Source organism: Cryobacterium sp. TMT1-2-1, from assembly GCF_004403955.1.
Lineage (GTDB): Bacteria > Actinomycetota > Actinomycetes > Actinomycetales > Microbacteriaceae > Cryobacterium > Cryobacterium psychrotolerans.
Window position 1 is genome coordinate 1 of the sequence record NZ_SOHC01000083.1, and the last position, 44,471, is coordinate 44,471.

The 44,471-nt window shown below is 69.7% G+C and carries 45 protein-coding genes; 35 read left to right on the forward strand and 10 right to left on the reverse strand.

Translation table 11 applies throughout. From position 1 onward, the window contains the following. Positions 1 to 189 precede the first annotated feature (189 nt). From E3T33_RS14745 to E3T33_RS14770, 6 genes are read left to right on the forward strand one after another with little or no spacing between them, the layout of a single operon-like run. On the forward strand, positions 190 to 1,797 hold the full coding sequence (locus tag E3T33_RS14745) for a carboxyl transferase domain-containing protein (protein WP_092323901.1): 1,608 nt from the start codon (positions 190 to 192) through the stop codon (positions 1,795 to 1,797). A gap of 8 nt (positions 1,798 to 1,805) precedes the next feature. After that, a complete protein-coding gene (locus E3T33_RS14750) occupies positions 1,806 to 3,845 on the forward strand; it encodes a biotin carboxylase N-terminal domain-containing protein (RefSeq protein ID WP_092323902.1) in 2,040 nt (679 codons plus the stop codon). A gap of 52 nt (positions 3,846 to 3,897) precedes the next feature. Then, positions 3,898 to 4,683 (forward strand): CoA transferase subunit A, encoded by a 786-nt coding sequence (locus E3T33_RS14755; protein WP_092323903.1) that lies wholly within the window; start codon positions 3,898 to 3,900, stop codon positions 4,681 to 4,683. Beyond that, positions 4,680 to 5,330 (forward strand): CoA transferase subunit B, encoded by a 651-nt coding sequence (locus E3T33_RS14760; protein ID WP_092323905.1) that lies wholly within the window; start codon positions 4,680 to 4,682, stop codon positions 5,328 to 5,330. The genes E3T33_RS14755 and E3T33_RS14760 overlap by 4 nt, the downstream gene beginning before the upstream one ends. After that, positions 5,327 to 5,812, forward strand: coding sequence for a MaoC family dehydratase (locus E3T33_RS14765; protein ID WP_092323906.1), 486 nt, complete (start codon positions 5,327 to 5,329; stop codon positions 5,810 to 5,812). Before E3T33_RS14760 ends, E3T33_RS14765 begins: the two co-directional genes overlap by 4 nt. Next, positions 5,809 to 6,618 (forward strand): CoA ester lyase, encoded by an 810-nt coding sequence (locus E3T33_RS14770; RefSeq protein ID WP_092323908.1) that lies wholly within the window; start codon positions 5,809 to 5,811, stop codon positions 6,616 to 6,618. Before E3T33_RS14765 ends, E3T33_RS14770 begins: the two co-directional genes overlap by 4 nt. 37 nt (positions 6,619 to 6,655) lie before the next feature. On the opposite strand, the gene E3T33_RS14775 is transcribed toward E3T33_RS14770, so the two are convergent. Continuing rightward, positions 6,656 to 7,171, reverse strand: coding sequence for a glutathione peroxidase (locus tag E3T33_RS14775; RefSeq protein WP_092323909.1), 516 nt, complete (start codon positions 7,169 to 7,171; stop codon positions 6,656 to 6,658). A gap of 311 nt (positions 7,172 to 7,482) precedes the next feature. Here E3T33_RS14775 and E3T33_RS14780 point away from each other — a divergent pair, with 311 nt between their 5' ends. Further along, positions 7,483 to 8,463, forward strand: a complete 981-nt coding sequence (locus E3T33_RS14780; protein ID WP_241976988.1) for an aldo/keto reductase — start codon at positions 7,483 to 7,485, stop codon at positions 8,461 to 8,463. On the opposite strand, the gene E3T33_RS14785 is transcribed toward E3T33_RS14780, so the two are convergent. Continuing rightward, complete coding sequence (locus E3T33_RS14785; protein WP_134575691.1) at positions 8,444 to 8,983, reverse strand: TetR/AcrR family transcriptional regulator; 540 nt, start codon at positions 8,981 to 8,983, stop codon at positions 8,444 to 8,446. The genes E3T33_RS14780 and E3T33_RS14785 overlap by 20 nt on opposite strands. Before the next feature lie 203 nt (positions 8,984 to 9,186). Here E3T33_RS14785 and E3T33_RS14790 point away from each other — a divergent pair, with 203 nt between their 5' ends. Both E3T33_RS14790 and E3T33_RS14795 read left to right on the forward strand, forming a co-directional pair. Next, a complete protein-coding gene (locus E3T33_RS14790; protein WP_092323914.1) occupies positions 9,187 to 10,539 on the forward strand; it encodes a pitrilysin family protein in 1,353 nt (450 codons plus the stop codon). 65 nt (positions 10,540 to 10,604) lie between these two features. Further along, on the forward strand, positions 10,605 to 11,207 hold the full coding sequence (locus E3T33_RS14795; protein ID WP_092323915.1) for a histidine phosphatase family protein: 603 nt from the start codon (positions 10,605 to 10,607) through the stop codon (positions 11,205 to 11,207). Here the strand turns inward: E3T33_RS14795 and E3T33_RS14800 are convergent. Continuing rightward, positions 11,204 to 11,707 carry a GNAT family N-acetyltransferase gene (locus tag E3T33_RS14800; protein ID WP_092323917.1) on the reverse strand — a complete coding sequence of 168 codons (504 nt, stop codon included), beginning with the start codon at positions 11,705 to 11,707 and terminating at the stop codon, positions 11,204 to 11,206. The genes E3T33_RS14795 and E3T33_RS14800 overlap by 4 nt on opposite strands. Before the next feature lie 50 nt (positions 11,708 to 11,757). On the opposite strand from E3T33_RS14800, the gene dapB reads away from it, so the two are divergent. Together dapB and E3T33_RS14810 are read left to right on the forward strand one after the other, a co-directional pair. After that, positions 11,758 to 12,555 (forward strand): 4-hydroxy-tetrahydrodipicolinate reductase, encoded by a 798-nt coding sequence (dapB, locus tag E3T33_RS14805; RefSeq protein WP_092323918.1) that lies wholly within the window; start codon positions 11,758 to 11,760, stop codon positions 12,553 to 12,555. Further along, positions 12,552 to 12,992 carry a hypothetical protein gene (locus E3T33_RS14810; RefSeq protein WP_092323920.1) on the forward strand — a complete coding sequence of 147 codons (441 nt, stop codon included), beginning with the start codon at positions 12,552 to 12,554 and terminating at the stop codon, positions 12,990 to 12,992. Before dapB ends, E3T33_RS14810 begins: the two co-directional genes overlap by 4 nt. 106 nt (positions 12,993 to 13,098) lie before the next feature. On the opposite strand, the gene E3T33_RS14815 is transcribed toward E3T33_RS14810, so the two are convergent. From E3T33_RS14815 to E3T33_RS14830, 4 genes are all read right to left on the reverse strand, one after another. Continuing rightward, complete coding sequence (locus E3T33_RS14815) at positions 13,099 to 13,986, reverse strand: TIGR01777 family oxidoreductase (RefSeq protein ID WP_092323921.1); 888 nt, start codon at positions 13,984 to 13,986, stop codon at positions 13,099 to 13,101. Positions 13,987 to 14,003: 17 nt separating this feature from the next. Next, a complete protein-coding gene (locus E3T33_RS14820) occupies positions 14,004 to 14,429 on the reverse strand; it encodes an OsmC family peroxiredoxin (RefSeq protein ID WP_092323923.1) in 426 nt (141 codons plus the stop codon). A gap of 78 nt (positions 14,430 to 14,507) precedes the next feature. Beyond that, entirely contained in the window at positions 14,508 to 14,990 is a 483-nt protein-coding gene (locus E3T33_RS14825; RefSeq protein WP_134474181.1) for a DUF4395 domain-containing protein, read from the reverse strand. Beyond that, positions 14,971 to 15,417, reverse strand: coding sequence for a thioredoxin family protein (locus tag E3T33_RS14830; RefSeq protein ID WP_134474180.1), 447 nt, complete (start codon positions 15,415 to 15,417; stop codon positions 14,971 to 14,973). Before E3T33_RS14830 ends, E3T33_RS14825 begins: the two co-directional genes overlap by 20 nt. A 114-nt stretch (positions 15,418 to 15,531) precedes the next feature. Here E3T33_RS14830 and thyX point away from each other — a divergent pair, with 114 nt between their 5' ends. From thyX to dapF, 14 genes are all read left to right on the forward strand, one after another. Further along, on the forward strand, positions 15,532 to 16,269 hold the full coding sequence (gene thyX / locus E3T33_RS14835) for an FAD-dependent thymidylate synthase (RefSeq protein WP_174775333.1): 738 nt from the start codon (positions 15,532 to 15,534) through the stop codon (positions 16,267 to 16,269). Between the two features lie 113 nt (positions 16,270 to 16,382). Further along, complete coding sequence (gene dapA / locus E3T33_RS14840) at positions 16,383 to 17,360, forward strand: 4-hydroxy-tetrahydrodipicolinate synthase (protein WP_092323927.1); 978 nt, start codon at positions 16,383 to 16,385, stop codon at positions 17,358 to 17,360. 23 nt (positions 17,361 to 17,383) lie between these two features. Further along, positions 17,384 to 19,060 carry a ribonuclease J gene (locus E3T33_RS14845; RefSeq protein ID WP_092323929.1) on the forward strand — a complete coding sequence of 559 codons (1,677 nt, stop codon included), beginning with the start codon at positions 17,384 to 17,386 and terminating at the stop codon, positions 19,058 to 19,060. Between the two features lie 168 nt (positions 19,061 to 19,228). Then, positions 19,229 to 22,087 carry a DNA translocase FtsK gene (locus tag E3T33_RS14850; protein WP_092323930.1) on the forward strand — a complete coding sequence of 953 codons (2,859 nt, stop codon included), beginning with the start codon at positions 19,229 to 19,231 and terminating at the stop codon, positions 22,085 to 22,087. Between the two features lie 4 nt (positions 22,088 to 22,091). Further along, positions 22,092 to 22,691 (forward strand): CDP-diacylglycerol--glycerol-3-phosphate 3-phosphatidyltransferase, encoded by a 600-nt coding sequence (pgsA, locus tag E3T33_RS14855; protein WP_092323932.1) that lies wholly within the window; start codon positions 22,092 to 22,094, stop codon positions 22,689 to 22,691. Continuing rightward, a complete protein-coding gene (locus tag E3T33_RS14860; protein WP_092323933.1) occupies positions 22,684 to 23,235 on the forward strand; it encodes a nicotinamide-nucleotide amidohydrolase family protein in 552 nt (183 codons plus the stop codon). The genes pgsA and E3T33_RS14860 overlap by 8 nt, the downstream gene beginning before the upstream one ends. A gap of 184 nt (positions 23,236 to 23,419) precedes the next feature. Continuing rightward, positions 23,420 to 23,728, forward strand: coding sequence for a helix-turn-helix transcriptional regulator (locus E3T33_RS14865; protein ID WP_092323935.1), 309 nt, complete (start codon positions 23,420 to 23,422; stop codon positions 23,726 to 23,728). 22 nt (positions 23,729 to 23,750) lie between these two features. After that, complete coding sequence (locus tag E3T33_RS14870) at positions 23,751 to 23,975, forward strand: DUF3046 domain-containing protein (RefSeq protein ID WP_092323936.1); 225 nt, start codon at positions 23,751 to 23,753, stop codon at positions 23,973 to 23,975. A 16-nt stretch (positions 23,976 to 23,991) separates the two neighbouring features. Continuing rightward, positions 23,992 to 24,708, forward strand: coding sequence for a DedA family protein (locus E3T33_RS14875; RefSeq protein ID WP_241982975.1), 717 nt, complete (start codon positions 23,992 to 23,994; stop codon positions 24,706 to 24,708). A gap of 266 nt (positions 24,709 to 24,974) precedes the next feature. Beyond that, positions 24,975 to 26,087, forward strand: coding sequence for a recombinase RecA (recA, locus tag E3T33_RS14880; RefSeq protein WP_092323938.1), 1,113 nt, complete (start codon positions 24,975 to 24,977; stop codon positions 26,085 to 26,087). A gap of 91 nt (positions 26,088 to 26,178) precedes the next feature. Further along, on the forward strand, positions 26,179 to 26,805 hold the full coding sequence (locus E3T33_RS14885) for a regulatory protein RecX (RefSeq protein ID WP_092323939.1): 627 nt from the start codon (positions 26,179 to 26,181) through the stop codon (positions 26,803 to 26,805). Positions 26,806 to 26,918: 113 nt separating this feature from the next. Next, positions 26,919 to 28,532: a tRNA (N6-isopentenyl adenosine(37)-C2)-methylthiotransferase MiaB gene (gene miaB / locus E3T33_RS14890; RefSeq protein ID WP_134575695.1), complete on the forward strand. Its 1,614-nt coding sequence runs from the start codon at positions 26,919 to 26,921 to the stop codon at positions 28,530 to 28,532. After that, positions 28,529 to 29,455 (forward strand): tRNA (adenosine(37)-N6)-dimethylallyltransferase MiaA, encoded by a 927-nt coding sequence (gene miaA / locus E3T33_RS14895; protein ID WP_134575705.1) that lies wholly within the window; start codon positions 28,529 to 28,531, stop codon positions 29,453 to 29,455. Before miaB ends, miaA begins: the two co-directional genes overlap by 4 nt. 35 nt (positions 29,456 to 29,490) lie before the next feature. Beyond that, positions 29,491 to 30,372: a diaminopimelate epimerase gene (dapF, locus tag E3T33_RS14900; protein ID WP_092323941.1), complete on the forward strand. Its 882-nt coding sequence runs from the start codon at positions 29,491 to 29,493 to the stop codon at positions 30,370 to 30,372. A gap of 109 nt (positions 30,373 to 30,481) precedes the next feature. Here dapF and E3T33_RS14905 read toward each other — a convergent pair whose 3' ends face one another. Beyond that, entirely contained in the window at positions 30,482 to 31,114 is a 633-nt protein-coding gene (locus E3T33_RS14905; RefSeq protein ID WP_134575697.1) for a methyltransferase, read from the reverse strand. Between the two features lie 42 nt (positions 31,115 to 31,156). Here E3T33_RS14905 and hflX point away from each other — a divergent pair, with 42 nt between their 5' ends. The 3 genes from hflX to metE all read left to right on the forward strand — a co-directional run bounded on the left by hflX (position 31,157) and on the right by metE (position 36,299). Further along, entirely contained in the window at positions 31,157 to 32,680 is a 1,524-nt protein-coding gene (hflX, locus tag E3T33_RS14910; protein ID WP_134474171.1) for a GTPase HflX, read from the forward strand. Positions 32,681 to 32,919: 239 nt separating this feature from the next. Next, on the forward strand, positions 32,920 to 33,969 hold the full coding sequence (locus E3T33_RS14915; RefSeq protein WP_134575699.1) for a methylenetetrahydrofolate reductase: 1,050 nt from the start codon (positions 32,920 to 32,922) through the stop codon (positions 33,967 to 33,969). Continuing rightward, positions 33,966 to 36,299 (forward strand): 5-methyltetrahydropteroyltriglutamate--homocysteine S-methyltransferase, encoded by a 2,334-nt coding sequence (gene metE / locus E3T33_RS14920; RefSeq protein WP_092323946.1) that lies wholly within the window; start codon positions 33,966 to 33,968, stop codon positions 36,297 to 36,299. Before E3T33_RS14915 ends, metE begins: the two co-directional genes overlap by 4 nt. A 136-nt stretch (positions 36,300 to 36,435) precedes the next feature. On the opposite strand, the gene E3T33_RS14925 is transcribed toward metE, so the two are convergent. Beyond that, a complete protein-coding gene (locus tag E3T33_RS14925) occupies positions 36,436 to 37,890 on the reverse strand; it encodes a glycosyltransferase family 2 protein (RefSeq protein ID WP_134575701.1) in 1,455 nt (484 codons plus the stop codon). Positions 37,891 to 38,071: 181 nt separating this feature from the next. Beyond that, entirely contained in the window at positions 38,072 to 38,773 is a 702-nt protein-coding gene (gene lexA / locus E3T33_RS14930; RefSeq protein ID WP_092323949.1) for a transcriptional repressor LexA, read from the reverse strand. Positions 38,774 to 39,053: 280 nt separating this feature from the next. On the opposite strand from lexA, the gene E3T33_RS14935 reads away from it, so the two are divergent. The 7 genes from E3T33_RS14935 to E3T33_RS14965 form a co-directional block, all read left to right on the forward strand. Beyond that, positions 39,054 to 39,410 (forward strand): LysM peptidoglycan-binding domain-containing protein, encoded by a 357-nt coding sequence (locus E3T33_RS14935; RefSeq protein ID WP_092323951.1) that lies wholly within the window; start codon positions 39,054 to 39,056, stop codon positions 39,408 to 39,410. Positions 39,411 to 39,450: 40 nt separating this feature from the next. Then, entirely contained in the window at positions 39,451 to 40,536 is a 1,086-nt protein-coding gene (locus E3T33_RS14940; protein WP_092323952.1) for a histidinol-phosphate transaminase, read from the forward strand. A 9-nt stretch (positions 40,537 to 40,545) separates the two neighbouring features. After that, complete coding sequence (gene hisB / locus E3T33_RS14945; protein WP_092323954.1) at positions 40,546 to 41,166, forward strand: imidazoleglycerol-phosphate dehydratase HisB; 621 nt, start codon at positions 40,546 to 40,548, stop codon at positions 41,164 to 41,166. Continuing rightward, positions 41,163 to 41,795: an imidazole glycerol phosphate synthase subunit HisH gene (hisH, locus tag E3T33_RS14950; protein WP_092323956.1), complete on the forward strand. Its 633-nt coding sequence runs from the start codon at positions 41,163 to 41,165 to the stop codon at positions 41,793 to 41,795. The genes hisB and hisH overlap by 4 nt, the downstream gene beginning before the upstream one ends. A 63-nt stretch (positions 41,796 to 41,858) precedes the next feature. Then, positions 41,859 to 42,605, forward strand: coding sequence for a bifunctional 1-(5-phosphoribosyl)-5-((5-phosphoribosylamino)methylideneamino)imidazole-4-carboxamide isomerase/phosphoribosylanthranilate isomerase PriA (gene priA / locus E3T33_RS14955; protein WP_092323957.1), 747 nt, complete (start codon positions 41,859 to 41,861; stop codon positions 42,603 to 42,605). Continuing rightward, a complete protein-coding gene (locus E3T33_RS14960) occupies positions 42,589 to 43,383 on the forward strand; it encodes an SseB family protein (protein WP_092323959.1) in 795 nt (264 codons plus the stop codon). Before priA ends, E3T33_RS14960 begins: the two co-directional genes overlap by 17 nt. Positions 43,384 to 43,415: 32 nt before the next feature. After that, positions 43,416 to 44,471: DEAD/DEAH box helicase (locus tag E3T33_RS14965; protein ID WP_134575703.1), on the forward strand; the 1,056-nt coding region annotated here is incomplete at its 3' end.

A 44,471-nucleotide genomic window follows, 5' to 3' on the forward strand; every position in this document is an offset into this window, starting at 1 on the left:
CGCCGGTCGGCCTTGGCCAGGCTGCGGGGCGTTGGCGCGGCGGCCGGCGCCGGCCGGGGGGCCGGCGCGGCGGCTCTCATGTCGACCATTGAGCTTCCCGTCTGGACATCTCGGCGACGACCGGCTAGCCTGAATTTCGGTTAGTGATCATTAACTGTACTTGATGCACGCAGCAACGGGAAGACGTCAATGGAGACACTCGAGAGTCGGATCGACTCCAGCAGCCCGACCTTCACGGAGAACGACGCCGCCCAACGCGCCCTCGTCGCAGACCTGCAGCAGCGCCTCGCGCTCGCGGCCCTCGGCGGCCCGGAGAAATCCCGGCAGCGCCACATCGGTCGCGGCAAACTCCTGCCGCGCGAACGCATCGACGCGCTGCTCGACGAAGGCAGTCCCTTCCTCGAAATCGCTCCGCTCGCGGCCAACGGCATGTACCACGACGCCTGCCCGGGCGCCGGCATCATCGCCGGCGTCGGGCTCGTCCACGGCCGCCAGGTTCTCGTCATCTCCAACGACGCCACCGTCAAGGGCGGCACCTACTACCCGATGACGGTCAAGAAGCACCTCCGCGCGCAGGAGATCGCCTTCGAGAACCGCCTCCCGTGCGTCTACCTGGTCGACTCGGGCGGAGCGTTCCTGCCGATGCAGGACGACGTCTTCCCCGACAAGGAGCACTTCGGCCGGATCTTCTACAACCAGGCCCGGATGTCCGCGGCGAAGATCCCGCAGATCGCCTCGGTCATGGGGTCCTGCACCGCCGGCGGCGCCTACGTGCCGGCGATGAGCGACGAGACCGTGATCGTTCGTAACCAGGGCACGATCTTCCTCGGTGGCCCGCCGCTGGTTAAGGCCGCGATCGGCGAGATCGTCACCGCAGAGGAGCTGGGCGGCGGCGACCTGCACGCCCGCACCTCCGGAGTCACCGACCACCTCGCCGAGAACGACCAGCACGCCCTGCAGATCGTGCGCGACATCGTGTCCACCCTGCCCCGGCCTGCCCAGCCGGCCTGGGACATCCTCCCGACGGTCGAACCCGTCGCCGACGAAACCGAACTCTACGGCGCCGTCCCCACCGACGTGCAGGGCCAGTACGACGTGCACGAGGTCATCTCGCGCATCGTCGACGGCAGCGAGTTCCACGAGTTCAAGAAGGAATACGGCACGACGCTGATCACCGGCTTCGCCCGCCTGCACGGGCACCCGATCGGCATCATCGCCAACAACGGCGTGCTGTTCGCCGAGTCGGCGATGAAGGGCGCGCACTTCATCGAGCTCTGCGACCAGCGCGGCATCCCGATGGTCTTCCTGCAAAACCTGGCCGGATTCATGGTCGGCAAGGACTACGAGGCCGGCGGAATCGCCAAGCACGGCGCCAAGATGGTCACCGCCGTGGCGACCGCCCGCGTGCCCAAGCTCACCGTCGTCATCGGCGGATCCTTCGGCGCCGGCAACTACTCGATGTGCGGGCGCGCCTACTCGCCGCGCTTCCTCTGGATGTGGCCGGCCAGCCGCATCTCCGTGATGGGCGGCGCGCAGGCCTCCTCCGTGCTCGCCACCGTGAAACGGGAGCAGTACGAGGGCCGGGGCGAGGAATGGTCGGCCGAGGACGAGGCCGCCTTCAAAGCCCCGATCAAGGAACAGTACGAGCACCAGGGCAGCCCCTACTACTCGACCGCCCGCCTCTGGGACGACGGCGTGATCGACCCGCTGGACACCAGGACCGTGCTCGGCCTGGCCCTCGACGTCTGCGCCGCCACCCCGCTACCCGAGACCGCCTTCGGCCTCTTCCGGATGTGAGAGAGACCATGACCATGTTCCACACCGTCCTCGTCGCCAACCGCGGCGAAATCGCCTGCCGCATCATCCGCACGCTGCGGGAGCTCGGCATCCGCTCGGTCGCCGTCTACAGCGACGCCGACCGCGGTGCCCTGCACGTCTCGCTCGCGGATGTCGCGGTGCGGATCGGCCCCGCGAAGCCCCAGCTGAGCTACCTCAGCATCGAGGCCATCCTCGACGCCGCCGCCCGCACCGGCGCCCAGGCGATCCACCCCGGCTACGGCTTCCTCTCCGAAAACCAGGCCTTCGCCCGGGCCTGCTCCGACGCCGGCGTCGTCTTCATCGGGCCCAGCGTGCACGCGCTGAACATGATGGGCGACAAGATCCGCTCGAAGAACCACGTGGCGGAGTCCGGTGTGCCGGTCGTCCCCGGGGTGTCCCTGCCCGGCCAGAGCGACGAGCAGCTCATCGCCGCCTCTGAGGGCGTCGGCTACCCGATGCTGATCAAGCCGTCCGCCGGCGGCGGCGGCAAGGGCATGCACCTCGTCGAGCGAGCGGGCGACCTCGCCGGCGCGCTCGTGACCGCCCGCCGCGTCGCATCCAGCGCGTTCGGCGACGACACCCTGCTGATCGAACGGTTCGTCAGCGCACCCCGGCACATCGAGGTGCAGGTGCTCGCGGACAACCACGGCAACGTCATCCACCTCGGCGAACGCGAGTGCTCCCTGCAGCGCCGCCACCAGAAGGTCATCGAAGAGGCCCCGTCGCCCCTGCTCGACGCGGACACCCGCGCCCGGATCGGCGAGGCCGCCTGCGCCGCCGCCCGCAGCGTCGGCTACACCGGCGCCGGGACCGTCGAGTTCCTGGTCTCGGATGCCGCGCCCGACGAGTTCTTCTTCATGGAGATGAACACCCGGCTCCAGGTGGAACACCCGGTCACCGAGATGGTCACCGGGCTCGACCTCGTCGAGTGGCAGGTGCGCGTGGCGGCGGGGGAGACCCTGCCGCTGGCCCAGCAGGACGTCGTGCTCACCGGGCACGCGGTCGAGGCCCGCGTCTACGCCGAGAACCCCGAGCGCGGCTTCCTGCCGACCACCGGCACGGTGCTGCGGCTCGAGGAGGCGTGCGGCGAAGGCATCCGCGTCGACAGCGCCCTCACCCCGGGGCTGGCGATCTCCTCCGACTACGATCCGATGCTCGCCAAGGTCATCGCCTGGGCGCCCACCCGCGCCGAGGCGCTGTCCCGCCTCGACCGCGCCCTCGCCGACACGGTCGTGCTCGGCGTGCGCACCAACATCGAATACCTCCGGCTCCTGGTGCAGGATGAGGACGTCCGCGCCGGGCACCTCGACACCGGCCTGATCGAGCGCAAGCTCCCGGGCCTCGGCTTCCGCGCGGCCGACGACCACGTCTACGCCGCAGCGGCGCTGTTCCTGCACGCGCAGGCCTGGTCGGGGGAGAACCCGGTCTGGTCCCGCCCGAGCGGCTGGCGGATGGGCCCGCACCGCCAGGCCCGGTACAACCTGGCCGTGAGCGCGACCGAGTCGGTCGACGTGCGGGTCGAGGGTGGCCCGGATGCGGCATCCGTCGCCGTCGGCGCCGGCGAGCCCGCGCCGGCGAGCCTGGCCGAGGTGGCCGGCCGCCCCGGCGCCTTCAGCATCGAGCTCGACGGGGTGAGCCGCGTGCTCGACCTGGTCCGGGACGGCCGGCGGCTGTGGATCGGCAGCGACGGGTTCTCGGTCGACCTGCGCCGCCGCTCCCGCGCCGAGCAGCTGGCCGAGCAACTCGCCGGCCGCGACCGCGTCGAGGGCGCGGCCAGCCCCGACGTGCGCTCGCCCATGCCCGGGACCGTCATCGCCGTGCACGCCGCCTCGGGCGACCTCGTCGAGATCGGCCAGACCATCCTCACGGTCGAGGCCATGAAGATGGAACACAAGCTCACCGCGGCAACGGCCGGCGTCGTCAGCGTCACCTTCAAGCCAGGCGACCTGGTCAAGCTCGACCAGATTGTCGCCACCATCGCAGCGATCGCCACGATGGCCGAGCCCGACGACGCACCGATGGTGTGACGGACGAGCCGACCTGGCCCTATCGTGAGTGCATGCAGAACGGGAGATCGAAATGATTGACAAAGTTGTGGCGAGTGCGGCGGAGGCCGTCGCCGACGTTCCGGATGGGGCATCCCTCGCCGTCGGCGGCTTCGGGCTGTGCGGCATCCCCGAGAACCTGATCGAGGCCCTGCACGCGCAGGGCACGACCGACCTCGAGACGATCAGCAACAACTGCGGCGTCGACGGCTGGGGACTCGGGCGGCTGCTCGAAGACCACCGCATCCGCCGCACGATCAGCTCCTACGTGGGCGAGAACAAGGAATTCGCACGCCAGTTCCTCTCCGGCGAGCTCGAGGTCGAGCTGACCCCCCAGGGCACGCTCGCCGAGAAGCTGCGCGCCGGCGGCGCCGGAATCCCCGCCTTCTTCACCCCGGCCGGCGTCGGCACCCAGGTCAGCGAAGGCGGGCTGCCGCAGCGCTACAACACGGACGGCACGGTCGCGAAGGCGTCCGAGCCCAAGGAGGTGCGCAGCTTCGACGGCGCCGACTACGTGATGGAGCACTCGGTCACCCCCGACTTCGCCCTCGTGCACGCAGCGAAGGGCGACCGCTACGGCAACCTCGTCTTCCACGCGGCCGCCGCGAACTTCAACCCGCTCGCCGCCATGGCCGGGCGGATCACGATCGCCCAGGTCGAGGAGCTCGTCGAGCCCGGCGAGCTGGACCCCGAGCACATCCACACGCCGGGCATCTTCGTGCAGCGTGTCGTCGTCGTCGGAGCGATCGAAAAGCGGATCGAGAAGCGCACCATCACCGGCGCCCCCATCACCCCAGCCACCAAGGAGTTCGGCGCATGAGCCTCACCCGCGAGGAGCTCGCGGCGCGCGTCGCCCTGGAGCTCGAAAACGGCCAGTACGTCAACCTCGGCATCGGCATGCCCACGCTGATTCCGAACTACATTCCGGATGACATCGAGGTCGTCCTGCACGCCGAGAACGGCATCCTCGGTGTCGGGCCGTACCCCACCGACGACAACGTCGACCCGGACCTGATCAACGCGGGCAAGGAAACCGTCACGGTCAACCAGGGCGCGGCGTTCTTCGACTCCGCGGCATCCTTCGGCATGGTCCGCGGCGGACACGTCGACGTGGCGGTGCTCGGGGCGATGGAGGTCGCCGCGAACGGCGACCTGGCCAACTGGATGGTCCCCGGCAAGATGGTCAAGGGCATGGGCGGGGCGATGGACCTCGTCTTCGGGGCCAAGCGCCTGATCGTCATGATGGAGCACACCGACCGCGCCGGCAACCCGAAGATCCTCGAACGCTGCTCGCTGCCGCTGACCGGCCGGGGTTGCGTCGACCGCATCATCACCGACCTCGCCGTGATCGACGTCACCCCCGACGGCCTCGTGCTGCGCGAGCTCGCGCCCGGCGTCACGGTGGAGCAGGTCATCGCGGCGACCGGCGCCGAGCTGCTGGTCGAGGAACACGAGGTCAGCGTATGACCGGCGACCGCACCGTGATCGAGCAGCGCGGGCTGTACTTCGAGGAGTTCGACCTGGCCGCGCGCTACCTGCACCGCCCCGGCCGCACGGTCACCGAGGCCGACAACGTGCTGTTCACGACCATGACGATGAACACGCAGTCGCTGCACCTCGACGCGGCCTGGTCGGCCACCCAGCCGTTCGGCCAGCGGCTGATGAACTCGATGTTCACGCTGTCCACCCTGGTCGGCAGTTCCGTCGCGCAGCTCACCCAGGGCACGATCGTGGCGAACCTGGGCTTCGCCGAGGTGAAGTTCCCGCATCCGCTTTATCATGGCGACACCATGTACTCCGAGACGATCGTGACCGACAAACGGCTCTCCGGCTCCCGGCCGGGCCAGGGCATCCTGACGCTCGAACACACGGCCCGCAACCAGCACGGCGACGTCGTGGCGACCGCGATCCGCACCGTCATGGTCTGGTGCAAGGACTCGGCGCCGTGAGCTTCGACCTGGGCCCGGCCCTCCTCTTCTGCCCGGCCGACCGGCCGGAGCGCTACGCGAAGGCGGCCGCACGGGCCGACGCGGTCATCATCGATCTCGAGGATGCCGTCAGCCCCGACGCCCGCGCCGACGCGCGGGTGTCACTGATCGCGAACCCGCTGGATCCCGCGCGCACCGTCGTGCGGGTCAACGCGGTCGGCACCGAGGACTTCGAACTCGACCTGGCTGCGCTGGAACAGACGCTGTACCGCACGGTCATGCTGCCCAAGGCGGTCAGCGCCGCACAGCTGGAGGCGCTGCCCGCGTACGACGTGATCGCCCTCTGCGAAACGGCCGCGGGCATCCTCGCCGCGCCTGAGATCGCCGCGGTGCCCAATGTGGTCGCGTTGATGTGGGGGGCCGAAGACCTCATTGCCTCGCTCGGCGGAAGCTCGAGCCGCTTCGCCGACGGCAGCTACCGCGCCGTCGCCCGCCACGCCAGGTCCTCCGTGCTCCTGGCCGCCGGCGCGCACGACAAGGCCGCCATCGACAGCGTGTTCCTGGCCATCGCCGACATCACCGGCCTCGCCGCCGAGGCCGAAGACGCCGTGGCCAGCGGGTTCCGGGCAACGGCCTGCATCCACCCCGGCCAGGTCGCCGTCATCCGGGACGCCTACCGGCCGACCGCCGCGGAGATCGCCTACGCCTGGGCGATCCTCGAGGCCTCGGCCACGGAAGGCGGCGTCTTCCAGTACCAGGGACGGATGATCGACGGCCCGCTGCTGCGCCACGCCGAGGCGGTCCTCCGCCGAGCCGAAGCCCCCTGACCCCTCGCCACATCCCGCGAAACCGCAGTTGTGCGCGTTATTCCGGCGTCTTGGCGCGCACAACTGCGGTTTCGCGGGAGATGGCCCGCACGATTTGCTCGGATTCGGGTTCCACCGTCGACGCGAAGCGGTCGACGACCTGGCCGGCGGAGTTGACCAGGAACTTCTCGAAGTTCCACTTGATCAGTCCCGGCAGCGGGCCGCTCTTGAAGGTCGTCAGTTCCGCGTAGAGCGGATGCTGGTGCTTGCCCCGCACATCCACCTTCTCGGTCAGCGGGAAGCTCACGCCGAAGTTCAGTTCGCAGAACGACGCGATATCGGCCTCGTCGCCCGGCTCCTGGCCCATGAACTGGTTGCAGGGCAGGCCGAGCACCACGAAGCCCTCGTCCTTGTACCTGCGGTACAGCGCCTCCAGGCCCGCGTACTGAGGGGTGAAGCCGCACTTCGAGGCGACGTTGACGACGAGCACCGTCTTGCCCCTGAACCGGTCGAACGTCGTCTCCGTGCCGTCGATGAGGGTGAGCGGGATCTCGTAAAGCGTCGATGCTGTCATCCGCCGAGGATAGCCCGGCGCGCTTCGAGGAAGCTGAAGCGGCTCGCGGGCAGGGGCGCCGCGTGAGCGCACCGCTTGGATAACGGTTCCCGCAAGCCCCTCGGAAAGACCGGGAACGGGGATTATTCTCGGGGCACAGCAGCAGGCAACGGGAAGGGAGAGCCATGCCTCGGTTCCCAGCGCCCCGGTCAGCGACCCATGCCTCGCACAGGTCGCTCAGTCCCCGGCCCCCACAGGGGTCACGCCCGCGGCAGCCCCTCTCCGCCGGCCCGCCGCCCATTTCGGCGCCGGTCCCGGTGCAGTCGGCGCCCGTGTCCGGAGCGGTCCCGGCGCCCCAGGGCGCCGCGGCCAGGCATCCGATCGCGGACACGGACCTGCTGGTGCACCCGCTCGCCCTCGGCTGCAGCGTCTTCGGCTGGACAATCGACGGGAGTGCCGCCATGCGCGTCCTCGACCGGCACCGCGACCTGGGCGGCAACTTCCTCGACACGGCCGACAGTTACGCGGCAGGACGCAGCGAGGTGATCATCGGCTCGTGGCTGCGCAGCCGCGGGGCTCGAGGCGACACGGTGATCGCGACCAAGATCGGCCGGAACCGGGACCACCCCGGCCTGAGCGCCGAGAGCATCACCGGCGCCGTGCAGGCTTCCCTGGAACGGCTGGGCACCGACTACATCGACCTGCTCTACTTCCACCTGGACGATCCGGAGGTTCCCCTCGAGGAGAGCCTCGGCGCCATCGACGTCCTCATCCGCCGCGGCCAGGTGCGCTACCTGGCCGCCTCGAACTTCACCGCCGAACGGCTGATGGAGGCGAGGGTGCTTTCCGCCAACGGCCTGCCCCGGTTCGTGGCCCTGGAAACGCACTACAACCTTGTGCACCGCGAGCCCTTCGAATCGTCCCTCGCCCTGGTGACCCATGCGCAGGGGATGACGGTGCTGCCGTACTTCGCGCTGGCTCATGGCTTCCTGGCCGGCCGGTATCGCACCAGGGCCGAGGCCGCCGGAACGGCCAGGGCCGAACGCGCCGCCGGTTACCTGAACCGCCACGCGCTGCGGACGCTCGCCGTGGTCGACCGGATCGCGGATGAACACGGCGTGGAACCGGCGACGATTGCCCTCGCCTGGCTGCTGGCCCGGGACGGAACCTTCGTGCCCGTCGCCGGCGCCAGCCTGCCGGAGCAAGTGGACGCGCTCGTGGCGGCCGCGGGCATCCGGCTCGGCCGAGGCGAGATGGTCGAACTCGACCGGGCGTCGGCCGCCCCCGGCCCGGCTACGGGATCTCGGCGATAACGCGCTGGATCGCGCGCTGCAGCGCGGCATGCGCGGCGATGGGGTCGCCCAGGTTGGCGCCGGCGTAGGCCCCGTCACGGGCGAGGAAGAAGTCGTCGGCGGCGTCGCCGGGGTGGGAGTGCCCCATGCCGCGGAACAGGCCCTCGATCGTCGTGCCGTACCACTCGCGGTGAGCGGCAACGGCCTCGCGCACCGGATGCCGCGGGTCGGCGAACTGGGCCGCCGCGTTGATGAACGGGCAGCCGTGAAACCCGGGGCGCATGACCTCGTCGGCGATCTCGTCCACGATGCCGCGCAGCCGCTGCTCGGGGCTGTCGTAGCGCAGGGCGACGTCCGCCACGAAGTCGCGGGCCCGCGTGTCCCGCCCCTGGAGGTAGGCCACGATCAGGCTGTCCTTCGAACGGAAGTACTTGTAGAACGTGGCCTTGGTGACCTTCGCCTCACTGATGATGCGATCGACACCGACCGTGTGCACACCCTCGCTGTAGAACAGGCCGTCTGCGGTGGCGAGGATACGCACCTTCGCGTGCGTGGTCGGCCTCGCCGGTGTTGGTGCCGCCTCGNCGTGCTGCTCCTCCGCGTCGCGCGTGTCGCGCCGCGATTCAGGGCACGCCCGGCGTGCGCCGGTGGCTAAACGCTAGCACAAAACGGCTAGACAGACCAGTCTGTCGTGGCCGACCGGTGGGACGCCCGGCCGGGCGGTGTCGTAAGGTTGTCAGTGACATGAACGGTGCTGTTGAGTTCCCCCTGGACCTGGCCGAACTCTCTTTCCGGGCCGCCGGTGAGTCGCTGGTGCGCCGAAGCGTGCTACCCAGCGGCGTGCGCATCCTGAGCGAACACGTTCCGGGCAGCCGCAGCCTGACGATCGGCTACTGGGTCGCGGTCGGTTCACGCGACGAGCAGCCAGGTCACTTCGGTTCGACGCACTTCCTGGAGCACCTGCTTTTCAAGGGCACGCAGAAACGCACCGCACTCGACATCGCGGTCGCCTTCGACTCGGTCGGCGGCGAACACAACGCCATGACGGCCAAAGAATACACCTGCTACTACGCCAAGGTACAGGACCGCGACCTGTCGATGGCCGTCGAGGTGCTCACCGACATGATCACCTCCTCCCTGCTCGACCCGGTGGAGTTCGAGAACGAGCGCGGCGTCATCCTCGAAGAGCTGGCGATGGCCGACGACGACCCGGCGGATGTCGCGAACGAGCGATTCTTCGAGGCCGTCATGGGCGCCCACCCGCTCGGTCGCCCGATCGGCGGCACCCGCGAAACGATCCAGGCCGCCACCCGCGCCGCCGTCTGGGAGCACTACCGCGCCAACTACCGCCCGCAGGACCTCGTCGTCACGGTCGCCGGCGCGGTCGACCACGACGTGCTCGTGGCCGCCGTCACCCGTGCCCTGCTCCTCGCCGGCTGGGACCTGGGCGAATATGCGGCCCCGGTCGCCCGCCGCACCGGCCGGGCCGCGCTGATCAGCCAGGGCGACCCGGTCACGATCGTGCGGCGCCCGTTGGAGCAGGCGAACCTCCTCGTGGGTGTCCCGGGCCTGCTCGCGGCCGACGACCGCCGCGTCACGATGAGCGTGCTCAACTCGATCTTCGGCGGCGGCATGTCATCCCGCCTGTTCCAGGAGGTGCGCGAGAAGCGCGGCCTGGCCTACTCCGTCTACTCGTTCGCGCCCGGATACTCGGATGCCGGGCTGTTCGGCATGTACGCCGGCTGCACCCCGGCGAAGGCGGGGCAGGTGGTCGAGCTGATGCTCGGCGAGCTGAACCGGCTCGCCGAAGGCGGCGTCACCGCCGACGAGATGAAGCGGGCCTCCGGGCAGCTGTCCGGGGCATCCGCCCTCGCCCTCGAGGACTCGGACACCCGCATGTCCCGGCTCGGTCGCTCGGAAATCACCCTGGGGGAGTTTGTGGATCTCGACGAGGCGCTCCGACGCCTGGCGCTCGTGACGGCCGAGGACGTGCAGGAGCTCGCCGCCGAGCTGGTCGCCGGTCCCATCTCGGTCGCCGCCGTCGGCGCCCTCGATGACGACGCGTTCACAGCGGCCCTCACCGCCGCCAGGCACTAGCCGTAGCGCGCTCCGCCCGCAGCCGCGCTTCGCGCTTTCCGCAGCAAGACAACGAAAGAGACACCGTGCCCCACTACCTCTACCTGGTTCGCCACGGCGAACAGCAGGACGCCGAGCACGGCCTCCCGGACGGCCCGCTGTCGCCGCGCGGCAAGCGCCAGGCCCACCTGATCGCCGAACGACTCGGGGGAGTCCCGTTCACCGGCGCCTGGCACTCGCCGCTGCAGCGCGCGGCGGAGACGGCGGACATCATCGCCGAAAGGCTTCCCGCCCTCACCTCCGAGCCGTCCGCGCTGCTGATGGACTGCATCCCCACCGGAAAGACGCCGGAGATGCCCTCGGCCTTCGACCCGTTCTTCGGCGCGGTCTCCGAGGCCCAGATCGAGGCCGGCCGGGCCCAGATGGAAGACGCAGCGGCCGAATTCCTCCGCTCCAGGCGCGGTGAACGCCACGACCTCCTGATCACCCACAACTTCGTCATTGCCTGGTTCGTCCGCGAGGTGCTCGGTGCTCCCGACTGGCGCTGGATCAGCATCAACCAGGCCAACTGCGGGCTCACCGTGCTGCAGCAGAAGCCCGGGCGGCCCTGGACGCTGGTGACCCACAACGACCTCGGGCACCTGCCGGTCGAGCTCCGAACCGGGCTGCCGGACCAGCTTCTCTTTTAGGCCTCGGCCCGCTCCTGGCTGACCAGCGCCTTGCGGTACCAGTTCGTGGCGTTGGGGTTGTCGTTGTACGGCGCGATGTCCTCGTAACCCGCTTTCCGGTACAGGGCCCCGGCCGCCTCGAGGCTGGCGTTCGTGTCGAGCACGACCTCGCCGGCGCCGAACGCGCTCGCCCGGCTCTCCAGCTCGCCCAGCAGCACGCGCCCCCAGCCGAGGCCGCGCACGTGCGGCTGCAGCCACAGGTGCTTGATCTCGTACCGCACGGCGCCGGCCGGGGAGTCGGCGATGCGCCGCACCCCGCCGCAGCCGACGTAGCGGCCGGAATGTCCCTCCTCCACCAGCAAGAACACGCCCCGCGGCGGCAGGAACTCCTCCGCGACGGGCAGGGTGGTGCGGTAGCTGCCCTGAGCCGACGGGAACGACGACGCGCGGTCGCTGAAGTATTGGGTGAGCAGGGTGAGCGCCGGCGCATCCGTCACCGACACTTCTCTGAATTCAGGCATGCCCCTAGGCTACGTCGGGCCCGCAAGGTCGCGCTTGGTAGATTGGGAACATGACAACACGGGTGGCCGTTATCGGCGCAACGGGCAAGATGGGCCGCCTGGTTTCCTCGCTCATTGAAGACACCGACGGCTACGAACTCGTCGCCCGGCTGGACTCGAAGAGTGCGCTCTCCGAGATGCTCGGGGCGGATGTCGCCGTCGACCTGACAGCGCCGGGCGTCAGCCAGCGCGTGGTCGAGTTCGCCGTCGACCACGGCATCCGGGTGCTCGTCGGCACGTCCGGCTGGTCGCAGGAGCGGATCGACTCGCTCGCCTTCCGCCTCGCCGGCCTGGACGATGCGGGCGTCGTCATCATCCCCAACTTCTCCATCGGCTCCGTGCTCGGGTCGGCATTCGCCGCCCAGGCCGCCCGCTTCTTCGACTCGATCGAGATCGTCGAGGCGCACCAGGCCGGCAAGGTCGACTCGCCGTCGGGCACGGCGGTGCGCACGGCCGAGCTGATCGGGCGGGCGCGGGCCGGCCTCGGCCCGGTCTCGGCCCCGCACACCGACCAGCGCGCCCGCGGCCAGCAGGTCTCCAGTGTGCCCGTGCACAGCCTGCGGCTGGACGGCCTCCTCGCCCGCCAGGACGTGTTCCTCGGCGGACCGGGCGAGACGCTGACCATCAGCCACAACACGCTCTCGGCCGAGGCCTACGAGCGCGGCATCCTGCTGGCCCTCGCGGCCACCCGCACGGCCCGCGGGGTGACCGTCGGCCTGGACCGGATCGTCGACCTCGGCCTGGGCGAGGCCGGCGCCGGCTCGCCGCGCGCCGCCGGCTCCGCCGCCACGTCCGGGGCAGCGGAATGAGGGGTCGCCTGGCCGCCGCGCTGATGGCCCTGCTGCTCCTGGTCTACCTGGTCCTCGTGGGCTGGCAGGCCGTGAAGTTTATGCTGACCGGCGAGCCGATCGGTATCGTGATCGGCGGGGCGCTGATCATCCTGCCCATCGTCGGGGTCTGGGCGCTCGCCCGCGAGCTGCAGTTCGGGCTGGGCTCGGAGCGGCTGCTGCGGCGCCTGGACGCCGAGGGCGAACTGCCCGTCGACGAGCTTCCGTCCCGGCCCAGTGGGCGGCCCTACCGGGACGCGGCCGACGCCGATTTCCCCCGCTTCCGCGAAGCGGCGGAGGCCGACCCGGAAAACTGGCGCGCCTGGTTCCGGCTCGGGCTCGCCTACGACGCCTCGGGGGACCGGCGCCGCGCGCGTGGCGCCATCCGCACCGCCATCGCTCTCGAACGCCGCGCGTAACCCGCCTTCCCCGCCTCCGCGAAACCGCAGTTGTGCGCGCTAAAACGCGTTCATAACGCGCACGACTGCGGTTTCGCGGGGGGAAGACGGGGGAAGACGGGGGAAGTCAGGCGCGGAGCATGTGGTCGACGGCCTCGGCGGCGGTGCGGTGGGTGAAGACGAAGCCGTCGGCCTGCAGTTTCGCGGAGCTCACCTGCTGGTCGGCCAGGAGCAGCTGCCGGGCGGCATCCTGCAGCGCGAGGGTGAGCACGAACTCCGGAACGGGGATGAAAAAGGGGCGGTGCAGGGCCCTCGCCACCGCCCTGATCACGTCGTTCGCCGTCGCCGGGGTGGGCCCGACCAGGTTGACCGGGCCGCTCAGAGTCGAGGTGAGCAGGTGCACGATGGCCGCGGCCTCGTCATGCAGGCTGATCCACGACCAGTGCTGGGTGCCGCGGCCGAGCGGTCCGCCCAGCCCGAGCCGGACGATCGGCAGCAGCGGCTTGAGGGCGCCGCCGCGCTCGAGCACGAGCCCGGTGCGGAAGGTCACGACCCGGGTCTGCTCGGGCGCGCGCAGGGCTTCGCGTTCCCAGGCGGAGACGACGCCGGCGAGGAAATCCTGTGCCGGCGGGGATTCCTCGGTGAGCGTTTCGCCCGGCCGGTTGCCGTAGATGCCGATCGCCGAGGCGTTCAGCAGCACCGCGGGCGGCGTTGCGCTCTGCCGCATCGCATCGGTGAGGGCACGCGTCGCCCGCACGCGGGAACGCAGGATCTCCCGTCGGTACGCCGGGGTCCACGGAAGGCGGGCCAGGGAGGCGCCGGACAGGTTGACGACCGCGTCGACGCCGTCGAGCACGCCGGCCGCGAGGCCCGCCCCCGCCGGGTCCCAGCGGATTTCGCCGCTCGTGCGCGGTTCGCTCCGCACCAGGCGGAGCACTGTGTGGCCGGCCTCCTCGAGTTGGCGGGAGAGCTCGGTGCCGATCAGGCCGGATGCCCCGGCGATCAGGACTCGCATGGCGCCGCAGCCCCGGCTCAGGCCAGTTCCGCCTCGATCGTGATCGGGATGCCGGTCAGTGCCTTGGAAATCGGGCAGTTCTGCTTGGCGTCCTCGGCGAAGGCCTCGAAGGCTTCCTCGGTCATGCCCGGGATCCGGGCGCTCACGAGCAGGTGGCTGCCGACGACTCCGGTTCCAGGCTGGAAGGTGACCGCCGCGGTGGTCTGGATGCTCTCCGGCGTGTGGCCGGCGGCAGCGAGCGCGTTCGCCAGCGCCATCGAGAAGCAGGCGGAGTGGGCCGCGCCGAGCAGTTCCTCCGGGTTGGTCGTGTTGGGCGTGCCCTCTGCGCGCGCCGCCCAGGTGACGGGAAATTCCGCGGCGTGCGACGAGTCGAGAGTGGTGGTGCCGCGACCCGACATCAGGTCGCCGGTCCACACTGTTGTTGCTTCGCTGGTCAGAGCCATGGTGATACCTCCTGGAAGTGGAACCCCAGCCTAACCGCCGCGCGACCTCGGAACCTGATTGCCGCCCAGCGGGCCGCTCTATGCTGCGCCGCCGACCCTCCCGGAGCGGCCCAGCACGCCGGCGCGCACGAGCAGCAGGTAGAGCTGGCAGCCGAGGCAGTAGTCGAACGCGGCGTTGAGGAAGGCCGCGACGAAGGCGGCAGCCGCGGCGGCCGCGAGGCCGCCGGAAAGGCCGACCAGGCCCAGGATGACGCCGATCAGGCTGACGACCAGGCCCACGCCCTGCGCGAAGGTCGGCGGAGCCGGGTCTTCCAGCTCGGCCGGCGCGGCCAGCCTCGGCCGCACGTACCGTTTGAACAGCAGCCCGAACGGATGCCGCCCGGCACCGGCGAATGCGCCCCAGGCGAACAGCGCCGCCAGCACGGTGAGCAGCAGAAGCGCTGCAACGGATGCCCCGGTCAGGGCGAGGAAGACCACGGCCAGGAGCAGCGCGGCGGTGATCCCGGCGACGAACCGTGGGCCGCGCGGGTCGATCCGGGGCCTAGCGGGCGAGGCTGACATTGTTGCTCCCGGTGAGGTCGTCGAGGTGTCGGGCGATGCCGGAGCGGTGCGGAACCCCGCCGATTCGGGCCCGAACCCGGCCGGCGCCGTCAAGGATGAGCGTGGTCGGCGTCTGCATGACCCGGTACCGGTTGGCGAGGTCCGCGCGGTGGGTGAGGTCGACATCGAGGTGAGCGACGCCGGGGCGGGAGCCCGCGACTCCGGCCAGCAGTCGGCTCGTGCCGGGGCAGCGCGCGCACAGCTCGGTGGAGAACTGGAGCAGGGTGGCGTTCCGGCCGAACGGGACGTCGCTGGCAACATCCGTCGGCGTGATGACCACCCCGGAGACCGTCGCGATTCGCCCCTGCCGGGCACGCCAGACCAGGCCCAGCGCGGTCGCGGCCGCGACGAGCGCCAGGATGACGGTGAGCGCGGTGAGAGGATTCATGCTCGCAACGTTACGCGGGCAAACTCCGGATCCCGGTCTGTGACAACAGGTTACGCGGGACCGGGCGGCGAGCCACGGCTCGGCGGGCACGCGGCACCGGGTATCGTTTACGCCGTGCCTGAGATTGAGTTTCGCTCCGATGTGACCGTTGAACTGGTTCGCGCCAGCGCCCACGACTCCGACGTGCTGTTCGCAGCCCGGGTGTCGACCCAGGGCGAGCAAACCCTCGAGGAGAGCCGCCTGGAGGGCTCGGAATCCGAGGCCGACCTGAAGCGCGACCGTGGGTTGATCAATTACCTGATGCGCGACCGCCACGGTTCGCCGTTCGAGCACAACTCGATGACCTTCTACGTGCAGGCGCCGATCTTCGTGTTCCGCGAGTTCATGCGCCACCGCATCGCCTCCTACAACGAAGAATCGGGCCGCTACCGCGAGCTGAACCCGGTCTTCTACGTTCCCGCCCCCGAGCGCAACCTGCTCCAGGTCGGCAAGCCGGGAGCCTACGACTTCCTGCCCGGCTCGGCCGAGCAGACCGCCCTGGTCGAGCAGCAGACCCGCGACGTGTCCGTGCACGCCTACGGCGCCTACCAGCGGATGCTGGAGGCCGGCGTCGCCCGCGAAGTCGCGCGGATCATCCTGCCGCTGAACATCTACTCGTCGATGTACGTCACCATGAACGCCCGCTCGCTGATGAACTTCCTCAGCCTGCGCACGAAGCGCGAAGGGACGCACTTCCCGTCGTTCCCGCAGCGCGAGATCGAAATGTGCGCGGAGAAGATGGAGGATTTCTTCGCCGAACTCATGCCGCTCACCTACGACGCGTTCAACACGAACGGCCGAGTCGCCCCCTGACCCCTGACCCCGGGGCCGGGGGCCCGGTGTCGCGGCCCGTGTCGCGACCTGTGTTGCGACCCCGTGTTACGACCGGGCTGCAGGCAAACCCGCCGAGCCGCTAGCCTGTAATCGTGACTACGCCATCGAATCCATTCGGCCAGGTGCTCGTCGCCCTGGTGACTCCCTTCACTGCCGACGGGGAGGTCGACTGGCCCGGCGTCGCCCAGCACATCGACGATGTGATCCGGGCGGGAGCGGACGGCATCGTCGTCACCGGCACCACCGGCGAGACCTCCACCCTGACCGACCCGGAGAAGATCCGCCTGGTCGAGGTCGGCAAGGATGTCTCCGCCGGCCGGGCGAAAATCATCACCGGCGGCGGTTCCAACGAGACCGCCCATGCCATGCAGCTCGCCAAGCAGAGCGAGAAGGCGGGCGCCGACGGCAACATGATCGTCACCCCGTACTACAACAAGCCCACCCAGGCCGGCGTGCTCACCCACTTCCGCATGATCGCGGATGCCACCGACCTCCCGGTCATCCTCTATGACATCCCGGGCCGCACCGGCATCCCGATCGAGTACGCGACCATCCTCCGCGCCGCCAAGCACCCGAACATCCTCGCCGTGAAGGACGCCAAGGGCGACCTCGCCCAGGTCAGCCGGGTGCTCAACCAGACCGACCTGTTGTACTTCTCCGGCGACGACCCCAACGTGCTGCCGCACCTGGCCATCGGCGCCACCGGGCTGATCGGCGTCACCGCGAATATCGCGGCCACCCCCTACCGGCAGATGGTCGACGCGGTCAACGCCGGCGACCTGAAGACGGCCACCGCCGCCCACAAGCAACTCGAACCGCTGGTGCGGGCGTGCATGACCCACGTGCCGGGCACCGTCGCGGTGAAGTACATCCTGCACGGCCTCGGCCGGATCGGCAGCCCGCGCGTGCGCCTGCCCCTCGTCGGGCCGGAAGAGTGGGAAGCCGCCCAGATCGAAGACGAAATCGACCTGGTCACCGGCATCCCGGGCGTGGACTTCTCCAACTTCCGGCCCGACCGCAACGCCGCGGCCGGAGGGGCGCTGCCCAGGATCGCCGGCACGACCCGCTAAACGAAAGAGCCCCGGGAGGGCATATGCCAGGCGACGTATACGAACCGGCCGCACTCGAGCCCGGGACCCTCCGGATCATCCCGATCGGAGGCCTGGGCGAAATCGGCCGGAACATGACCTCCTTCGAGATCAACGGCAAGATCCTGATCGTGGACTGCGGCGTGCTGTTCCCCGAGGAGCACCAGCCGGGCGTCGACCTGATCCTGCCGGACTTCGGCCCCATCCGAGACCGCCTGGGCGACATCCTCGGCGTCGTGCTCACGCACGGCCATGAGGACCACATCGGTGCCGTCCCGTACCTGCTCAAACTCCGCCAGGACATCCCCCTGATCGGCTCCGGGCTCACCCTCGCGTTCATCGAGGCCAAGCTCAAGGAGCACCGGATCACCCCGTACACGCTGCAGGTGGCCGAGGGGCAGACCGAGCGGCTCGGCCCGTTCAGCCTGGAGTTCGTCGCCGTCAACCACTCGATTCCCGACGCCCTCGCCGTGGCGATCAAGACCGAGGGCGGCACGGTGCTGCACACGGGCGACTTCAAGATGGACCAGCTGCCCCTGGACGGCCGGCTCACCGACCTGCGCGAATTCGCGCGCCTCGGCACCGAGGGCGTCGACCTGTTCCTGGTCGACTCGACCAACGCGGATGTCCCCGGCTTCACCCCGTCCGAGCGCCTGATCGGGCCCGTGCTGGAGGACGTGATCGCCCGGGCGCCGCGCCGGGTCATCGTCGCCAGCTTCTCCAGCCACGTGCACCGGGTGCAGCAGGTCCTCGACGCCGCGCACGCCAACGGCCGCCGGGTGGCGTTGCTCGGCCGCTCGATGGTGCGCAACATGACCATCGCCGCCGACCTCGGCTACCTCAAAGTGCCGGAGGGGGTGCTGGTCGACTTCAAGAAGGCCGGCAACATCCCAGGCGACAAGATCGTCTACATGTCGACCGGCTCCCAGGGCGAGCCGATGGCGGTGCTCAGCCGGATGGTCAACCGGGACCACCAGATCGAGGTCGGCCACGGCGACACCGTCGTCCTGGCCTCCAGCCTCATCCCCGGCAACGAGAACGCGGTCTACCGGATCATCGACGGCCTGACCAGGCTCGGTGCGAACGTGGTGCACAAGGGCAACGCGAAGGTGCACGTCTCCGGGCACGCCGCCGCCGGGGAGCTGCTGTACTGCTACAACATCGTCAAGCCGAAGAACGTGCTGCCGGTGCACGGCGAATACCGTCACCTCGTCGCGAACGCCCGGCTGGCCATGGACAGCGGCGTGCCCGAGGCGAACACCATCCTCGCCGAGGACGGCACCGTGATCGACCTGCGGGACGGAATCGCCCGCACGGTCGGCCAGCTCGACATCGGCTACGTGTACGTGGACGGGTCGACGGTGGGCGAGATCACCGACGCCGACCTCAAGGATCGCCGCACGCTGGCCGAGGAGGGGTTCATCTCGATCATCATCGTCGTCGACGCCAACACCGGGAAGGTCATCGTCGGGCCGGAGATCCACGCGAAAGGGTTCGCCGAGGATGACGCCGTCTTCGACGCGGTCAAGCCGAAAATCGTGGCGGCCCTCGCCGAGGCCGCCCACAGCGGAGTGCGGGACCCGTACGCGCTGCAACAGGCCGTGCGCCGGGTCGTCGGCCGCTGGGTGAACGTGTCGTTCCGCCGCCGCCCGATGATCGTGCCCCTCGTCATCGAGGCCTGACCCGCGCCCCTCCCGCCCGCCTCCCGGGTTGACTTGCGGAAAAAGTACCTTCGTCGAGCCCGGGAAGGTACTTTGTCCGCAATTCAGCGGGCGATGGATGGGCAGCAAGCCGTGACGGGTGGGCGTGGGCTGCCGAACAACGGCCGGGGCGGCGGTACCGTAGATTCCATGGCTACGAGCACTAAGTCGACCGGTCGCGCGCGCACCACGCCCGCACGCGGCACCCCGGCGCGGAAGCCCGTCGCCAGGACGGCGACCCAGAAGACCGTGAAGTTCGAACCGAAGCCGGCCCTGCCCGTGCGCATCTGGATGGCGCTCGCCCACGTGACCGGCGGCGCCGCCCGCGCCCTCGGCCCCGAGCAGCTGTCCAAAGAGGAGCGCCGCGACGGACTGCCGTTCTTCCTCGTGCTGCTCTCGATCGTCGGTGCCGTGATCGAGTGGTTCCTGATCAACAGCCCCGTCGCCAGGACCCTCGACGCCTGGACCTTCGGCGGGCTGTTCGGGCGGGTCGCCTTCGCGCTGCCCGTGATCATGCTGCTGTTCGCAATCTGGCTGTTCCGCAAGCCCAGTTCGATCCACGACAACGGCCGCGTCGGCATCGGCCTGTCCGTCCTGCTGGTCTCGGTGTCCGGGCTCTCCCACATCTTTGGCGGGATGCCGGCACCCAGCGAGGGCATGGAGCGGCTCGCCCTGGCCGGAGGCGTGATCGGCTGGATGATCGCGGCCCCACTCACCTTTCTCACCACCTCGATCGGCGCGACGATCATCGTCATCCTGCTGCTCATCCTCAGCCTCTTCATCATCACCAGGACGCCGCCGAACAAGCTGCCGGAACGGCTGCGCGAACTGTACGCCTGGCTCTTCGGCGCGCAGCTGCCGGACGCAGAGGAACGCCAGGCCACCCGGGACGCCAAGGCCGGGAAGACCGCGCAGGTCGAACTCGACGGTGTCGACGGCGACAACACCGGCGGCGACAACAGCGCGCTGCCCTGGTGGAGGCGCAACAACAGCAAGCGCGAGGAAGACCCCGACTTCGACGGGCCGATCAGCGTCGACGCGCGAGGCAAGGCCCGGGACGCCGACTCCGGCACCGTGGACCCGCTCAGGGACCTGCTCGGCGGCGACGGAACCGGGGGCTTCGCCACCGCCCTCGAGCCGGCGGAGACCCCGGCCGACCCGCGCAGCGACCACTACGGCACCGAGGTGCTCGAAGACCTGGTGCGGGCCGAGGACGCGGTCAAGCGCTTCACCGGCGAGGTCGAGCCGCACGCGTCCGCGATCGGCCTCCACGCCGACGACCCGACGGGCCTGACCGAGGTGCTGCCCGGCTTCGAGGAACTGGAGGCGGCCCTGGCCGCTCCGCCCGCCGAGGCGACCGCGCCCACCGCGCCGCAGCCGACCGTCCCCTACGTGCTGCCGTCGGCGATGACCCTGATCGCCGGGCCCCCGGCCAAGGCCAGGTCCGCCGCCAACGACGACATCGTCCGGTCGATCACCGAGGTGCTGCGCCAGTTCCAGGTAGACGCAAAGGTCACCGGGTTCTCCCGCGGCCCGACCGTGACGCAGTACGAGATCGAACTCGGCCCCGGCGTCAAGGTGGAACGGGTCACCGCCCTGAGCAAGAACCTCTCCTACGCCGTCGCCTCGAACGAGGTGCGCATCCTCTCGCCCATCCCGGGCAAGAGCGCCATCGGCATCGAAATCCCGAACACCGACCGCGAAATCGTCACCCTGGGCGATGTGCTGCGCTCGGCGACGGCCACGAACAGCACCCACCCGATGACCATCGGCGTCGGCAAGGACGTCGGCGGCGGCTTCGTCATCGCCAACCTCGCCAAGATGCCCCACCTCCTCGTCGCCGGCTCGACCGGCTCCGGCAAGTCCAGCTTCGTGAACTCGATGATCACCAGCCTGCTCATGCGCGCCAAGCCCAGCGAGGTGCGGATGGTGCTGATCGACCCGAAGCGGGTCGAGCTCGCCGCGTACGCCGGCGTCCCGCACCTGATCACGCCCATCATCACGAACGCGAAAAAGGCCGCCGAGGCCCTGCAGTGGGTCGTCAAAGAAATGGACATGCGCTACGACGACCTGGCCAGCTTCGGCTTCCGTCACATCGACGACTTCAACAAGGCCGTCGTGGGCAACGAGATCGTGCTGCCGGCGGGCAGCGCCCGCACGCTCAAGCCCTACCCGTACCTGCTCGTGGTCGTCGACGAGCTCGCCGACCTCATGATGGTGGCCCCGCGCGACGTCGAAGACTCGATCGTGCGGATCACCCAGCTCGCGCGCGCATCCGGAATCCACCTGGTGCTCGCCACCCAGCGCCCCAGCGTCGACGTCGTCACCGGCCTGATCAAGGCCAATGTGCCCTCGCGCCTCGCCTTTGCCGTGACCAGCGTCACCGACTCCCGCGTCATCCTCGACCAGCCCGGCGCCGACAAGCTCATCGGCCAGGGAGACGCCCTGTTCCTGCCGATGGGCGCCTCCAAGGCGATCCGGGTGCAGGGCGCCTGGGTCAACGAGGCCGAGATCGAGAAGGTCGTCAAGCACGTGACCCGCCAGGCGCGCCCCGACTACCGGCCGGATGTCGCCATGGAGGCCCCCCGCAAGGAGATCGACTCCGACATCGGCGACGACCTCGAGGTGCTGCTCGCGGCCGCCGAGCTCGTGGTGTCCACGCAGTTCGGGTCGACCTCGATGCTCCAGCGCAAGCTGCGCGTGGGCTTCGCCAAGGCCGGCCGCTTGATGGACCTGCTCGAGTCGCGGGAGATCGTCGGTCCCTCGGAGGGGTCGAAGGCGCGCGACGTGCTCGTCAGCGCCGAGCAGCTGCCGAGCGTGCTCGCCAAGCTGCGCGGATCGGACGCGGAGCACCACGCCGCGGAGCAGCGCGCGGCCGCGTACCCGCCGGCCAATGCCGCCCCGGATCCGCGCTACGCCGACGACCCGGTCGCGAAAATGACCGAAGACTATCCTGAAGAGGACGCCTCCTCCGACGAAGACGCCTGGCAACTGACCGACAGGGATTGAACCGATGGCAACGCCGAACACCGATCCTTCCGCCACGCCGAGCAATTGGAACCTGCCTAACGTGATCACGGTCATTCGCATCCTGATGGCCCCCGTGTTCTTCTGGATGCTCCTGGCCGACGCCGGCCAGCACGGCTCGCTGCGCTGGGCCGCTGCCGTGGTCTTCATCGTCGCGATCGCGACCGACGGCATCGATGGTGCCATCGCCCGTCGCCGCAACCTCGTCACCGACCTCGGCAAGCTGCTGGACCCGATCGCGGACAAGGTGCTCACCGGCGGGGCGCTCGTCTGCCTGTCCATCCTCGGAGAGCTGTGGTGGTGGGTCACGATCGTGATCCTGGTGCGCGAGATCGGCATCACCGTGTTCCGGTTCGTCATGCTCCGCGACCACGTCATCCCTGCCTCCCGCGGCGGGAAGCTCAAGACCGTCACGCAAGCCGTCGCGATTTCGCTCGCGCTGCTCCCGCTCTGGCTGGTCGTGGGCGAGTGGGTGTACTGGGTCAACTGGACCGCCATGGCGCTCGCCCTCATCCTCACCGTCGTGACCGGCGTCGACTACCTCGCGGCCGGCTGGCGCGAGCGCCGGAAGCGCCGCCATGCCTGACCTCCCGGCCGCCGGCCCCGCCTCCCCGCAGGCCCGGGATGCCGACAGCGCCGATGCCGCGGCCCTCCTGATTGCGGAGCTCACGGCCCGGCACCTCACCATCGCGGTGGCGGAGTCGCTCACCGGCGGCCTGCTGGTGGCCGAACTCGTTCGCATCCCCGGCGCATCCGTCGTCGTCAATGGGGGAGTGGTGGCCTACCAGACCGAACTCAAGCACCGCCTCCTCGCGGTGGACAGCAGCATCCTCAACGTGCACGGACCCGTGCACCCCGATGTGGCCATGCAGATGGCGATCGGTGTGCGCACGCACCTCGCCGTCGGCGGTGAGCGGGCCGACATCGGCGTTTCTACGACCGGGGTGGCCGGCCCGGATGCCACGGAGGGGCACGCGCCGGGCACGGTGTACATCGGCCTGTCGCAGGGCTCCGGGTCCTGGGTGATCCCGCTTCGTCTCGCCGGCGACCGCGACGCGGTTCGCGCGCAGGCCGTCGTGCGCGCCGTCCAGGCCGTGCGTGAACTACTCGGCCGGGACCCGTCGGAATAGTTCCGCGGAGGGCGTGGTTACAGTCACAAGATTCCCGAGGCCACGGCAGGACATTCACAAGGAAAGTCCAGTGACCGAGGGTACTCTGGGAGTGTCGGACGGTTGCGGTAACGTAGGCCATCCGCCACCACGAACCCGATCGTGATGGGCACAGTGAGCACAGTTGCATGAGAAGGAGGTTCCGATGATTCTTGTACGTCAGGAAATCGGCGATGTACTCAGGGACTTCCGCCTGCAAAAAGGTCGGACCCTTCGCCAGGTAGCCAGCAAGGCCAGCGTGGCCCTGGGGTATCTCAGCGAAGTCGAGCGTGGTCAGAAGGAAGCTTCTTCTGAGATTCTCGCTTCCGTAGCAGACGCGCTTGACACCCCGATCTCGGTCATCATGCGTGAAGTCGGCGATCGCCTCGCCGTGATCGAAGGCCTCGAACCGTTCCCGGACACCATCCCCGACGAATTCGTTTCGACCTTCGACTCCACCATCATGGCCCGCTAGAGCGACCGGCGCTGGGCGAGTTGTGCGACTGAGTGAGTTCCGCCAGGCCCTGAAAGACGAGTTCGGCGACGCCTACGGCCGGGTGCTCACCCGAGACCTGGTGCTGACCCCCCTGGGCGGTCGCACGGCCGACCAGGCCCTCGCCGGTGGCACGCCCGCCCGCGATGTCTGGCTCGCGCTCTGCGTCGAAACGGATGTGCCCAAGAGCCGCTGGTACGGCGCGGGGCTGCCCGCCCCGCACAAGTAGACCTCAGCGGGACGAGGTGCCGCCCTGGGCAGACGCGTTCACCGGGGTTGACGGCGCCATAGCGCCCTTCGGCGACCTCCCGGGGCTCGTCGGGATTGCGGTTCGCCTTGTTGAGCGACTGGGCGAGTGGGGAGTGGGCCTGTTCACCCTGGCCGAAACGGTCTTTCCGCCCATCCCGAGTGAGGTCGTTCTTCCCCTGGCGGGCTTCCTGGCCCAGCAGGGCGAGCTGAGCGGCGCCCTCCTGGTCGTCACGAGCACGCTGGGCGCTTATCTCGGCGCCCTGCTGCTGTACGGACTCGGGGCGCGCCTCGGGCTCGAGCGCTCCATTCGCTGGCTGGCGAAACTTCCCCTCGTTGATCGTGACGACTGGGACAGGGCTGCCCGCTGGTTCGGCCGGCACGGTCGATCGGCCGTCTTTTTTGGTCGTCTCGTGCCGGGGATCAGAAGCCTGGTCTCATTGCCGGCCGGCGCCGAAAGGATGAATCTCACCTCGTTCAGCATCTTCACGATCGCGGGAAGCGGAATCTGGAACACCCTCCTGATCCTCCTGGGCGCCGCCCTGGGCACGCAGTACGAGCTGGTGGCCCAGTACGCCCTGTACCTCAACTACGTGCTCTATGCGGCCATTGCCGGGGTCGTTGTCTGGCTTGTGCTGCGGCGGATGCGAGGACGGCGAGCGGCGAGTGCGCGCGCCGACGACGCGGCGGATGACCCTGGTTCACCGTCCGGGTGACCGAGTGCGGGCGTGACGCGCCACGCCGCGGGTCGCAGGTTCATCGAATACCTGTTCGGATATTGCTAGGCTCCTCAACAGCAGAAGTCGAAGACGGCTTATCCACTTCCGCCGCGACCACCGACCAATGTCGGGGGCCCGGCGTACAGTCGATTTCGTCAACGACAGACCGCACAAGCCTTGTCGACAGGGCGCAATCGGGGTCTTCCCGGTGAGCCGAACGACAGCCTATAGGCGCCACAACGCATGACCGAAGGAGAACGACAATGGCATCAGCAGCAGATCGCGAGAAGGCCCTGGAAGCGGCACTCGCCCAGATCGACCGCCAGTTCGGCAAGGGCTCCGTCATGCGTCTGGGCAGTGACGAGCGCGCGCCCGTCGAAACCATCTCCACGGGGTCGATCGCCCTGGACGTCGCGCTCGGCATAGGCGGCCTGCCCCGCGGCCGCATCGTCGAGATCTACGGTCCTGAATCGTCCGGTAAGACCACACTCACCCTCCACGCCATCGCCAACGCCCAGAAGGGCGGCGGTATCGCGGCTTTCATCGACGCCGAACACGCGCTCGACCCGGAGTACGCCAGGAAGCTCGGCGTCGACATCGACGCGCTCCTCGTCTCCCAGCCCGACACGGGCGAGCAGGCCCTCGAGATCGCGGACATGCTCGTCCGCAGCGGGTCGATCGACCTGATCGTCATCGACTCCGTCGCGGCGCTCGTGCCTCGCGCCGAGATCGAGGGCGAAATGGGAGACTCGCACGTCGGCCTCCAGGCTCGGCTGATGTCCCAGGCCCTGCGCAAGCTCACCGGTGGGCTCAGCCAGACCAACACCACCATGATCTTCATCAACCAGTTGCGCGAGAAGATCGGCGTGTTCTTCGGCAGCCCGGAAACCACCGCCGGCGGCAAGGCGCTCAAGTTCTACGCCTCGGTGCGCCTCGACATCCGCCGGATCGAAACCCTGAAGGACGGCACCGAGGCCGTCGGTAACCGCACGAGGGTCAAGGTCGTCAAGAACAAGATGGCCCCGCCCTTCAAGCAGGCCGAATTCGACATCATCTACGGGGTCGGCATCTCCCGAGAGGGCAGCCTGATCGACTTCGGAGTGGACCAGGGCATCGTCAAGAAGTCCGGCGCCTGGTACACCTACGACGGAGACCAGCTCGGCCAGGGCAAGGAGAACTCGCGCAACTTCCTGCTCAAGAACCCGGACATGGCCAACGACATCGAGAAGAAGATCCTCATCAAGCTCGGTGTCGGCCCGGAGGGCATCGCCGCAGCCAAGGCCGCCAAGGACGCCGCCACGGCAGCCGCAGCCGCCGAGGGCGGCGCCAAGGTCGAGTCCATCCAGACGAAGCTCAGCGCCCGCAAGGGCGCCTAGCCCCGGCCCACGGCGCTGCACGGCCCCGGCCACTGCACGGCACGGCACGGCACGGCACCGAACGATTCAGCACGAGAGGCAGGTCACGGGCATGGTTCACTTCGAAGCATCAGATTCAGCGCAGGACGCGGCGCAGGACAGCACGATGGCGCCCGTGACCTACCTCCCCGGGGTCGTCCCGCCGGAAGACCCGGCCGCCGAGCAGGCCGCGCACGACGATGCGAGCGCGGAGCGCGAACGGGCCGAGAAGGTGCTGCTGCACCGGCTGCGGGGACGGTCGCTGTCCATCTCCGAGGCGCGCACGGTTCTTCGCACGACCGACATCGACCAGAACGAGGCCGAGGAGATCATCGAGCGTTTCGCGGAACTCCACTACATCGACGAGGAGAAACTCGCCGAGCAGATCATCCACAGCCACCACGAACGCAAGGGCCTCGGTCGAGCCGGGGTGCAGACGGAGATGCGCCGCCGGGGCCTCGACGCCAACCTGATCCTGGAAAAACTCGAAGAGCTGCCGGACGATGAGGCCGAGCGGGCGATCGAGATGGCCATCAAGCGGGTCGGGCAGCTCGAACGATTCGACGAGCAGACAATCGACCGCCGGCTCACCGGCTTCCTCATGCGCAAGGGCTACAGCTCCGGCGCCGTGCGGCTGGCCGTGAAGGCGGCGCTGGCGTCCCGGTCCGTCGGCAGACCCACGACCGTACGGTTCCGCTAGGCCCCCGGGCCGACGGGCCGATGGGCCGACGGGCTGACGGGCCGGAGAGTGCCGGATCCGGCTGGCGCGCGGCATCCGCCCCGCAAACGTAAACTAGACCCACTATGACCAGCATGACCGCAACACCCGCCCGTGCCACGACGCCCTCCACCGGGCCGACCGTGATCGCCCCGTCCGAGGCCGCCATTGACGCGGATGGCCGCGCGCGCAGCTATGAGGTGCGCACCTTCGGCTGCCAGATGAACGTGCACGACTCTGAGCGGCTCAGCGGCTCCCTCGAGGCGGCCGGCTACGTTCCCGCGAACGGCGTCGAAGCGGACATCGTCGTGCTCAATACCTGCGCCGTTCGGGAGAACGCAGACAACAAGCTGTACGGCAACCTCGGCCACCTCGCGTCCGTCAAGCGCCGCCACGAAGGCATGCAGATCGCCGTCGGCGGCTGCCTGGCCCAGAAGGACAAAGACACCATCCTGGCGAAGGCGCCCTGGGTGGACGTCGTCTTCGGCACCCACAACATGGGTGCCCTGCCCAGCCTGCTCGAGCGTGCCCGGCACAACGGGGAGGCCCAGCTGGAGATCCTCGAGTCCCTCGAGACGTTCCCGTCGACCCTGCCCACGAAGCGGGACTCCAGCTACAGCGGCTGGGTGTCCATCTCGGTCGGCTGCAACAACACCTGCACGTTCTGCATCGTCCCGGCGCTGCGCGGCAAGGAGAAGGACCGCCGTCCGGGGGAGGTCCTCGCGGAGATCCAGGCCCTCGTCGACGACGGCGCCATCGAGGTCACCCTCCTCGGCCAGAACGTCAACTCCTACGGCGTCGAATTCGGCGACCGGCTCGCATTCGGCAAGCTGCTGCGTGCGGCCGGCCGGATCGAGGGGCTGGAGCGCATCCGTTTCACCAGCCCGCATCCGGCGGCCTTCACCGACGACGTCATCGACGCCATGGCCGAGACCCCCGCGGTGATGCCCCAGTTGCATATGCCGCTGCAGTCCGGCTCCGACCGCGTCCTCAAAGCCATGCGCCGCTCCTACCGCTCCACGAAGTTCCTCGGCATCCTCGACCGGGTGCGGGCGCAGATGCCCGGCGCGGCGATCAGTACCGACATCATCGTCGGCTTCCCCGGCGAGACCGAGGAGGATTTCCAGGAGACCCTCCGCGTCGTTGAGTCGGCGCGCTTCGCGACCGCCTTCACCTTCCAGTACTCGATCCGCCCCGGCACGCCCGCGGCGACCATGGCCGACCAGGTCCCGAAGGCCGTCGTGCAGGAACGCTACGAACGCCTCGCCGCCCTGCAGGAACGCATCTCCTGGGAGGAGAACCAGAAGGTCGTCGGCCGCGAGGTCGAGCTCCTCGTCGCCAACGGCGAGGGACGCAAGGACGCCGACACCCACCGGCTCAGCGGGCGCGCGCCGGACAGCCGGCTCGTGCACTTCGACCTGCCCGACGGATCGCCCCGCCCCCGGCCCGGAGACATGGTCACCGTCACGGTCACCGAGGCGTTCCCGTTCCACCTGATCGCCGACTCCGCCGACTCCGCCCCGCTCCGCATCCGCCGCACCATCGCCGGGGACGCGTGGGACCGGCTCGAGGCCGAATCCTGCGGGGTTCCGGCGTCGCATGGCGCGGACAGTGCCGCCGGGCCGGTGTCGCTCGGACTGCCGACCCTGCGACCGGGCAGCGTCTCCGCCACCATTCCGATCTACGACGTCACCGACGGAGAGCGCTGACGCCCGTGCTCGTCGTCATCGTCGGGCCGACCGGCACCGGCAAATCCGAGCTGTCACTCGACCTGGCCGAGCGCCTTGCCGCCCGCGGACAGCCCGCGGAGATCGTCAACGCCGACGCCATGCAGCTCTACCGAGGCATGGACATCGGCACGGCGAAGCTTCCGGTGGCCGAGCGGCGCGGCATCCCGCACCACCTGCTCGACGTGCTCGCCGTCACCGACGAGGCCACGGTAGCCAACTACCAGCGGGATGCCCGGGCGGCCATCGACGAGATCTCCGCGCGCGGCGCCGTGCCGATCCTCGTCGGCGGCTCCGGGCTCTACATCTCCTCCGTCGTATACGACTTCCAGTTTCCCGGCACCGACCCCGCTCTCCGGGCCCGGCTCGAGGGGGAGCTGGCCGAGCAGGGGCCCGGCACCCTGTACGGCAGGCTGAAGGCCGTCGATCCGGAGGCCGCGGCCAGGATCGGCCCGAGCAACGGCCGCCGAATCGTGCGAGCCCTCGAAGTGGTTGAACTCACTGGGGCGCCGCATCGCGCCGCCCTGCCCGGCGAAGCGGTCTACTGGCGGCCGGCGGTCACCGTGGGTCTGCGGATGCCGCGTGAGGAACTCACCCAGCGCCTGGACGCACGCGTCGAAACCATGTGGGCCGACGGGCTCGTCGAGGAGGCGGAAAGGCTCATCCCATGCGGAATCGAGACGGGCGTGACGGCCAGCCGCGCCATCGGCTACGCCCAGGCCCTCGGCCAGCTGCACGGCACCCTCACCCGCGGGAAAGCCATCGAGACCACGCAGCAGTTCACCCGCCGCTACGCGAGGAGGCAGGTGAGCTGGTTCAAGCGCGACCCGCACACCCACTGGATCGACGCGCGGGCCGCCGACCGGTCGGAGCAGGCGCTGGGCCGCGTGGACCCGGCCACCTGAAGTCGCCCCTGAACCGGGCCGCCTAAACTGGCCTGATGGGCATCGATCTCAACTTCACCAAGGGCCAGGGCACTGGCAACGACTTCGTTCTCTTCGCCGACCCGGACGGGCTGATCGAGCTCACCCCGGAGCAGATCCGCGCCGTCTGCGACCGCCAGTTCGGCATCGGCGGCGACGGCATCATCCGCGCGGTCCGGTCGCGCAGCCTCCCCGACGGCGCCGCCGCGCTGGCCGAAGACGACCAGGCCGAATGGTTCATGGACTACTGGAACGCGGACGGAACGGTGTCGGAGATGTGCGGCAACGGCATCCGGGTCTACGCGCTCTATCTCGTCGAGCAGGGGCTCGCGCAGCTGGCCCCCGGCGAGACCCTCGCCATCGGAACGCGCGGGGGAGTGCGCGACCTGCAGCGGAACCAGTCGGGTTTCCAGGTCGACCTCGGGCGTTGGAGGCTCGCCGGGGGCGAACCCCTCGTGCGCGCGAAGAACCTGGCCGTGGCCCGCCCGGGCCTCGGCATCAACGTTGGCAACCCGCACGTCGTGGTCGCCCTCGCCGACTTCGACGAACTCGAGGCGGCCGACCTCGGCTACATCCCGCAACTCGACCCGGAACCGGTCGGCGGCACCAACGTCGAGTTCGTCGTCCCGCACGACCCGCTCGTCGTCGACGGTGTCGGCCGGATCCGGATGCGCGTGCACGAGCGCGGCAGCGGGGAGACGCTCTCCTGCGGTACCGGTGCCGTGGCCGCCGCGCTGGCCACCCGGCACTGGGCCGGCGCCGGTGCCCCCAACCAATGGCGCGTCGAGGTGCCCGGCGGCGTGCTCGGCGTGCGGATGTTCCCGGCCGAGGACGGCGAGCACGCGTCCCTCTCCGGGCCTGCCGTACTCGTCTTCGACGGGGTCTTCAGCCTCGGCTAAGCGACTGTTGGGGTCCAGCGAAGTGAGAGTCGCCGTTTGTGCCGAGAATCGCCGGTAGAACGGCGACTCTCGGCGGAAACGGCGATTGTCGACGGCAGACGGCGGCGGGTTAAGCGACGGCGCCGGGCGCCGACTCGCGCCGCTTCACCTGCAGCACCCGGAAACCCTTGCTGGTCGCGGTCCGGGCAACGGAGTACTCGGCGGACAGGTCGCCCTCGAGCCAGCGGTGGAGCGAATCAGAACCGAGGTTGCGCTGCACGACGAGCCAGGCATCCGCGTCGGTTTCGAGGCGGGGAAGCCAGGCCCGCAGCAGCGCGTGGAGTTCGCTCTTGCCCACCCGGATCGGCGGGTTGGACCAGATCGAGCGAAACATCACGTCGGCCGGAACATCGGCGGGCAGCACGGCCTTCACGTTCGTCAGGCCGAGCGCGGCCGCGTTCATCCGAACCAGCTCCAGCGCCCGCTCGTTCACGTCCACGGCCCACACGCTGGCGTGCGGGGAGCTCAGGGCCAGGTGCAGGGCGATCGGGCCCCAGCCGCAGCCGAGGTCAAGGAAGTTTCCCCCGGGCGGCGGCGTCGGCGTGTTCGCCAGCAGGACCTGGGTGCCGGTATCGATGTGGTCGGGGCTGAAGACAGCGTTCGCCGTGGTGACCTCGTACGGGTGCCCGGCCAGTTCCACCGTCACCTTTCGCAGTTTCAGCGCGCTGTCGGGCGTTGCGGAAAAGTAATGCTCTGGTGCCATAGAAGAGAACGTATCGCTTATGGAGGAACTAGGGTTAAAGGGATGACTGAACCAGAAGTGCCGCAGAGCGACGACGTAGTAGCGCGGGTGCTTGCCAGTGCCGAGACCCGGGCCTCCGGCTATGCCCTCTTCCGGAGCGGCTCCGCGCAGGCGCTGCAGGGAGAAACCTCCACCGGCGAGCATGACGGCGAGCAGCAGGACCGGGAAGACCGCAACGCGCTCCGCCGCGTGCCCAGCCTCTCCACCGAGCTTGAAGACGTCACCGAGGTTGAATACCGCCAGTTGCGCCTGGAGAACGTCGTCCTGATCGGCCTGTACACCCAGGGCACCGTCGCGGACGCCGAGAACTCGATGCGGGAGCTCGCGGCGCTGGCCGAAACCGCCGGCGCGACCGTGCTCGACGGTCTGATGCAGCGCCGGGCCAAGCCCGACGCCAGCACCTACCTCGGCAAGGGCAAGGCGGAGGAACTGGCCGGGATCGTGCAGGCCATGGGCGCGGACACCGTCATCGCCGACACCGAACTGGCCCCGAGTCAGCGGCGCGCGCTCGAGGATGTCGTCAAGGTCAAGGTCATCGACCGCACCGCCGTCATCCTCGACATCTTCAGCCAGCACGCGAAGAGCCGCGAGGGCAAGGCCCAGGTCGAACTAGCCCAGCTCGAATACCTCCTGCCGCGACTGCGCGGGTGGGGTGACTCCATGTCCCGCCAGGCCGGCGGCCAGGTGGGTGGGGCCGGGGCCGGCATGGGCTCCCGTGGACCCGGTGAAACGAAGATCGAGCTGGACCGCCGGCGCATCCACACGCGCATGTCCAGGCTGCGCAAGCAGATCCTCGAAATGAAACCGGCCCGCGAAGCGAAGCGGGCAAACCGCAAGCGCAACGCCGTGCCCTCGGTCGCCATCGTCGGCTACACCAACGCCGGCAAGTCGAGCCTGCTCAACCGGATCACCCGCGCCGGCGTGCTCGTCGACAACTCGCTGTTCGCCACCCTCGACGCCACCGTGCGCAAGTCCACCACCGCCGACGGCCGGCTGTACACGCTGACCGACACCGTCGGCTTCGTGCGCAACCTGCCGCACCAGCTCGTCGAGGCCTTCCGCTCCACGCTCGAAGAGGTCGCCGACGCCGACGTCATCGTTCACGTCGTCGACGCCTCCCACCCCGACCCGGTCAGCCAGCTCGCCACGGTTCGCGACGTGATCGGCGAGGTCGGCGCCCGGGACATCCCGGAACTCGTCGTCTTCAACAAGAGCGATCTCATTGCCGACGACGACCGCCTGGTGCTGCGCGGCCTCCAGCCTCGCGCGATCTTCGTCTCGGCACACAGCGGCGAGGGCATCGAGGAGCTCCTGGCCGCGATCGCCGAGATCCTGCCGAGCCCGCAGATCGAACTCGACCTGCTGATTCCCTACGAGCGCGGCGACCTCATCGCCCTGTTGCACGACCAGGGCCGCGTGCTCTCCACCGTGTACGCCGAGACCGGAAGCCAGGTCAAGGCCCTCGTCACGCCGGAGATCCAGGCTCAGTTCACGCCGTTCCTCAGCGTCCCCGCCATCGCGGGCTGACAACCTCAGGCCGTCGCGTAACCCGCCCGGCCTGAAACATACAGACACACTCCAGCCTCACCCGATCGGGCGTTGTTAGAGTCTCTTTCAATCGTTGCCGCCGGGATTGCCGGCCGGCATGGAGCGACAGCCGAGCCCGGCACCCGCCCGCGAGCACCCGCCAGACCTACCTGGCGGTCCGCGGCCGCCCGGCCATTTCAGTGCTCGTTACTACCGTGCTTCTGCCGAATGAGGGAACAATGACCGAGACGACGACGACGACGCGAACGCGCGGCCGGCGCATTCCGTTCTCGTTCGAGCTGTACCCGCCCAAGTCCGAGGCCGCCTCGACCGCGCTCACCCACACGATCGACCGTCTCGCCGCGGCCGGGCCCGACTTCATCTCGGTCACGTACGGGGCGAACGGCTCCTCGCGCACCTCCTCGCTCGACGTGCTCCGCTACATCCTGGACGCCACCGGGGTCGACCCGATGGCCCACCTGACCTGCGTGGGCTCCTCGGCCGCCGAGGCGAGTCGGCTGATCCGGGAGTTCCTCGACGCCGGCGTGCGGAGCTTTCTCGCCCTGCGCGGCGACCCACCGCAGGGTGTCGACGAAGGGGAGACCTTCCTCGGCGACCTCGGCAGTGCCGCCGAACTCGTGCAGCTGATCCACCGGGTGCAGGCCGAACGGGTGCCCTATCGCGAAACCGTCATCCCCGGCCTGCCCGGCGCCCGCGCCGTCAAGACCGAACGGGAGAAGGTACGGATCGCCGTGGCCGCGTTCCCCAACGGCCACCCGCGATCCCGGTCGACGTCCCAGGACATCGACACCCTGCTGGCCAAGCAGGCCGCCGGGGCCAACCTCGCGATCACCCAGTTGTTCTTCCACGCCGACCACTACCTCAGCTTCATCCACCGTGCCCGCGAGGCCGGTGTCGAGTTCCCCATCCTGCCAGGAATCATGCCCGTCACCAGCCCCAACCGGCTCCGGCGCATCCTGGAACTGTCCGGCGAGGAGGAGCCGGCCGACCTGTCGATCCAGCTGCAGGTCGAGCCCACCGAACAGGGCCAGCGCGAAATCGGGATCACCCACGCCGTGGGACTCGCCAGGGAACTGATCGCCGGCGGCGCCCCCGGCCTGCACCTCTACGCCTTCAACCAGCACGAAACCGTGCTGGCCGTGCTCGAGGGGTGCGGGGCGCTCCCCGCCTCCTCCCCGCACGCGGCCACCCAGATCACGGCCGCGCAACGTACGGCCCACCGACCCACATCCACCGGACACACCCACCCCGTCAAGGAGTCAGCATGACGAACACGCCCGCATTCCCCACCGGCACCATCCTCGGCTACCCGCGCATCGGGCGCCGGCGAGAACTGAAGAAGGCGGTCGAGGCCTTCTGGGCCGGCTCGCTCAGCGCCGACGACCTCGAGGCGACCGCAGCAGGGCTCCGCCAGTCCACCAGGGAACGCCTCGCCGGCCTGGGCCTGGCCCGCGCCGACTCGTCCATCCCGGAGAGCTTTTCCTACTACGACCAGGTGCTGGATGCCCTCTGCACGGTGGGCGCCGTGCCGACACGGTTCGCCGGCCTCGTCGACGCCGACGGACGGATCGACCTGGCCGGGTACTTCACCCTGGCCCGCGGCGAGGGCGAGCACGCCCCGCTCGAAATGACCAAGTGGTTCGACTCGAACTACCACTACCTCGTTCCCGAGATCGGCCCGGAGACGGATTTCCGTCTGGCGAGCGACCGCATCGTGCGCGAATTCGAGGAGGCCAGGGCCGCCGGATTCCTGACCCGCCCGGTCATCGTCGGCCCGGTGACGTTCCTGCTGCTCAGCAAGCCCAGCGACGGCGCCCCCGCGGACTTCCAGCCGCTCGACCGGCTGGGCGACCTGCTTCCCGTCTACGCGGCGCTCGTGTCCAGGCTCGCCGCGGCCGGCGCCGACTGGGTGCAGCTGGACGAGCCGGCCCTCGTCAGCGAGAGCATCGAGACGCCCCGGGCCGAGGTCCTCGGCGCCGTCGAGTTCGCCTACGCGACCCTCGGCCGCCTGGCCGAGCGCCCGGCGATCTTCGTCGCCGCGCCGTATGGCAGCCTCGACGACGCGCTCCCGGTCCTCGCGGGAAGCCCGGTCGAGGCGATCGGCCTGGACCTCGTGCGCGGCAGCATCCCCGCCGCCGTCCCCGGACTGTCCGAGAAGACCCTCGTCGCCGGGGTCATCGACGGCCACAACATCTGGCGCGGCGACCTCGCCGGTGCCTTCGACGCCGCGGCACGCCTCCTGGACCTGTCGCCGAACGTCGCGGTGTCCACGTCCACCTCGCTGCTGCACGTTCCGCATGACGTCGAGGACGAGTCATCCCTCGGCGCAGACCTGAAGGGCTGGCTCGCCTTCGCCGACCAGAAGGTCGGCCAGGTTGCCGCCCTCGCCCTCGGCCTGGCCGACGGCCGGGCCGCCATCCAGCCCGTCCTGGACGCCGCCACGGCGGCCCTCGAGGCCCGTCGAACCGCCCCCGGCGTGCGCGACGGTGCCGTGCGCTCGCGCGCCGAGGCGCTGACCGAGGCCGACTTCTCCCGCGGCGACTACGCCATCCGCCTGGCCGAGCAGGACAAGGCGCTGGGCCTGCCGCTGCTGCCCACGACGACGATCGGCTCCTTCCCGCAGACCGGGGAGATCCGCCGCGCCCGCGCCCAGTTCCTCAAGGGGACCCTCACGGCCGACGAGTACCGCGACCTCATGCGCGCCGAGATCTCCCGCGTGGTCGACCTGCAGGAGGAGATTGGCCTCGATGTCATCGTGCATGGCGAGCCAGAGCGCAACGACATGGTGCAGTACTTCGCCGAGAACCTCGACGGCTTCGCGGTCACCGAGAACGGCTGGGTGCAGTCCTACGGGAGCCGCTGTACGCGCCCGTCCATCCTCTGGGGCGACGTGTCCCGGCCGAAGGCGATCACGGTCGAGTGGTCGAGCTACACGCAGGGCCTGACCGCAAAGCCGGTCAAGGGCATGCTGACCGGACCGGTCACGATCCTCGCCTGGTCGTTCGTGCGCGACGACCAGCCGCTCGGTGACACCGCGCGCCAGGTCGCCCTGGCGCTCCGCGACGAGATCGCCGACCTCGAGGCCGCCGGGATCGGCGTCGTGCAGGTCGACGAGCCGGCGCTGCGGGAGCTGTTGCCGCTGAAGAAGAAGGACCACGCCGCCTACCTCGACTGGTCGGTGGGATCCTTCCGCCTGGCCACCGCAGGGGTGGCCGCCCGGACCCAGATCCACACCCACCTCTGCTACTCGGAATTCGGCGTGGTGATCGACGCCATCCGCAACCTGGACGCCGACGTCACGAGCATCGAGGCGGCCCGGTCGCGGATGGAGGTCGTCGGCGACATCCAGTCGCACGGCTTCGACCACGGCATCGGACCGGGCGTGTGGGACATCCACTCGCCGCGCGTGCCAAGCGTCGCCGAGCTGACCGAGCTGCTCGAAGTTGCCGTGGCCGGGATCCCCGCCCGCCAGCTCTGGGTCAACCCGGACTGCGGGCTGAAGACCCGCGGCTACGAGGAGACCGTGGCGTCGCTGCGGAACATGCTCGAGGCGACCCGGATCGTGCGCGCCGAGCTCGGCGCCCGCCAGCCGGCCTAGCCCCGCGACCCCACTCGCCGCGACCCACCTCGCCGAACCGTGAGTTTGGCACCTTCCCGAGCCCGACGAAGGTGCCGAACTCACGGTTCGCCGAGGCAGGGCGGGGCGCGAGGGCGGGTGACGAGTAGCGGGGAGGCTACTTCCAGCGGCGGGAGGTCCCGGCGAGGAACTGCGCGTAACCCGCGATGGAAGCCGTCGAGCAGAGCACCTGGTAGAGGACGAGGAAGGCGAGGTAACCGGTGAGGTTGCGCCGCACGCCCAGTCCCAGCGGACCGAACACCCAGCGGCGCTGGTAGCGCCGAAGGGCTCCGTAGATGATCAGCGTCATCGGGATGACGGTGAGGGCCCAGGCCGACACGATCGCCGGGTAGCCGAACAGGAACAGTACCAGGCCCGGCAGCCAGATCAGGGCGTAGCCGATGTCCAGCAGCGGGATCAGGAGATCGATGGCGGCGATCATTCCGGCCAGCCGTCGGCTCTGGCGCCAGGGCGGGACGGTGCGGAGGCCCTCGAACATGCCTCTCGCCCACCGGGCGCGCTGCCGCATGAAGTGCGCGACCCGGGCGGGGGCGTCGGTGAAGGCGACGGCCGTGGGCTCGAAGATGACCCGCCCGCCCTGTGCGAGCAGCTTCCAGGTCACGACGATGTCTTCGCCGATGGCATCCGGCCAGCCGCCGATCTCCCGCATCTGCTCGGTCCTATAGACGGAGAATGCGCCCTGGGCCACGAGGGTGGCCTGGTACATGCCCTGCATGCGTTTCACGGCGGCGATGCCGAGGAAGTAGTCCCATTCCTGCATGCGAGTGAGCAGGTTGGTGCGCGAGTTGCGCACGAGCACCGTGCCGGCCACGGCTACCGTTGCCACCGGCGCGGATTCGAGCCGGGAGATCAGCCGGCGGAGGGCCTCCCGGTGAAGCAGGGTGTCGGCATCCACGGTGATGACGTACGGCGTCTCCACCAACTGGAGCGCCGTGTTCAGGGCATAGGACTTGCCGGGGCGGCTCTCGTAGGCGACCGCGAGGCTGACACCGAATTCCGCGGCCGCGCGGACAGCGATTTCGGCGGTGGCATCGGTCGAGCCGTTGTCGGCCAGGATGACGGTGACGTCCCCGGCGTAGTCGCTCTCGCCGATGCAGCGGATTGTCTCCGCCATCCCGTTCTCTTCGTTCCACGCGGCCACGATGATCGTCAGCGGCGAGGTCGGATTGCTGACGGTGCGCGGCGGCTGGCGGTCGAGGATGAGGGACATCGCCATCAACGCCACGACGTAGCCGGGCAGGTAGGCCACCAGGGCCACGATGATCCAGGCGGCCGGCGCCCCGATGTCGCGCGAAAGGTCAACTATCCAGGGGAGGGAAAACCAGAAAGCGAGGCCGGTCCAGAGCCCTGCGAAGGTGACGGCGATAGCGAACTTGACGGAGACACTCAGGTAGAACCGCCGGTAGCCCTCCGGCAGCGGCAGCGGCTGCGGCGACGGCGACGGCGTCGGTGCTGGTGACGGTGGCTGTGATGCGGCGGAGGCGGAACCGGGGGATTCCGGGGTGAGCGTTTGCCGCGCCTCGGGCACGATGCGAGACGTTTGCGCGGGCATGGACTTCCTCGATTTCGGGCGGCCCGCAATCGGCCTCCAGCGGATCACCTGAACGGGAAGCACTCACCACATTCGGTGCGCGCCGCCGTTCCAGACTATGGCTGCCGAGTGGGCTGCGGGCGCGCACGGCGGCACCACTTCGGGGCGATCCGGGCGCGTCGCACAGCGCCCGGATCGTCGTTTATACCGAACGCAGCACGGCCACGACCTTGCCCAGGATCTCGGCGTGGTCGCCCACAATCGGTTCGAAGTTGGTGTTGCGCGGGAGCAGCCAGATGTGGCCGTCGCGCTGGCGGAAGACCTTGACCGTCGCCTCGCCGTCGAGCATCGCCGCGACGATTTCGCCGTTCTCCGCGTTCTTCTGCTGGCGTACGACGACCCAGTCGCCGTCGCAGATCGCGGCGTCGATCATCGATTCGCCGATCACCTTGAGCATGAACAGCTCGCCCTTGCCCACGAGCTGGCGGGGGAGCGGAAAGATCTCATCGATCATCTGGTCGGCCATGATCGGCACGCCGGCGGCGATGCGGCCGACCAGCGGCACCATGACGGCGTCGCCGACCTGCAGGCCGGACTGGAAGTTCTCCGTGGAGCCGGCCGCCACATCGTCGGGTGACTGCGGGAGCTCGATCAGCACCTCGATGGCGCGGGGACGGTTCGGGTCGCGGCGCAGGTATCCGCTCAGCTCGAGCTGGTTGAGCTGGTGCGTGACGCTCGAGAGGGATGAGAGGCCCACCGCGTCGCCGATCTCGCGCATGCTCGGCGGATAGCCGCGCTGGCTGACCGAGCGCTGGATGACATCCAGGATGGCGAGTTGCTTTTCGCTCAGGCTCTTGCGCCGACGGGTGCCGCCCTTCTCGCGGGAACCGGTGTCCTTGCTCACGTTCGTGCTCCTCGTGCCGGTCCGCAGACGGGGGGATGACCCTCGCGGAGGAATGTCGGTGGTGTCTGGTTGAGTTCAAAACGAACAATCTGACACTCGAAACTGTATCCGGCATAACCCCCGATAACAAAGATGTATTCGAGTGTGTCGCGGGTCTCATTCGGGTTACAACCGTAAATGTGCTTGATTGTTCGAACATTCGAAGATACATTCGGAACATAGGTTCGCATCCGGTCCTCCCGGCCGAGGGCCGGATGCGTTATCAACCAGGAGGTTCGACATGAACGCAGCAGTCAGCACGTCCACCCATCTGCGCCTCACCCGCCGCGGCCGCGTCGTGTTCACCACGCTCGCAGCGCTGCCCCTCGTCGCCGTCGCGCTCGTCGTCGCCCTCAACGGCGGCATGGCGTCCGCCGAGGGCGCGAGCGATTCCACGGGAGCCGACACGGCCGGCGTGGGGAGCGTTGAATTCGACTACGTCACCATCAACCCGGGCCAGTCCCTCTGGCAGCTGGCCGAGTCCCTCGCACCGACCAGCGATCCTCGCGACCTGATCGCGGAGATCGTCAGCCTCAACCAGCTCACCTCCGAGAGCGTGCAGTCCGGGCAGCGCCTGGCCCTGCCGGCCGGCCTGTAGCCACGGCGTCCGTCCGCGGGCCGCGGCTAAGATCGAGCAGGTGACGAACCTCAGTGATCTCCCCCTCCGCGACGACCTGCGCGGCCTCACCCCGTACGGTGCGCCCCAGCTGCACGTGCCCGTGGCGCTCAACGTCAACGAGAACACGCACCCCATCCCGGAGCCGGTCGCCCGCGACATCGTGGCGGCATTGGCCAGGGCCGTGTCCACGGTGAACCGGTACCCCGATCGCGAGTTCACCGAGCTGCGCGAGAGCCTGGCCGGCTACCTCGGACACGGGCTCACCCGGGAAAACATCTGGGCGGCCAACGGCTCCAACGAGGTCCTGCAGCAGGTGCTTCAAGCCTTCGGCGGCCCCGGCCGTTCGGTCCTCGGCTTCGCGCCCACGTACTCGATGTACTCCATCCTCGCGTCCGGAACCGGCACGCGCTGGATCGCCGGCGACCGCGACCCGGATTACGAACTCACGCCGGCCACCGCCGTCCGGTGGGTACGGGAGACCACCCCCGACCTCGTGTTCCTCTGCTCGCCCAACAACCCGACCGGCACGCCCCTCTCCCTCGACACGATCGCGGCCGTGTATGACGCGACCGACGGCATCGTCGTCGTCGACGAGGCCTACGCGGAGTTCGCGCCCGTCGGCGCGCCGAGCGCCCTCACCCTTCTCGCCGGGCGCGAGCGGCTGCTCGTCTCCCGCACGATGAGCAAGGCCTTCGCCTTCGCCGGCGCTCGGGTCGGCTACCTCGCCGCCGATCCGGCCGTCACGGATGCGCTGCGACTGGTGCGCCTCCCGTACCACCTGTCCGCGCTGACGCAGGCGGCCGCGTGCGCCGCCCTGGCGCACACCCCCGAGATGCTGGCGATGGTGGAGGACATCCGCGACCAGCGCGACCGGCTCGTCACCGAGCTGACCAGGCTCGGCTTCACTCCGTACCGCAGCGGCAGCAACTTCGTGTTGTTCGGGGGAGTGGCCGACCCGCGGGCGACCTTCGACGCGCTGCTGGCCGAGGGCATCCTCATCCGGGATGTCGGCATCCCCGGCCACCTTCGCGTGACCGCCGGCACCGAAGCCGAGACGACGTCATTCCTTGACGCTCTGGCACGCCGCGGTCCCGCCGCCGAATAAACTAGGCGTATGAGCTCATCCACTCCGTCCTCGCCCCGCGTCGCTCAGCTTCACCGGGAGACGAGCGAATCGAGCATCGAACTCTCCCTCAACCTCGACGGGACCGGGGTCGGCGACATCCAGACCTCGGTGCCCTTCTTCGACCACCTGCTGACGGCGTTCGCGAAGCACTCCCTGACCGACCTCACCGTGCGTGCGCGCGGCGACATCGAAATCGACGTGCACCACACCGTCGAGGACATCGGAATCGTGCTCGGCCAGGCGATCAAGCAGGCTCTCGGCGACAAGTCCGGCATCTCCCGGTACGGTGACGCCCTCGTGCCGCTGGACGAGGCCCTCGTGCAGGCGGTCGTGGACATCTCCGGGCGGCCGTACCTCGTGCACACGGGCGAGCCCGCAGGCTTCGAGTTCCACCTCATCGGCGGGCACTTCACCGGGTCGATGGTGCGGCACGTCTTCGAGGCCATCAGCTTCCACGCCGCCCTGACCGTGCACGTCACCGTCCTGGGCGGGCGCGACCCGCACCACATCGCCGAAGCGGAATTCAAGGCGTTCGCCCGCGCGTTCCGCCAGGCCAAGGCGATGGACCCGCTCGTCTCGGGCATCCCGTCGACCAAGGGCGCCCTGTGACCTCCGTCGTCGTGTTCGACTACGGCACGGGCAACGTGCACTCCGCTGTGAAGGCGCTCGAGCTGGCCGGGGCGGAGGTGACGCTGACCGCTGACCGCCGACAGGCGCTCGAGGCCGACGGCCTCGTCGTGCCCGGCGTGGGCGCGTTCAGCGCGGTGATGGCCGCACTCAAGGCCGTGCGCGGCGACGACATCATCGACCACCGGCTCGCCGGCGGCCGACCGGTGCTGGGGATCTGCGTGGGCATGCAGGTCATGTTCGAGCACGGCGTCGAACGCGGCGTCGACACCGAGGGTCTCGGCGAGTGGCCGGGTACCGTCACGCAGCTGAAGGCCCCCGTGCTGCCGCACATGGGCTGGAACACCATCACACCCGACACCGACTCCGTACTGTTTCGCGGCCTCGAAGAGGAACGCTTCTACTTCGTTCATTCCTACGCAGCGCAGGAGTGGACGCTCGACGTCATGCCGCCCTTCCCGCGGCCCCGCCTGACCTGGGCCGATCACGGAGGACCCTTCCTCGCCGCGGTCGAGAACGGACCGCTGTCGGCGACCCAGTTCCACCCGGAGAAGTCCGGCGAAGCGGGCATCCGCCTGCTGTCGAACTGGCTCGGCTCGCTCCGCGACTAGCCCCCCACAGTTCATCCGCGCCGCCGAAACCGGCGGCCACCCCGAGCAAGGACACCGCACACCATGAGCGAACTCGTCAGCACCCCGCGCCTCATCCTCCTTCCGGCCGTCGATGTGGCCGACGGCAAGGCCGTCCGACTCACCCAGGGGGAGGCCGGCACGGAAACCAACTACGGCGACCCCGTGGATGCCGCCGCCGACTGGGCGGCTCAGGGCGCGGAATGGATCCACCTCGTCGACCTCGACGCCGCCTTCGGCCGCGGCAACAACACCGACGTGATCCGGAAGGTCATCGGCCACCTGGATGGCGTCAACGTCGAGCTGTCCGGCGGCATCCGCGACGACGCCTCGCTCGAGGCGGCCCTCGGCGCCGGGGTGCGCCGGATCAACCTGGGTACCGCGGCGCTGGAAAACCCGGAGTGGGCCGCCTCGGTCATCGCGCAGCACGGCGACGCCATCGCGGTCGGCCTGGACGTGCGCGGCACGACGCTGGCCGCGCGCGGCTGGACGAAGGAGGGCGGCGACCTCTGGGAGGTTCTCGAACGCCTCGAAGAGGCCGGCTGCACCCGGTACGTCGTCACCGACGTCACCAAGGACGGCACCCTGCAGGGCCCCAACATCGAACTGCTCCGCCAGGTCCTGGAGCGCACCGACCGCCCGGTGATCGCCTCCGGCGGCATCTCGAGCCTCGCCGACATCGCCGCCCTCCGCGAACTCGTTCCGCTCGGCCTCGAGGGCGCGATCGTGGGCAAGGCCCTCTACGCGGGCGCCTTCACCCTGGGTGAGGCACTGGATGTCGCGGGCGACTAACCTCGGATCCACCGGCCGGCCCGACGGTCCGGCCGACTCGGCCGGGCAGCCCTGGGCCGGGCGAGAGTTCCGGGCGAATACGAGCGCCGAAGACGACGGATCGGCGCCGGAGCACCTGCTCGAGGCGCTCCGCCGGTTCCGCGCCCGCGAGACCGGCGAGGAGAGCGTGATCGACGCCATCCGGGACTCCCGCCTGCTCGTGCCGCTCGTGACGGAGCTGGGGGAGTCCGGCACCACCGCCGGTGGGCTCACGATCGACAAGAGCCAGGAGCTCTCGATCATCACCGTGGCCGGCCCGGACGGCCGGAACGTGCTGCCCGTCTTCACCTCGGCTGCCGCGATGGCCGCGTGGAATGCCGAGGCCCGGCCGGTGCCCTCCGACGCGAACCGGGTGGCCCTCGCCGCCGCCCAGGAGAACACCGACCTGGTCGTGCTCGACCCGACCTCGGCCACCGAATTCGTGATCCGGCGCCCGGCGCTCTGGGCGATCGCCCAGTCGCAGCCGTGGCTGCCCAGCTACGCGAGCCGGCCGGTGGCGGATGCCTTCGCCGCCTCCATCGCGACCGAGCTGTCCGTGCTCTCCGTCGCGCTCGGCGCCGGGGACCCCGACGCCCGCCTCGACGGGCCGGAACTGGTCGTGCGGCTGGAACTGGTCGACGGCCTGACCCAGGCCGAACTCGACGCCACCCTCGCCCGGCTGGCAGCGCGCTGGGCCGCGGACGACGTCATCGCGACGTCCGTCGACTCGCTCCGCGTGCAACTGGTCGCCTCGAGCTAGGAGTTGTCGGTGGGATCGGCAAAGATGAGCAGATGAACGAGGTGCTCGGACGCTTCTCGCCGGCCACCCGGGCGTGGTTCCGGGAAGCGTTCGCCGCGCCCACGGCCGCACAGCTCGGGGCCTGGGATGCGATTTCCCGCGGCTCGCACGCGCTGGTCGTCGCGCCGACCGGGTCGGGCAAGACCCTCGCCGCGTTCCTCTGGGCGATTGACCGCCTCGCGGCCGCCCCGCCGGCCGCCGGGGGCGCGGCGCCGGGCACCCGGGTGCTCTACATCTCCCCGCTCAAGGCCCTCGGCGTCGACGTCGAGCGCAACCTTCGCGCACCGCTCGTCGGGATAACCCGGGCCGCCGCACGGCTCGGCTCCGAACCGCCGCGGGTGAGCGTGGGCGTGCGTTCGGGAGACACCCCCGCCGCCGAGCGGCGGGCGCTGGTCAAGACGCCGCCGGACATCCTCATCACCACGCCCGAGTCGCTCTTCCTCATGCTCACCTCCGCGGCCCGCGACTCCCTGCGCGGCGTCGACACGGTCATCGTCGACGAGGTGCATGCGGTGGCCGCGAGCAAACGCGGGGCGCACCTCGCCCTGTCGCTCGAGCGGCTCGACGCTCTGCTGGCGAAACCGGCGCAACGCATCGGGCTCTCCGCCACGGTGCGGCCGGCCGCCGAGGTGGCCCGGTTCCTCGGTGGGGCGGCGCCGGTCGAGATCGTCGCGCCGGCCTCGGGCAAACGGTTCGACCTGCGGGTGGTGGTCCCGGTCGAGGACATGAGCCGGCTCGGCGCCGCCCCGCCGCGGGAGGGAACGCCGGGCGGGGGACAGCCACGTGAGGGATCGGCGGCATCCGTGCTCCAGTCCGGCTCGATCTGGCCGCACGTCGAGGAGGCCATCGTCGACCAGGTGCTCGCGCACACGTCTTCGATCGTCTTCGCGAACTCCCGGCGCCTCGCCGAGCGGCTGACCGCGCGCTTCAACGAGATCTACGCCGGGCGGATGGCGTGGGCCGAGGCCGACGCGCCGGTCACGGCCGGCGCGTCCGCCTGGCCGGCGGCGTCCGTCGCGACGGCGAACGCCACGGCGACGGCCGCGCCT

Coding starts and splice junctions, on each gene's coding strand:
- E3T33_RS14745 (WP_092323901.1), top strand. CDS start 190: ATGGAGACACTCGAGAGTCGGATCGACTCCAGCAGCCCGACCTTCACG.
- E3T33_RS14750 (WP_092323902.1), top strand. CDS start 1,806: ATGACCATGTTCCACACCGTCCTCGTCGCCAACCGCGGCGAAATCGCC.
- E3T33_RS14755 (WP_092323903.1), top strand. CDS start 3,898: ATGATTGACAAAGTTGTGGCGAGTGCGGCGGAGGCCGTCGCCGACGTT.
- E3T33_RS14760 (WP_092323905.1), top strand. CDS start 4,680: ATGAGCCTCACCCGCGAGGAGCTCGCGGCGCGCGTCGCCCTGGAGCTC.
- E3T33_RS14765 (WP_092323906.1), top strand. CDS start 5,327: ATGACCGGCGACCGCACCGTGATCGAGCAGCGCGGGCTGTACTTCGAG.
- E3T33_RS14775 (WP_092323909.1), bottom strand. CDS start 7,171: ATGACAGCATCGACGCTTTACGAGATCCCGCTCACCCTCATCGACGGC.
- E3T33_RS14790 (WP_092323914.1), top strand. CDS start 9,187: ATGAACGGTGCTGTTGAGTTCCCCCTGGACCTGGCCGAACTCTCTTTC.
- E3T33_RS14800 (WP_092323917.1), bottom strand. CDS start 11,707: ATGCCTGAATTCAGAGAAGTGTCGGTGACGGATGCGCCGGCGCTCACC.
- dapB (WP_092323918.1), top strand. CDS start 11,758: ATGACAACACGGGTGGCCGTTATCGGCGCAACGGGCAAGATGGGCCGC.
- E3T33_RS14810 (WP_092323920.1), top strand. CDS start 12,552: ATGAGGGGTCGCCTGGCCGCCGCGCTGATGGCCCTGCTGCTCCTGGTC.
- E3T33_RS14815 (WP_092323921.1), bottom strand. CDS start 13,986: ATGCGAGTCCTGATCGCCGGGGCATCCGGCCTGATCGGCACCGAGCTC.
- E3T33_RS14820 (WP_092323923.1), bottom strand. CDS start 14,429: ATGGCTCTGACCAGCGAAGCAACAACAGTGTGGACCGGCGACCTGATG.
- E3T33_RS14825 (WP_134474181.1), bottom strand. CDS start 14,990: ATGTCAGCCTCGCCCGCTAGGCCCCGGATCGACCCGCGCGGCCCACGG.
- E3T33_RS14830 (WP_134474180.1), bottom strand. CDS start 15,417: ATGAATCCTCTCACCGCGCTCACCGTCATCCTGGCGCTCGTCGCGGCC.
- E3T33_RS14845 (WP_092323929.1), top strand. CDS start 17,384: ATGCCAGGCGACGTATACGAACCGGCCGCACTCGAGCCCGGGACCCTC.
- E3T33_RS14850 (WP_092323930.1), top strand. CDS start 19,229: ATGGCTACGAGCACTAAGTCGACCGGTCGCGCGCGCACCACGCCCGCA.
- pgsA (WP_092323932.1), top strand. CDS start 22,092: ATGGCAACGCCGAACACCGATCCTTCCGCCACGCCGAGCAATTGGAAC.
- E3T33_RS14860 (WP_092323933.1), top strand. CDS start 22,684: ATGCCTGACCTCCCGGCCGCCGGCCCCGCCTCCCCGCAGGCCCGGGAT.
- E3T33_RS14865 (WP_092323935.1), top strand. CDS start 23,420: ATGATTCTTGTACGTCAGGAAATCGGCGATGTACTCAGGGACTTCCGC.
- recA (WP_092323938.1), top strand. CDS start 24,975: ATGGCATCAGCAGCAGATCGCGAGAAGGCCCTGGAAGCGGCACTCGCC.
- E3T33_RS14885 (WP_092323939.1), top strand. CDS start 26,179: ATGGTTCACTTCGAAGCATCAGATTCAGCGCAGGACGCGGCGCAGGAC.
- miaB (WP_134575695.1), top strand. CDS start 26,919: ATGACCGCAACACCCGCCCGTGCCACGACGCCCTCCACCGGGCCGACC.
- dapF (WP_092323941.1), top strand. CDS start 29,491: ATGGGCATCGATCTCAACTTCACCAAGGGCCAGGGCACTGGCAACGAC.
- E3T33_RS14905 (WP_134575697.1), bottom strand. CDS start 31,114: ATGGCACCAGAGCATTACTTTTCCGCAACGCCCGACAGCGCGCTGAAA.
- hflX (WP_134474171.1), top strand. CDS start 31,157: ATGACTGAACCAGAAGTGCCGCAGAGCGACGACGTAGTAGCGCGGGTG.
- E3T33_RS14915 (WP_134575699.1), top strand. CDS start 32,920: ATGACCGAGACGACGACGACGACGCGAACGCGCGGCCGGCGCATTCCG.
- metE (WP_092323946.1), top strand. CDS start 33,966: ATGACGAACACGCCCGCATTCCCCACCGGCACCATCCTCGGCTACCCG.
- E3T33_RS14925 (WP_134575701.1), bottom strand. CDS start 37,890: ATGCCCGCGCAAACGTCTCGCATCGTGCCCGAGGCGCGGCAAACGCTC.
- E3T33_RS14935 (WP_092323951.1), top strand. CDS start 39,054: ATGAACGCAGCAGTCAGCACGTCCACCCATCTGCGCCTCACCCGCCGC.
- hisB (WP_092323954.1), top strand. CDS start 40,546: ATGAGCTCATCCACTCCGTCCTCGCCCCGCGTCGCTCAGCTTCACCGG.
- priA (WP_092323957.1), top strand. CDS start 41,859: ATGAGCGAACTCGTCAGCACCCCGCGCCTCATCCTCCTTCCGGCCGTC.
- E3T33_RS14960 (WP_092323959.1), top strand. CDS start 42,589: ATGTCGCGGGCGACTAACCTCGGATCCACCGGCCGGCCCGACGGTCCG.